Origin of the sequence: Nonomuraea cypriaca (assembly GCF_015645445.1) — a bacterium.
In the GTDB taxonomy this organism is placed as follows: Bacteria; Actinomycetota; Actinomycetes; order Streptosporangiales; family Streptosporangiaceae; genus Nonomuraea; species Nonomuraea cypriaca.
Genome location: NZ_JADOGI010000054.1, coordinates 1 through 51,013 on the forward strand (window position 1 = coordinate 1; position 51,013 = coordinate 51,013).

The 51,013-nt window shown below is 70.3% G+C and carries 52 protein-coding genes and 1 tRNA gene; 29 read left to right on the top strand and 24 right to left on the bottom strand.

The features are described 5' to 3' along the window. A partial coding sequence (locus tag ITP53_RS19295) for an SCO7613 C-terminal domain-containing membrane protein (protein WP_407941263.1) occupies positions 1-606 on the top strand: 606 nt, incomplete at its 5' end. Here the strand turns inward: ITP53_RS19295 and ndhC are convergent. Together ndhC and ITP53_RS19305 are read right to left on the bottom strand one after the other, a co-directional pair. Continuing rightward, positions 593-895, bottom strand: a complete 303-nt coding sequence (gene ndhC, locus ITP53_RS19300) for an NADH-quinone oxidoreductase subunit A (protein ID WP_195896805.1) — start codon at positions 893-895, stop codon at positions 593-595. The genes ITP53_RS19295 and ndhC overlap by 14 nt on opposite strands. 18 nt (positions 896-913) lie before the next feature. Then, entirely contained in the window at positions 914-1,660 is a 747-nt protein-coding gene (locus ITP53_RS19305) for a hypothetical protein (RefSeq protein ID WP_195896806.1), read from the bottom strand. Between the two features lie 172 nt (positions 1,661-1,832). On the opposite strand from ITP53_RS19305, the gene ITP53_RS19310 reads away from it, so the two are divergent. Next, a complete protein-coding gene (locus ITP53_RS19310; protein WP_195896807.1) occupies positions 1,833-2,078 on the top strand; it encodes a hypothetical protein in 246 nt (81 codons plus the stop codon). Between the two features lie 149 nt (positions 2,079-2,227). Here the strand turns inward: ITP53_RS19310 and ITP53_RS19315 are convergent, their stop codons facing one another. The 7 genes from ITP53_RS19315 to ITP53_RS19345 form a co-directional block, all read right to left on the bottom strand. After that, complete coding sequence (locus ITP53_RS19315; protein ID WP_195896808.1) at positions 2,228-2,872, bottom strand: class I SAM-dependent methyltransferase; 645 nt, start codon at positions 2,870-2,872, stop codon at positions 2,228-2,230. A 71-nt stretch (positions 2,873-2,943) separates the two neighbouring features. Further along, a complete protein-coding gene (locus ITP53_RS19320; RefSeq protein WP_195896809.1) occupies positions 2,944-3,477 on the bottom strand; it encodes a YybH family protein in 534 nt (177 codons plus the stop codon). Positions 3,478-3,798: 321 nt separating this feature from the next. Continuing rightward, positions 3,799-4,122, bottom strand: a complete 324-nt coding sequence (gene nirD / locus ITP53_RS19325) for a nitrite reductase small subunit NirD (protein ID WP_195896810.1) — start codon at positions 4,120-4,122, stop codon at positions 3,799-3,801. Continuing rightward, positions 4,119-6,548 carry a nitrite reductase large subunit NirB gene (nirB, locus tag ITP53_RS19330; protein ID WP_195896811.1) on the bottom strand — a complete coding sequence of 810 codons (2,430 nt, stop codon included), beginning with the start codon at positions 6,546-6,548 and terminating at the stop codon, positions 4,119-4,121. Before nirB ends, nirD begins: the two co-directional genes overlap by 4 nt. A 277-nt stretch (positions 6,549-6,825) precedes the next feature. Next, entirely contained in the window at positions 6,826-8,220 is a 1,395-nt protein-coding gene (locus ITP53_RS19335; protein ID WP_195896812.1) for an FAD-dependent oxidoreductase, read from the bottom strand. Next, the gene (locus ITP53_RS19340) at positions 8,217-10,256 is read right to left on the bottom strand and encodes a molybdopterin oxidoreductase family protein (protein ID WP_195896813.1); all 2,040 of its coding nucleotides are present in this window, start codon (positions 10,254-10,256) and stop codon (positions 8,217-8,219) included. The genes ITP53_RS19335 and ITP53_RS19340 overlap by 4 nt, the downstream gene beginning before the upstream one ends. Then, positions 10,243-11,553 carry an MFS transporter gene (locus ITP53_RS19345; protein ID WP_195896814.1) on the bottom strand — a complete coding sequence of 437 codons (1,311 nt, stop codon included), beginning with the start codon at positions 11,551-11,553 and terminating at the stop codon, positions 10,243-10,245. The genes ITP53_RS19340 and ITP53_RS19345 overlap by 14 nt, the downstream gene beginning before the upstream one ends. Before the next feature lie 202 nt (positions 11,554-11,755). Here ITP53_RS19345 and ITP53_RS19350 point away from each other — a divergent pair, with 202 nt between their 5' ends. After that, the gene (locus tag ITP53_RS19350) at positions 11,756-12,040 is read left to right on the top strand and encodes a hypothetical protein (RefSeq protein WP_195896815.1); all 285 of its coding nucleotides are present in this window, start codon (positions 11,756-11,758) and stop codon (positions 12,038-12,040) included. Positions 12,041-12,152: 112 nt separating this feature from the next. Here ITP53_RS19350 and ITP53_RS19355 read toward each other — a convergent pair whose 3' ends face one another. From ITP53_RS19355 to ITP53_RS19370, 4 genes are all read right to left on the bottom strand, one after another. Next, positions 12,153-12,629, bottom strand: coding sequence for a GNAT family N-acetyltransferase (locus ITP53_RS19355; RefSeq protein WP_195896816.1), 477 nt, complete (start codon positions 12,627-12,629; stop codon positions 12,153-12,155). A gap of 26 nt (positions 12,630-12,655) precedes the next feature. Continuing rightward, positions 12,656-13,633 (bottom strand): aldo/keto reductase, encoded by a 978-nt coding sequence (locus tag ITP53_RS19360; protein ID WP_195896817.1) that lies wholly within the window; start codon positions 13,631-13,633, stop codon positions 12,656-12,658. Positions 13,634-13,711: 78 nt separating this feature from the next. After that, positions 13,712-14,488, bottom strand: coding sequence for a GNAT family N-acetyltransferase (locus ITP53_RS19365; protein WP_195896818.1), 777 nt, complete (start codon positions 14,486-14,488; stop codon positions 13,712-13,714). Between the two features lie 11 nt (positions 14,489-14,499). After that, a complete protein-coding gene (locus tag ITP53_RS19370) occupies positions 14,500-16,401 on the bottom strand; it encodes a hypothetical protein (RefSeq protein ID WP_195896819.1) in 1,902 nt (633 codons plus the stop codon). Between the two features lie 145 nt (positions 16,402-16,546). On the opposite strand from ITP53_RS19370, the gene ITP53_RS19375 reads away from it, so the two are divergent. The 3 genes from ITP53_RS19375 to ITP53_RS19385 all read left to right on the top strand — a co-directional run bounded on the left by ITP53_RS19375 (position 16,547) and on the right by ITP53_RS19385 (position 18,029). Beyond that, positions 16,547-16,711: a hypothetical protein gene (locus ITP53_RS19375; RefSeq protein WP_195896820.1), complete on the top strand. Its 165-nt coding sequence runs from the start codon at positions 16,547-16,549 to the stop codon at positions 16,709-16,711. Between the two features lie 144 nt (positions 16,712-16,855). Then, complete coding sequence (locus ITP53_RS19380) at positions 16,856-17,584, top strand: helix-turn-helix transcriptional regulator (RefSeq protein WP_195896821.1); 729 nt, start codon at positions 16,856-16,858, stop codon at positions 17,582-17,584. 88 nt (positions 17,585-17,672) lie between these two features. Continuing rightward, complete coding sequence (locus ITP53_RS19385) at positions 17,673-18,029, top strand: VOC family protein (protein ID WP_207756139.1); 357 nt, start codon at positions 17,673-17,675, stop codon at positions 18,027-18,029. Positions 18,030-18,279: 250 nt separating this feature from the next. Here the strand turns inward: ITP53_RS19385 and ITP53_RS19390 are convergent, their stop codons facing one another. The 3 genes from ITP53_RS19390 to aceE form a co-directional block, all read right to left on the bottom strand. Then, positions 18,280-19,017, bottom strand: a complete 738-nt coding sequence (locus tag ITP53_RS19390; protein WP_195896823.1) for a maleylpyruvate isomerase family mycothiol-dependent enzyme — start codon at positions 19,015-19,017, stop codon at positions 18,280-18,282. Between the two features lie 10 nt (positions 19,018-19,027). After that, entirely contained in the window at positions 19,028-20,524 is a 1,497-nt protein-coding gene (locus tag ITP53_RS19395) for an alpha/beta hydrolase (protein WP_195896824.1), read from the bottom strand. Positions 20,525-20,705: 181 nt separating this feature from the next. Continuing rightward, positions 20,706-23,453 carry a pyruvate dehydrogenase (acetyl-transferring), homodimeric type gene (gene aceE, locus ITP53_RS19400; RefSeq protein ID WP_195896825.1) on the bottom strand — a complete coding sequence of 916 codons (2,748 nt, stop codon included), beginning with the start codon at positions 23,451-23,453 and terminating at the stop codon, positions 20,706-20,708. Between the two features lie 399 nt (positions 23,454-23,852). Here aceE and ITP53_RS19405 point away from each other — a divergent pair, with 399 nt between their 5' ends. The 8 genes from ITP53_RS19405 to ITP53_RS19440 all read left to right on the top strand — a co-directional run bounded on the left by ITP53_RS19405 (position 23,853) and on the right by ITP53_RS19440 (position 27,267). Further along, positions 23,853-24,035: a hypothetical protein gene (locus tag ITP53_RS19405; RefSeq protein ID WP_195896826.1), complete on the top strand. Its 183-nt coding sequence runs from the start codon at positions 23,853-23,855 to the stop codon at positions 24,033-24,035. A gap of 93 nt (positions 24,036-24,128) precedes the next feature. Continuing rightward, positions 24,129-24,311 carry a DUF1918 domain-containing protein gene (locus tag ITP53_RS19410; RefSeq protein WP_195896827.1) on the top strand — a complete coding sequence of 61 codons (183 nt, stop codon included), beginning with the start codon at positions 24,129-24,131 and terminating at the stop codon, positions 24,309-24,311. Between the two features lie 9 nt (positions 24,312-24,320). Continuing rightward, complete coding sequence (locus ITP53_RS19415) at positions 24,321-24,728, top strand: secondary thiamine-phosphate synthase enzyme YjbQ (RefSeq protein WP_195896828.1); 408 nt, start codon at positions 24,321-24,323, stop codon at positions 24,726-24,728. A gap of 116 nt (positions 24,729-24,844) precedes the next feature. Next, positions 24,845-25,273, top strand: a complete 429-nt coding sequence (locus tag ITP53_RS19420) for a DUF3052 domain-containing protein (protein WP_195896829.1) — start codon at positions 24,845-24,847, stop codon at positions 25,271-25,273. Between the two features lie 37 nt (positions 25,274-25,310). Then, the gene (locus tag ITP53_RS19425) at positions 25,311-25,763 is read left to right on the top strand and encodes a peroxiredoxin (protein WP_195896830.1); all 453 of its coding nucleotides are present in this window, start codon (positions 25,311-25,313) and stop codon (positions 25,761-25,763) included. A 15-nt stretch (positions 25,764-25,778) separates the two neighbouring features. Continuing rightward, a complete protein-coding gene (locus ITP53_RS19430; protein WP_195896831.1) occupies positions 25,779-26,096 on the top strand; it encodes a hypothetical protein in 318 nt (105 codons plus the stop codon). Between the two features lie 131 nt (positions 26,097-26,227). Beyond that, positions 26,228-27,178, top strand: a complete 951-nt coding sequence (locus ITP53_RS19435; RefSeq protein ID WP_195896832.1) for an ROK family protein — start codon at positions 26,228-26,230, stop codon at positions 27,176-27,178. Between the two features lie 17 nt (positions 27,179-27,195). Continuing rightward, positions 27,196-27,267: transfer RNA gene (locus ITP53_RS19440), tRNA-Val, on the top strand. Positions 27,268-27,303: 36 nt separating this feature from the next. Here the strand turns inward: ITP53_RS19440 and ITP53_RS19445 are convergent. From ITP53_RS19445 to ITP53_RS19455, 3 genes are all read right to left on the bottom strand, one after another. Beyond that, on the bottom strand, positions 27,304-28,575 hold the full coding sequence (locus ITP53_RS19445; protein WP_207756141.1) for an ATP-binding protein: 1,272 nt from the start codon (positions 28,573-28,575) through the stop codon (positions 27,304-27,306). 639 nt (positions 28,576-29,214) lie between these two features. After that, positions 29,215-29,772 (bottom strand): hypothetical protein, encoded by a 558-nt coding sequence (locus ITP53_RS19450; RefSeq protein WP_207756142.1) that lies wholly within the window; start codon positions 29,770-29,772, stop codon positions 29,215-29,217. Positions 29,773-29,866: 94 nt separating this feature from the next. After that, on the bottom strand, positions 29,867-30,595 hold the full coding sequence (locus tag ITP53_RS19455) for a LysR family substrate-binding domain-containing protein (protein ID WP_328815072.1): 729 nt from the start codon (positions 30,593-30,595) through the stop codon (positions 29,867-29,869). Positions 30,596-30,650: 55 nt separating this feature from the next. Here ITP53_RS19455 and ITP53_RS19460 point away from each other — a divergent pair, with 55 nt between their 5' ends. Both ITP53_RS19460 and ITP53_RS19465 read left to right on the top strand, forming a co-directional pair. Then, positions 30,651-31,022 carry a DUF5997 family protein gene (locus ITP53_RS19460; protein WP_195896834.1) on the top strand — a complete coding sequence of 124 codons (372 nt, stop codon included), beginning with the start codon at positions 30,651-30,653 and terminating at the stop codon, positions 31,020-31,022. A 239-nt stretch (positions 31,023-31,261) separates the two neighbouring features. Then, complete coding sequence (locus tag ITP53_RS19465; RefSeq protein WP_195896854.1) at positions 31,262-32,293, top strand: TerC family protein; 1,032 nt, start codon at positions 31,262-31,264, stop codon at positions 32,291-32,293. A 101-nt stretch (positions 32,294-32,394) separates the two neighbouring features. Here the strand turns inward: ITP53_RS19465 and ITP53_RS19470 are convergent, their stop codons facing one another. Next, a complete protein-coding gene (locus ITP53_RS19470; protein WP_195896835.1) occupies positions 32,395-33,810 on the bottom strand; it encodes a glycoside hydrolase family 28 protein in 1,416 nt (471 codons plus the stop codon). A 109-nt stretch (positions 33,811-33,919) separates the two neighbouring features. After that, positions 33,920-34,948, bottom strand: coding sequence for a PHP domain-containing protein (locus ITP53_RS19475; RefSeq protein ID WP_195896836.1), 1,029 nt, complete (start codon positions 34,946-34,948; stop codon positions 33,920-33,922). A gap of 101 nt (positions 34,949-35,049) precedes the next feature. Between ITP53_RS19475 and ITP53_RS19480 the strand changes: the two genes are divergently transcribed. The 9 genes from ITP53_RS19480 to ITP53_RS19520 all read left to right on the top strand — a co-directional run bounded on the left by ITP53_RS19480 (position 35,050) and on the right by ITP53_RS19520 (position 43,233). Beyond that, entirely contained in the window at positions 35,050-35,451 is a 402-nt protein-coding gene (locus ITP53_RS19480) for a hypothetical protein (RefSeq protein ID WP_195896837.1), read from the top strand. Between the two features lies 1 nt (position 35,452). Continuing rightward, the gene (locus ITP53_RS19485) at positions 35,453-36,598 is read left to right on the top strand and encodes a glutathionylspermidine synthase family protein (RefSeq protein ID WP_195896838.1); all 1,146 of its coding nucleotides are present in this window, start codon (positions 35,453-35,455) and stop codon (positions 36,596-36,598) included. A 39-nt stretch (positions 36,599-36,637) separates the two neighbouring features. Then, positions 36,638-37,069 carry a DUF350 domain-containing protein gene (locus ITP53_RS19490; protein WP_195896839.1) on the top strand — a complete coding sequence of 144 codons (432 nt, stop codon included), beginning with the start codon at positions 36,638-36,640 and terminating at the stop codon, positions 37,067-37,069. Between the two features lie 71 nt (positions 37,070-37,140). Further along, positions 37,141-38,265, top strand: a complete 1,125-nt coding sequence (locus tag ITP53_RS19495) for a PucR family transcriptional regulator (protein ID WP_195896855.1) — start codon at positions 37,141-37,143, stop codon at positions 38,263-38,265. 102 nt (positions 38,266-38,367) lie between these two features. Then, complete coding sequence (locus ITP53_RS57665; protein ID WP_195896840.1) at positions 38,368-39,264, top strand: ACP S-malonyltransferase; 897 nt, start codon at positions 38,368-38,370, stop codon at positions 39,262-39,264. Further along, entirely contained in the window at positions 39,261-40,217 is a 957-nt protein-coding gene (locus ITP53_RS19505) for a beta-ketoacyl-ACP synthase III (protein WP_195896841.1), read from the top strand. Before ITP53_RS57665 ends, ITP53_RS19505 begins: the two co-directional genes overlap by 4 nt. An 84-nt stretch (positions 40,218-40,301) precedes the next feature. Then, positions 40,302-40,541, top strand: a complete 240-nt coding sequence (locus ITP53_RS19510; protein WP_195896842.1) for an acyl carrier protein — start codon at positions 40,302-40,304, stop codon at positions 40,539-40,541. A gap of 34 nt (positions 40,542-40,575) precedes the next feature. Next, positions 40,576-41,808: a beta-ketoacyl-ACP synthase II gene (fabF, locus tag ITP53_RS19515; protein ID WP_195896843.1), complete on the top strand. Its 1,233-nt coding sequence runs from the start codon at positions 40,576-40,578 to the stop codon at positions 41,806-41,808. Then, positions 41,809-43,233, top strand: coding sequence for an acyl-CoA carboxylase subunit beta (locus ITP53_RS19520; protein ID WP_195896844.1), 1,425 nt, complete (start codon positions 41,809-41,811; stop codon positions 43,231-43,233). 106 nt (positions 43,234-43,339) lie between these two features. Here the strand turns inward: ITP53_RS19520 and ITP53_RS19525 are convergent, their stop codons facing one another. Next, entirely contained in the window at positions 43,340-43,834 is a 495-nt protein-coding gene (locus ITP53_RS19525; protein WP_195896845.1) for a DUF3145 domain-containing protein, read from the bottom strand. A 176-nt stretch (positions 43,835-44,010) separates the two neighbouring features. Between ITP53_RS19525 and ITP53_RS19530 the strand changes: the two genes are divergently transcribed. From ITP53_RS19530 to ITP53_RS19545, 4 genes are all read left to right on the top strand, one after another. Continuing rightward, positions 44,011-45,024, top strand: coding sequence for a S8 family peptidase (locus ITP53_RS19530; protein ID WP_195896846.1), 1,014 nt, complete (start codon positions 44,011-44,013; stop codon positions 45,022-45,024). Between the two features lie 72 nt (positions 45,025-45,096). After that, a complete protein-coding gene (locus ITP53_RS19535; protein ID WP_328815080.1) occupies positions 45,097-45,633 on the top strand; it encodes an RNA polymerase sigma factor in 537 nt (178 codons plus the stop codon). Then, entirely contained in the window at positions 45,630-46,085 is a 456-nt protein-coding gene (locus ITP53_RS19540) for a hypothetical protein (RefSeq protein ID WP_195896848.1), read from the top strand. Before ITP53_RS19535 ends, ITP53_RS19540 begins: the two co-directional genes overlap by 4 nt. Before the next feature lie 93 nt (positions 46,086-46,178). Continuing rightward, the gene (locus ITP53_RS19545) at positions 46,179-48,704 is read left to right on the top strand and encodes a CHAT domain-containing protein (protein ID WP_195896849.1); all 2,526 of its coding nucleotides are present in this window, start codon (positions 46,179-46,181) and stop codon (positions 48,702-48,704) included. Between the two features lie 57 nt (positions 48,705-48,761). Here ITP53_RS19545 and ITP53_RS19550 read toward each other — a convergent pair whose 3' ends face one another. Beyond that, positions 48,762-49,577 carry a sulfurtransferase gene (locus ITP53_RS19550; RefSeq protein ID WP_195896850.1) on the bottom strand — a complete coding sequence of 272 codons (816 nt, stop codon included), beginning with the start codon at positions 49,575-49,577 and terminating at the stop codon, positions 48,762-48,764. A 43-nt stretch (positions 49,578-49,620) separates the two neighbouring features. Beyond that, on the bottom strand, positions 49,621-50,751 hold the full coding sequence (locus ITP53_RS19555) for an alkaline phosphatase family protein (RefSeq protein WP_195896851.1): 1,131 nt from the start codon (positions 50,749-50,751) through the stop codon (positions 49,621-49,623). Positions 50,752-51,013 lie beyond the last annotated feature (262 nt).

The window sequence follows — 51,013 nt, forward strand, 5'->3', positions numbered from 1 at the left end:
GGGGTGGTCATGGCCGGTCAGGACGCCGAGTCGCTGTGCCTGGCGCTGGCTGGGGCCGGCGTGATCGCCCTCGCCGTCGCCCTGCGGCCGGATCGGCGGCGGGCGGCCTGGATCGGGCTGGGGCTGCTGCAGCTCGCCCTCTGGCTCCGGCTGGCGATCTCGGAGGTCGCGGCGCCCGAGGCGTACACGGTGGCGCTGTCCGTGGCGGGGCTGGCCGTGGCCTGGTGGGCCAGGCTACGGGATTCGGAGATCTCCTCGTGGGTCGGGTACGGCGCGGCGCTGGCGGTGACGTTCCTGCCGAGCGCGTACACCGCCTGGAACGACCCCGGCCTCATCCGGCCGCTGTTGCTGGGCGCGGCCGCGTTCGCCGCCACCCTGGCCGGGGCCTGGGCGCGGCTGCAGGCGCCACTCATCCTCGGCGGGGCGGTGCTGGTGGTGACGGCGGCGCACGAGTTCGCGCCGGCCCTGGCCGAACTGGTGGGCCAGGGGCCGCGCTGGTTGCCGATCGCGCTGGCGGGCGCGTTCCTGCTGTTCACCGGGGCGACGTACGAGCACCGGCTACGCGACCTGTGCAAGATCCGCAGACTCATCGTCACGATGCGCTGACCCGCACGCTATCCGAGGAGGAGGACGGCGCAGGCGGCCAGGCCGAGCAGGACCGAGCCTGCGGCGGCGAGCAGCGCATCTCCATGTCGAAGGCGAGGAAGACCAGCGACATGGCGTACCAGCTCACGTGGAACCGGGACAGCGCATGGTCCTGGGGCCGCGCCCCCGACAGGAACGGCCCCGCCTCCACGACGCCCCTGGGCCCCAGGAACACGGACGCCGCGTAGACCCCGGCGATCGCGGCGGCGAGCGACACCACGAGTCCCAGAACGGCCCCCAACGCGCTCACCGCCTTATCTGCCCCGATTCACCCGGGTATGGCGATCGTGTCCGCTCCCGGGTCCGTCTCCTGCTCCTCCTCCACCCGGCGCCTTCGCGCCAGGCTCAGCCCGGTCGCCGCGAGCAGCGCGCCGCCCACGGCGGCGATCGCCAGCGTGTACGCCGGAACCCCGCCACTGTCCTGCCCAGAACCCCTCGCCGCATTCGGGGCCGCCGGAGCGCCCGCCGTGGCCGCCACGGGGGCAGGCGCGGTGGCCACCGCCTCATCCGCCGGCGAATCCGGCGCGAGCGTGCCCTCCCCGCCCACGGGGAACCCCGGCGGATGCACGGCGCCCCAGTGGTCCTCCGCGTCCGCGCTGATGTAGTGCAGGAGGTCGGGCTCGATCGGGTTGATCTTCAGAACGCCGGGGACGGTGAGCGTCCCCACGGGGTACGGCGCGAAAATGCCCTGGACGCCCGCCACCTTCCACTCACCCTCCGGCACGACCACGGACGTGGCGTAGTGCCCGGCCTCGGGCAGGGCCGTACCGTCGAACAGCACGCTCTCCCCGTCCTCCCGCGTGAGCCGCAGCCCGACGTCCCCGAGCTCGCCCTCGAACGGGTGGGTGCCGTGCTGGAGCACCCAGAACCCCACCGCGTACGACTTCCCGCTCTCGAACCTGGACGGCGGCGGATCCAGGTACGTCACCGCCCACCCGCCGGAGGCCGCGGCCGGAACGCTCCCCGCGACCAGTGCCACGACGGCGGCCAGCACGACGGCCGCCAGAGCTGTCATCCTCTTCACCCGAATCACCATCTCCGAATCACCTCGGTTCAGGTACACCGGAGACGGGGCTCAGGTTCCGGCAGGACGGCCACCAGCCCGGAACGGAGTGCGACATTTCCCGATAAGGCGCGCACAATGGAGAAAAGGCGAGAATTCGGCGAGGAGCAAGGAGGCTACCGCCGTGTCCGCCGCCGGACGCGACTATCTGACCGCGATGCTGGACGTGCTCGTTTACGAGAACGTCCTGGTCGCATGGAGACGGATGCCGCCGGGCGAATACCTGGTCGTCTCGCACGAGGGCGAGGAGTTCAGGCTGACCACGCGAGAAGCGGAAATGTGGGCCCAGGGCGCCTTCGCCGTCTACCTGGCGCTGGTCGACCAGCGCCGCATCACTCCGCGCATCCCCGGCGACACCGCCCAGAACTAGCCCGGCTCACGGAGTTTCGCGGCGACAAGGATTACCACATCGGTGAGAACCCCTCGATATGCGGTTGAGGATCAGGGCTCATAACGAGCGCGGGCCAGAATGGGATAGCCGCAACGGGCGTGGCGTCGTGGTAAATGCGGCGTGCCGCGCTAGGAGGTGTCGGGGTTTCGCGCCCGCCCCAAGATATGCGGCAAGGACGGTGACGACGGAGTGGCCCTGAACGCGAACCGTTGGCGTTCCTCGATCACCAGCCCGCTGTCCCTGATGACCCGCTCGGTGTCCCGGTTGAGCCGGCACCCGCCCGCCACCCGCCGCCACAACGGGGAGACGAGATCCTGCAGCAACGCGACGCCCGGCCGATCCGACCGTACGTGCTCGAAGAACCGCAACTCCCCGCCGGGCCTGAGCACCCTGCGCACCTCCGCCAGCGCCTTGGCCTGGTCCGGCACCGAGCACAACACCATCGACACCACCGCGGCGTCGAACCCGCCGTCCTCGACCGGCACCGCCCCGCCATGCCCCGCCACCACGCGTACGGGCACCGCCACCCCACCCGCGGCCCGCTCCGCCAGCGCCCGCAGCCGGTCCTCGGGCTCGACTGCGACGACCTCGCGCACCTCGGGCGGGTAGTGGGCGAAGTTCATGCCGTTGCCGGCGCCGATCTCCACCACCCGCCCGGCCAGCCCGGCCAGCAGCCGCCGCCGGTGCGCGGACACCCAGCGCTCGGACTCCGCGCTCATCCGCTCGTACGCACGCGCGAAGCGAGGATGCTGGAACTTCGACAAATCCTGCATGCCGCCCAGGCTAGCCCGCTACGACCTGACGAGCCGGGCGACGGAGCCGGGTGTTCCGCCGCCCGATCGCCTCAGCCCGCCTGGTTCTCCATGAGCTGCGAGATCTTCCAGTCCTTGCCCTTCCGCGTGAGCACGAACAGCTCACGGAGGTTCTCCTCCCCCATCTTGCTGGTCGAGCGGACGATCGCGTCCTGCTTGCCGAGCGTGCGCGCCTCCTCGACGGTGTGCGTGGCCTCCGCCTGGCCGGTCTCACCCTGGAGCTCCTCCTGGTACAGGCTGCGGATCGCCTGGGTGCCCTCGGCCGTGGCCTCCCCGTCCAGTGCGACGACGGCGTCGTCGGAGAACGACCCGACGACCTGGTCGACCTTCCCGGACTTGACCGCGTTGAAGTAGTTCTGGACGGCCTGCTCCGGCTGGGCGGCCCCGCCCGTGGCGGGCGGGGACATGTCGGTGCCCGTCTCGGTGGGGGTCATCCCGGTCTCTGTGGGGCTCGCGGCCCCCTTCATCGCTTGCGAGGTGTCACTCCCCGCGGAGCAGCCCGCGACCAGGAAGGCGGGGACTATCGCGGCCAGCAGGAATGCCCTGTGCTGAGAAATCTTGCTCATGGCCGCTTGATGCCCGTGTTACTCGTGCCCGAATGCGCGGTTTAGTCACTTAGCACAGCGCCTTTACCTCATCCGTGTATTACTCGGCATAATGACCGGATTTGGAGAGACCGTTCAGAGCTCCGATCGTTGCCGCCGTGAGACCGGCTCGCCGGACGCCGGGGATAGCGTCCGTCCAGTGCCGCGAACACCCCTCCCCGAACCACTCCCCCAGCGCGAGGATGCCGAACGCTGCGACAACGTCGACGCCGGACGCCGCTGTGTGCTTCCAGCGGCCCACCACACCCCGCACGTCTACCCGCCGCTCGAGGCAGGGCCCGGCTAGCCGACGCTCACCTCCACGCTCCCGTCCGCGACCCTTACGCGATAGACGGGCACCGAAACCTGCCGCTCGTCCAGGCACATCCCGGACACCAGCGAGAACACCTGCTTGTGCAGCGGTGAGGCCACGGTCGGCTCATCCTTCCTGGTCCCCACGATGCCGCGGGAGAGCACGTACGCCCCGCTGAACGGGTCGAGGTTGCCCAGCGCGTGCACCCCGCCGTCGTGGGTACGGAAGACGGCCACCTGCACCCCGTCCACCAGGGCGCAGACGCCGCGTTCCGGCAGCATGGAATCGAAGTCGCAGATCCGCGTCCAGCTCATCGGGCCATCACCGGCTTGATCTGGCCGCGCTCGCTGGCGAACACGATCGACGGGTCGGGCATGCCAGGGGCGTTCACGAAGCTGACGAACCTGCTCAGCTTCTCCGCGTCGTCCAGGGTGGCCCGCCACTCGTCGGCGTACGTGGAGATGTGGTGGTCCATCTGCGCGTCCAGATCGGCACAGATGCGGAGCGAGTCTTGCATGATCACCTCGCGGAGGTAGTCGAGCCCGCCGTCGAGCGACTCCACCCAGGCGGCGGTGCGCTGCAGCCGGTCGGCCGTGCGGATGTAGAACATGAGGAACCTGTCGATGGTCCTGATCAGCTCGTCCGCGCTCAGGTCGGTCGCCAGCAGGTCGGCGTGGCGGGGCTTGAAGCCGCCGTTGCCGCCGACGTAGAGGTTCCAGCCCTGCTCGGTGGCGATGATCCCGAAGTCCTTCGACCTGGCCTCGGCGCACTCGCGGGCGCAGCCGGAGACGGCCGACTTGAGCTTGTGCGGCGAGCGCAGGCCGCGGTAGCGCAGCTCCAGCTCGATGGCCAGGCCGACCGAGTCCTGCACGCCGTAGCGGCACCAGGTGGAGCCCACGCAGGACTTCACGGTACGCAGCGCCTTCCCGTACGCGTGGCCCGACTCGAACCCGGCCGCCACCAGCCGCCGCCAGATCTCGGGAAGCTGCTCGACCCGCGCCCCGAACAGGTCGATCCGCTGCCCTCCGGTGATCTTCGTGTAGAGGCCGAAGTCGCGGGCCACCTCGCCGATCACGATCAGCTTGTCCGGTGTGATCTCGCCGCCCGGGATGCGCGGGACGACCGAGTAGGTGCCGTTCTTCTGGATGTTGGCCAGGAAGGCGTCGTTGGTGTCCTGCAGCGCGGCCCGCTCGCCTTCGAGCACGTGCCCGTTGTGCAGCGAGGCCAGGATGGAGGCCACGGCCGGCTTGCAGATGTCGCAGCCCCTGCCCTGCCCGTGCTCGGTGATGAGCTGGGAGAACGTGCTGATCTCGCGAACCCGTACGATGTCGAACAGCTCTGCCCGCGAGTACGTGAAGTGCTCGCACAGGGCCTTGCTGACCTCCACACCCGACTTCTCCAGCAGTTGCTTGAGCATCGGCACGCAACTGCCGCACGTCGTGCCCGCCCGGGTGCACCCCTTGATCCCCGGCACGTCGGTGACGCCCTTGTCGGCGATGGCCGTGCGGATCTCGCCCGCGCACACGTTGTTGCACGAGCACACCTGCGCCTCGTCAGGCAGGTCCAGGCTCGCCCCCGCTCCGCTGAACAGCAGGTCCGACGGCGCGGCGGGCAACTCCTTGCCCACGAACGGCCGCAGCGACGTGTACGGCGAGGCGTCGCCCACGCAGATGCCGCCGAGCAGCGTCCGCGCGTCGTCGCTGATGAACAGCCTCTTGTAGACGCCTGCCACCGGATCCATGTACGTGACGTCGAGCGCCCCCTCCATCGCCCCGAACTGCGCCACCTCCACCCCGAGCAGCTTGAGCTTCGCCGACATGTCGGCCCCCTCGAACGTCGAGGAGCCCCCCGTGATCCGGTCGGCCACCACCTCGGCCATCGAGTTGCACGGCCCGACCAGCCCGTAGATCATGCCGCCGGCCAGCGCGCACTCGCCCACGGCGTAGATCGACGGATCCGAGGTGCGCATCGCGGGGTCCACCACGATGCCGCCCCGCGGGCCCACCTCGAGCCCGGCCGACCTGGCCAGCTCGTCGCGCGGCCTGATGCCCGCGGAGAACACCACGACCTGCGCCTCCACGAGTGTCCCGTCCGGCTTGCGCAGCCCGGTGACCTGCCCTCCGGCGTCGGTGACGATCTCCTGGACGCCCGCGCCGGCGTGCACGCTCAGCCCGAGCCCCTCGATGTGCGACCTCAGCACCGAGCCGCCGCCCTCGTCGACCTGGCGCGGCATCAGCCAGGGGCTCATCTCGACGATGTGCGCCTTCAGCCCGAGCGCCCGCAGCGCGTCGGCCGCCTCCAGGCCGAGCAGCCCGCCGCCGACCACGACACCCTCCACGGCGTCTTTGGCGGCCACCCTGATGGCGTCCAGGTCGTCAATGGTCCGGTAGACGTGGGCGTGCTCGGCCCCGGGCACCGGCGGCACGAACGGCGCCGACCCGGTGGCCAGCACGAGCACGTCGTACGGCTCGACGCCCCCGTCCGCGGTGACCACGTTCATGGCGTCCCTGTCGATGCCGGTGGCGCGGGTGCTCAGCCTGGTCACGACCCCGGGCGGCACCGCGTACGTGAGGTCCTCCACGGTCGTGCCAGACAGGTAGGAGGTCAGCGCCACCCGGTCATAGGCGGGCCGAGGCTCCTCCCCGATCACCGTGATCCGTCCCCCGAACCCCTTGCCCGCGAGCGTCTCGACAAGCCGGTGAGCCGTCGGCCCGTACCCTACGACGACGATCCTGTTCATCGATCCTCCCTCAGCGTGGACACCTTCGTCTTCCGACGTCGTACGAGAACACGGCACATCGCCGCAGGCGATCCGGTAACGTGGCCGCTGTCCGGCGGCAAGAACCAAGCCGCCGGACCTACCGCCGGGCCGGCGGGATGTGAAGCCTGTGGAGGCTGTGTAAGACCGTTGGGCGGATATCCGTCCCTCGCCTTGACCGGAACGGCGACCGCCCGCGAAGCAGGAAGGTCCGACCCGTGAGGGCTGGAATCCTTCGGCTTCGGCCGTATGGAGGAGGTCAAACCGCGATCCCTTCCTGCTCGCACAGCCAGCCGACGATGCCCTCCACGGCGTCGCGGCAGGTGCCGCAGCCCGTCGTGGCCCTGGTCGCGGCCGCCACTCCGGCGACGTCGCGTGCCCCCGCCTCCCAGCACGCCCTGATCTGGCCCTTGGTCACGTTGTTGCAGTGGCAGACCTTGGCCGCGTCGGGCATCAGCACGGGGCTGTCGGCCATGGGCGCCGACGAAAGGCCAGGGAACAGCAGCCCCGCCCGGTCGCCTGGCAGCGGCCCGCCACGGTCGAAGAGCTGGGTGAGCGTGCCGACGGCGTCGCTCTCGCCCAGCAGGATCGCGCCGACCAGCCGGCCGTCCCGGATGACGAGCTTGCGGTAGGTGCCGCGGGCCCGGTGGCTGAAGCGGACGACCTCCGCGTGCTCCTCGGTGAGCTGGGTCTCGCCCATGGCGGCCAGCTCGACGCTCCTGGCCTTGAGCCTGGTGACGAGCCTGGAGCCGCGGTAGAGGGCCTTGCCGCCGGTGATGACGTCCGCGGCCACGGCGGCCTGCTCCCAGGCGGGGGCGACCAGGCCGTACACGGTGCCGTCGTGCTCGGCGCACTCGCCGATGGCGAAGATCGACGGGTCGTCGGTGCGGAGTTCGTCGTCCACGACGACGCCGCGGCGCACCTCCAGCCCGGCCTCGGCGGCCAGCCCCGTCACCGGGCGGACGCCGCAGGCGAGCACGACGAGGTCGCCCTCGACCAGCTCGCCGCCGGCCAGCAGGACGCCGTCCCCGGTCACGGCCTCGGCGCTGACGCCGGTGCGGATCTCCACGCCGAGCCCGGCCAGCGTCTCACCGAGCACCTCGCCTGCCTCGACGTCGAGCTGGCGTTCCATGAGGTGCCCGGCCAGGTGCAGGAGCGTGACGGGCAGGCCGCGCCCGGCCAGGCCGCGGGCGGCCTCGATGCCGAGCAGGCCGCCGCCGACGACCACGGCACGGGCGGCCCGCCCGGCGCTCTCCATGATGCGCTCGCAGTCGCCGAGCGTGCGGAACGGGATGGCCCGCTCCACGCCCGGGATCGGCGGCACGACGGCGTCGCTGCCGGTCGCGAGGACCAGCAGGTCGTACGGCTCGCGCCGCCCGTCCTCGGTGACGACGTGCCTGGCCTCCCTGTCGACGTAGGCGACCGGGCTGGCGAAGGCGGCCTCGACGCGGTGCGCGGCGTACCAGGAGGAGTCGAGCAGCCGCACCTGCTCGGGGCGGGAGCTGCCGGCGAGCACGTTGGACAGCAGCACCCGGTTGTACGGCTCGCACGACTCCGCGCCGAAAATTGTGATCTTGATGTGCGTGTCCCGGGCGCGTACCTCGCTGACCAGCCGCGACCCGGCCATCCCGTTGCCTACGACGACGAGTCTCATGCGTCCCTCTCCACCCTGACCGCGCAGACCTTGAACTCCGGCATCTTCGACGTGGGGTCGAGTGCCGGGTTGGTGAGCCGGTTGGCGCCCTCCCAGTGGAAGGGCATGAATACGGTGTCGCGCCTGATGGCGTCGCTGATCCTGGCGACGGCCTTGGCCTCGCCGCGTCTGCTGCTGACCCTGACGACGTCTCCTGCGGCGATGTCGAGCTGCTCGGCCAGGTCCGGGTGCAGCTCGACGTACGGTTCTGGCGCGGCCTGGACGAGCGGCGCGATCCTGCGCGTCTGCGCGCCGCTCTGGTAGTGGGCGAGCACCCGGCCGGTGCTCAGGTGGACGGGGTAGTCGTCGTCGGTCTCCTCGGCCGGGGGCCGGTGCTGGACGGGCACGAACCTGGCGCGGCCGTCCGGCGTGGCGAAGGAGTCGAGGAACGGGCGCGGCGTGCCGGGGTGCCCGGGCTCGGGGCAGGGCCAGAACACGCCCTTCTCTGCGGCGATGCGCTCGTAGGTGATGCCGGAGTAGTCGGCGGGCCCGCCGCGGCTGGCGCGGCGCAGCTCGTCGAACACCTCGGCGGGCTCGGTCGCGAAGTGGTGGCCGAGCCGCTCGGCGAGCCCGGCGATCACGTCGAGGTCGCTCCTGACCCCTTCCGGCGGGGCGACGGCGCGGTCGCGGAGCAGGACGCGGCCTTCGAGGTTCGTCATGGTGCCGCTCTCCTCGGCCCACTGCGTCACCGGGAACACCACGTCGGCCAGCGCCGCGGTCTCCGACATGACGAAGTCGCAGGTCACCAGCAGGTCGAGGGCGCCGATGCGCTCGGCGACGTGCTCGGACGCGGGCGCGGAGATGATCGGGTTGGACCCGAACAGCAGCAGCGCGCGCGGCCCGCCGGGGGTGCCGAGGGCGTCGAGCAGCTCGTACGCCGACCGCCCGGGCCCAGGCAGGCTCTCGGGCGGGACCCCCCACACGCCCGCGACGTGCTCCCTGGCCGCCGGGTCGTCGATCTTGCGGTACCCGGGGAGTTGGTCGGCCTTCTGCCCGTGCTCCCGGCCGCCCTGCCCGTTGCCCTGCCCGGTCACGCACCCGTAGCCGGAGCCCCGGGTGCCGGGCAGGCCGAGCGCCAGGGCGAGATTGACGAACGCGGAGACGGTGTCGGTCCCCTTGGCGTGCTGCTCGGCGCCGCGCCCGGTCAGGATGTACGCGTTGTCCGCCGCGGCCAGCGCCCTGACCGCCTGCCGCATCCGGTAGACGGGCACCCCGGTGATCCGTTCGACCCGCTCGGGCCACCAGGTGGCGAGCGAGGTGCGTACCTCGTCGAAGCCGGTGGTCCTGGCGGCGACGTACGCCTCGTCGACCAGTTCCTCGGCGACGGCGAGGTGCAGCAGTCCGAGCGCCAGCGCCAGGTCCGTGCCGGGCGTGGGCTGCAGGTGCAGCCAGGCCAGCTTCGCCGTCTGGGTGCGGCGCGGGTCGATGACGATCATCCGGGGGCCGGTCAGGTGGCGGACGAACGGCGGCATGGTCTCGGCGACGTTCCCGCCGGCGAGGAGCACGACGTCGGCGCCGGCCAGGTCGGTGATCGGGAACGGCATCCCGCGGTCCATGCCGAACGCCCTGATGCCGGCGGCGGCGGCCGACGACATGCAGAAGCGGCCGTTGTAGTCGATCTGGCTGGTGCCGAGCGCGACCCGGGCGAACTTGCCGAGCTGGTACGCCTTCTCGTTCGTCAGCCCCCCGCCGCCGAACACGGCCACGGCGTCGGGACCGTGTTCGGCGCGCAGGGCGGACAGCCGGTCGGCCACGTAGTCGAGCGCGACCTCCCAGGCCACGGGCTCGCCGTGCAGCAGCGGGGCGGTCAGGCGCTCGCCGTTCGTGAGCAGCTCGGCGGCCGTCCAGCCCTTCTGGCACAACGCGCCCGAGGCGTTGGCGGGGATGTCGGTCCTGGCGCTGATCGTCAGCTCGGGACCGATCTCCATGCCGCACTGCAGGGCGCAGTACGGGCAGTGCGTCTTCACCGATGCGTTCACCGGCTCAGACCCGGGCATGGGCGAGGCTCGCGACAATCCTCACGCCGACCGTGCGGGTGTAGCACCACCACGTGAGGGCGAAGCAGGACACGTAGAAGACCCCGAAGGCGAGGAAGGCGGGGGCGGGGGTGCCGGCCGCGGCGAACGCCATGCCGAACGCCCGGTTGATGAGGAATCCGCCGAGCGCCCCGACCGCCGAGATGATGCCGATCGCCGCCGACGCCTGGCGCTTGCCGTACAACAGGGCCTCCTCGCCCTCGCCGCGCTCGGCCACCGCCTTGGCCTGGAAGATGGCCGGGATCATGCGGTAGGTGGAGCCGTTGCCGATGCCGGAGGTGAGGAACAGCAGCTGGAAGGCGAGGAAGAACAGCCAGAAGTTGCCCGACGTGCTGGCCCACCAGACCAGCAGCACCCCGCCGCCCATCGCGGCGAAGTTCCACAGCGTGACCGGGGCGCCGCCGAGCCGGTCGGCCAGCCAGCCACCGAGTGGCCTGATCAGCGATCCGATCAGGGGCCCGGCGAACGCCACCGCCGCGTACGGCGCCTCGGGGAAGAGGTTCTGGCTGAGCAGCGGGAAGGCGGTGGAGTAGCCGATGAACGAGCCGAACGTGCCGATGTACAGGAACGACATGATCCACGTCTGGGCCCGCCCGGCCACCGCGAGCTGTTCGCGCGGGTTGGCCCTGGCGCTGGTCAGGTTGTCCATGAAGAACCACGCGCAGGCGGCGGCCACGACCACGAACGGGATCCAGAACCACCCGGCGGCGGCCAGCCCCAGTGAGCCGATCACCAGCGGCATGACCAGCTGGACCGAGCTGACGCCGATGTTGCCGCCCGCGGCGTTCAGCCCGAGCGCCACGCCCTGCTTGGTGCGGGGGTAGAAGTAGGTGATGTTGGCCATGCTGGAGGCGAAGTTCCCGCCGCCGAACCCGGCCAGCGCCGCGATCACCAGGAACAGCCAGTACGGCGTGGCCGGGTTGTTCACGGCCACCCCCAGCAGCACGGCGGGGATGAGCAGCAGCAGCGCGCTGACCACGGTGAAGTTGCGCCCGCCGACCTTGGCAGGGCCGAACGTGTAGGGCACCCGCAGCACCGAACCGATCAGGTTCGGCAGTGCGACCAGCCAGAAGAGCTGGTCGGTGGAGAACTCGTAGGACCCCATCTTGGTGGCCACGATGCTCCACAGCGTCCACACGGTGAAGCCGAGGTGTTCGGCAACGATGGAGAAGATCAGGTTGCGCCGTGCGACGCGCTTGCCTGAACTCTCCCAGAAGGCTGGGTCATCGGGGTGCCACTCGGCGATCCAGCGCGCCATCGACCTCTCCTACGCTCGGCGTCCGGGATCTCCCAAGCTAGGAGTGGCTCGTTACGCACATTGACCCTGCGTGGCTGTGCGTTCGTTACGTGCGAATCACCGTGGTAACAAACCACGCACATGTGTCACGGCGGAAACATGCCCGCAATCATCGGTTATCGGTTCCTCTGTCGGGTAACAGCACTCAGAGCAAGGGGGGAACATGATCAAGAAGCTCCACGAGATGGGCATCAAGTCGGGCCACATGTACACCGCGGGGATGGCGTCGATCGGCCTGTCCATCGCCAGCTGGTTCATGTCGAAGAAGGTCGAGCCCGCCGGCCTCGATCGGGCCGATCGCTGGGGGATCTTCGTCGGCCAGTGGGCGCCCACGTTCTTCGCGCTCGGTGTGGCGCTGCGCATCGAGGAGACGCATCGAGAGCTGGGCGAACAGGAGATGTTCGAACGAGCGGAGGGCGCGCGCACCAGGGCGCCCGCCGGGGTTTGACGAATATGTCACGCAGGTCACGTCACCGTGCGTGACCTGCGTGACGTTCGCGGCCTGTCGTGGCCTTCCTGTCGTGCCTGTCATGCCTGTCGTGGCCGCTCAGTCCCGCCGCTCAGTCCCGGAGCTCGGCCAGCCGCCGGAGCGACTCGTCGGTCAGCCGGTACTTCAGCCACTCGTCCTGGCGCACGGCGCCGAGCTTCTCGTAGAAGCCGATGGACGGCTCGTTCCAGTCCAGGACCGCCCATTCGAGGCGCTGGTATCCGCGCTCGGCGCAGATCCGGCCCAGCTCACCCATCAACGCCAGCCCGTGCCCGCCGCCCCGGTGCTGGGGGCGTACGTACAGGTCCTCCAAGTAGATGCCGTGCGCGCCACGCCACGTGGAGAAGGTGAGGAACCACAGGGTGAACCCGACCGGCTCACCGTCGTGCTCGGCGATGTGCACGAAGGCGGCCGGCCGCTCGCCGAAGAGCGTCGCGTGCAACCCCTCCTCGGTCACACGCACCTCGTGCGCGGCCTTCTCGTAGGCGGCGAGCTCGTGGATCATGCCGACCACGGCGGGAACATCGGCGGGCGTAGCTGGACGAATCATGACCCCCAGCGTACGGTCCCCGCCGGCTACCAGCGGTCGTGGACCTGGGGACGGATCAGGTCGTCGTAGACGGAGTGGACGGCTTCCAGGGTGGCGGGGGCGAGCGGGGACGCCGCGGCGGCGCCGGCGTTCGCGGTGGCCTGGGCCGGGTTGCGGGCGCCGGGGATGACCACCGACACGCCGTCCTGGTCCAGGATCCAGCGCAGGGCGAACTGGGCCATGGTCAGGCCCGGCGGGACCAGCGGGGCCAGACGGCGGACCGCCTCCAGGCCGGTGGCGAAGTCCACGCCCGAGAACGTCTCCCCGACGTCGAACGACTCCCCGTGCCGGTTGAAGGTGCGGTGGTCGTCGGGCGCGAACGTCGTGTGCTCGTCGTACCGGCCGGACAGCAGGCCGCTGGCCAGGGGGACGCGGGCGATGATGCCCACCCCGGCGGCGCGGGCGGCCGGGAGGACCCGCTCCAGCGGCTTGAGGCGGAACGCGTTCATGATGATCTGCACGCTCGCCACACCGGGCCGGGCGATCGCCGTCAGCGCCTCGTCGCACGTCTCCACGCTCACTCCGTACGCGGCGAGCTTCTGCTCGGCCACCAGCGTGTCCAGGGCGTCGAACACCACGTCCGCCGAATAGACCGGCGTCGGCGGGCAGTGCAGCTGGACCAGGTCGATGGTGTCCACGCCGAGGTTCTGGCGCGAGCGCTCGTTCCAGGCGCGGAAGTTGGCCAGCACATAGTTGGCGGGGATCTGCTCCAGCCGGCGGCCCATCTTGGTCGCCACGGTCAGCTCCTGGCGGCCCTTGGCGAACCGGCCGACGATCTGCTCGCTGCGACCGTCGCCGTAGACGTCGGCGGTGTCGATGAAGGTCACGCCCCCGTCCACCGCCGCCCGCAGGGTGGCGAACGCCTCGTCCTCGGTCACCTGGCCCCAGTCGGCGCCGAGTTGCCAGGCGCCGAGCCCCACCACGCCGACCTGGCGTCCGGTCCGTCCCAACACGCGGTGTTCCATGAGAGCCCAACCCTTCTGTCTGCGCACATGACTGGGACCAGTCTCCCGGACGGACCCGGACAACCGTCCCACGGGGGGTCAGCGGGCGTGCGCGGCATCCCAGACGTAGGGCGTGGTCCTGGTGATCTCGTGCAAGCCGAGCCGCCGCAGGATGGGCCGGCTGTCCTCGGACGCGTCCACCTGGAGGTACTCGACGCCCGACGCCACCGCGAGCCGGGCGCGGCGGGCCACGAGGGCTCGGTAGATGCCGCGCCCTCGCCACTCGGGCAGCGTCGACCCGCCCCAGAGACCGGCGAAGCCGGTGCCGGGCTTGCGCACGAGCCACGCCGCCGACACGACCAGGCCCCCTGCCTCGGCCACCAGGACGTCGGTGCCGCCGTCACGCACGCGCCTGGCCAGATCGCCGGCCAGCCAGCTCCAGTCCTCGCCCCACACGGCGGACTCCATCTCGGCGATGGCCCGCAGGTCTTCCCGCGCGCTGACCTGGCGGATCGTCACGCCTCCAGGCAGCGGCGCGTCCCCCAGCAGCTCCTCGGCCACGCCGACCAGCACGGTCTCCGGCTCCTCCGCCACGAACCCGGCGCGCTCCAGCCGCGCGGGCAGGTCGGCGGGCCGGTCGTGGGCACGGGTCTTCCACTCGAACCCCTCGCCCCGCGCCGCGAAATACGCGCACTGGCGCGCGATCAGGTCGTCGAGCCCGTCGGCCGCCAGCTCGGGCGGCCCCTCGACGAAGCCGCGGAACATGCCGGTGATCCGCAGCAGCGGCCCGTCGAGGTCGTACGCCAGCCCGTCCGGAATCGCCTCCGGGATCCACCTGCGAGTCCCGTCATATCTGTCCAGCAGCGCTTGTTTCACGAGCCGGAACTCTAGCCGCCGGGCCGCCTCGGCCGGTAGCAGCAGCGCAGGCCCATCTGCACGGCGCCGCGCAGCTCGTCCCCGATCACCCGGTCCACCGCCGAGATGCGCGACAGCGCCCGCCTGATGGCCTTGCCGACGGCGATCCTGGCGCGTTCCTCGTTCCCGGCGAACGGCCGCGCCCGCCCGCCGATGCCGGTCGCGGCGCCCAGCTCGGCCACCAGCCACTCGCGCTCCAGCCGCAGCGCCGCCGCCCGCTCCAGGTCGTTCATCGACTCCAGCTCGTCGATCGCGGCCTCCAGCTGCCCCAGCCGCTCGCGGTAGGCGTCCCTGGCCACGTCGTCGAGCACCGGCTGGTCCGAGGAGCCGTCGCCGTCCGGCGTCCACGTCCCGCCGGCCAGGTCGGCGGCCAGGATCTCCCGCCCCGGGTTGGCGACCAGCGTCGCCAGGTGCGTCATGCCGACGCTGTGATCGACCAGCGCCAGCCGCCCGCCCAGCTCGACCTGCCAGTGCCGCCCGTGCCTGCCGAACCGGCACGCGCCGTGCGCCGGGACCGCCCGCCCCACGACGGCGGGCAGCACCATGCCCAGTTGCCGCGCCTCCTCCGTGGCCAGCGCCTGCTCACGGAGCGCCGCCCGGTCCCGCGGCCCGTCACGCAGGGCCAGCGCCTGCCCGAGCCGGCACCGGGACAGCGCCACCGCGGGCCAGTGCCCCAGGGCCAGGTTCCCCTGTACGGCGGCCCGCAGGTGCCCGGCCGCCCGATCCACGTCTCCCATGGCGAGCGCGGCCATGCCCAGCGAGTGGTGCACCGAGCCGAAGCAGGCCACGCCGAGGCCGGCCACCACCGACAGCCCCGCGAACGGGCTCAGCAACGCGTACGCCCGCGCCGCCGTGTCCGCGTCCTGGAGCAGGTGCGCGGCCTCCACCACGCAGTACATCGACGTCAGCCAGGTGCTCGACCTGGGCAGCTCGGACAGGTCACGACCGCGCAGCCTGGCCAGGGAGCCGGCCGCAAGCCGCACGTCACCCGCCGTGGCCGCGGCCACCGCCAGACCGGCCAGGTAGGAGTTGTCGACAGGGCTGAGCGTGGGCGAGGTGACCATGTCCGACAGCACGGGCAGCAGCTCGGCGACGCGGCCCTGGAACCAGCGGATGGCGCCGAGCTGGCCGCCGTACCCGGCGGGCGCGTCCAGGTCACCGGCCGCGACGCCGCGGGCGAGGCACTCCCCCGCCCGCTTCTCCGCCTCCGCGAAGCGGCCCGCCCGGATGGTGAGCATGACGTCGATGGAGTCGGCCACGTAGCCCACCGCGAGATGGTCGTGGTCGGTGAGCAGGCCGTGCAGCTCCTCCAGGCAGCGCTCCGTGTGCGGGTCGGCGGCCAGGTAGAGGTCGATCGTCCGGCACAGCAACCCCATCAGCAGGTCGGACCTGCGGCCCGTGACGCCCGCCTGGCCGATCAGGGCGGTGGCCAGCTCCAGTCTCGTCTCGGCGTGCTCGGGGCCGAGCAGGCATTGGTGCGCCAGGCTCAGCGCCTCCGCCAGCGCGGTCGCGTCGCCGCCGGACCGTCTGGCCTGCGCCAGGAGCGGCATGATCGTGTCGTGCCCGCCCGTCCGGTAGTCCTGCTCGCCGGACAGCCGTACGCGCAGCCGCAGCGCCAGTGGCGAGCGGGGGTCGAGCAGGGACAGCGCGTGCCGCTGGCGGGCGCGTACCCGCTCCGACTCCGCGCACGTCCGATGCTCGTGCAACCAGATTCCGCCGAGCCCGAGCGCGGCCATCGCGAGCGCGATCGGATCTCCGCATGTCTCCGCCTGCCGGTAGGCCCTGTCGTACCAGCGCCGCGCGGTCTGCAGATCCCCGTTCACGTACAACGCCCGCTCACCCAGCACCAGAGCCAGCTTCAGATCCGGACCCAAGGCGCGATCCTCCCCTGTGCGACGCCCACGCTTCTGCCCCCTGGCAGTCATCGGGGGCAGAGCGTTCCGGGGGTTCCCCGAATACCGTTCTGGTGTGGTGGACACCCGGAAATTGTCGGTCCCGCCGGACAGAATCGTCCGCATCATGATTCCTTTCAACGCCGTACGCTCCCCCGCGGGCGACATCGTGGTGTTCTACGTCGGCGCCGAGCCGCGCCTGACCTCGGAGCAGGCCCTGGCCTTCGCCGACCAGCTACGCGCGCTCGCCGCCGAGCCCGCCCGCACGGACACGTCTTTACTCGTGGTGTGATTTCGGCGCCTTTTTCCGGCGGGCCTCAGGCGGGTGGGCGGTGGTGGCCGAGGCGTGAGAGCTGTGTGACCGGAGGGTGAGGACGATGGTGCCGGGGCGCCCGGCCGGCCGCGAATGTCGGTGGCGCGGCGTAGCGTCGCCGCTGTGAACCGTACAGACCGGCTCTACGCGCTCGTAGAGGATCTGCGCGCCATAGCCCCCCGTTGCCGCTCCGCCCGCGACCTGGCCAAGCGGTTCGAGGTCAGCGTGCGCACCATCGAGCGCGACATCGCCGCCCTGCAGGAGTCAGGGGTGCCGATCTACGCAGAGCCCGGCCGCAAGGGCGGTTACGCGATCGACAGGAAGATGTCGCTGCCGCCGCTCAACTTCAGCCCGGCCGAGGCCGTGGCCATCGCGGTGGCGCTCAGCCGGGCCGGCGACCAGCCGTTCGGCAGTCAGGCGCGCAGCGCGTTACGCAAGGTCGTCGCCGCGATGCCGGGCCCCGAGGGCGAGCTGGCCAGGGAGCTGGCGCGCCGGGTGCAGATGGTGCGCCTGCCGCCCGAGGCCGGCGCCGAGATCCAGCCGCTCGGCGCGGAGGGCATCTCGCGGGCCATCGAGGAGGCGCTGCTGCGCCGCCGGGTGCTCAGGCTCGACTACGCCGACGCCAAGGGCGCGCTCACCTCGCGCGACGTCGAGCCCGGCGTGTTCCTGGGCGGGCGCGGCGGCTTCTGGTATCTCGTCGCGTGGTGCCGGCTGCGCGACGACGTGCGCGTCTTCCGCCTCGACCGCATCGCCGCCGCCACCGTCACCCCCGAGCGCTGCCCCGACCGGCCGCTCGAAGGCTTCGCCCCCGACGTGCCGGAGATGGTCGTCCACGGCACCTTGCTCGATTAGTCACTCGAAAAGTCAAGCGAAAACACCGACATAAGGGTGTCGCCATCACGTTAGATCGTTGTCTTGTTCGAGAAACAAGGAGATGACGATGGACAACACGGTGACCTGGTTCGAGGTCGCGACCGACGATCCCGATGGGGCTCAGACGTTCTACGGCGGGTTGTTCGGCTGGACCTTCGCCGGGGACGAAGGTCCGCTGGACTACCGCCTGATCACCCACCCGGGCGGCGACCAGCCGGCGGGCGGGCTGTTCAACACCAAGGGCGAGTTCCCCGGCCATGCGATCTTCCACGTGCAGGTGGCAGATGTGGAGGCGTCCTGCGCGCAGAGCGAGTCGCTGGGCGGCAAGGTGATCAGGAAGGTGATCGACGACGGCGCGGGCACCGACTTCGCCTACCTCCGCGACACCTCGGGCAACGTCTTCGGAGTCTTCCACCGCAGGTGATGACCCGTTCGCGGGCCGGGGAAAGCACCTTCCCCGCCGACCCCGGCCACGCGGACGGCCGCTTCATGTGAGCGGTTCACCGACCCGGCCCTGGACACGCCGCCGATCGCCGAGTGGCGGCGCGTCCGGGGCCGGAGACCCCGTACGTCCGGGGCCGAAACCCGCGCGTCCTGGGCCGGAGACCCCGTGCGTCCGGGGTCGGAGATCCCGTGCGTCCTGGGTCGGAGATCCCGTGCGGCGGACCCCGGGGTCAGATCGCGGTCGTGGTCAGCCAGCGGCCGAGCAGGTCGCCGTCGCCGTGGACGGTGAGCGCCGCGGGCGAGCGGCGGCCGTACAACATGAGCAGGAGGTCCTCCGCGGAGCCCTGGGCCGCGACGTCGCCCTTGGCGTGACCCGCCGCCCACTCGATCTTCCCGCCGGGTCCCTGCGTGATGGTCCACTCGCCGGGGCCGTCGTTCGCGTGGAGGTGGATCGTGGCCCCCTCCACGCCGAGCTCGGCCAGCGGCCGGGTGACCCAGGCGGCGTACGACAGGTTGTGCAGATACTCCTCGACGCCGTCGATCGCGACCTCTGCCGGGATGACCGGGTCGATGCCGAGCGCGAGCTCGGCAACGACCCGGTGGACCACCAGCTCGAAGAACATCCGGCGCGACCACCAGGACGCCCGTTTGTCCGGGCCCCAGGTCCACACCGCCAGCTCCGGGTCGGTGACGCGCAGCGTCTCGAGCAGTTCGGCGGCCCCGGCCGTGAGCCAGGCGGCGTCGCCGCTCTCACCCTCGGCCAGCCCGCTGGGCACCTGGCGCGGCCAGATCCGCTCCTGGACCTGGCCGCGCAGGACATGTACCGCCCAGCGGTGGAGCCGGCCGACATGGGTGATGAGCTCGGCGATCGTCCATCCAGGGCAGGTCGGCACCGGGACGGTCAGGTCTTCCGCCAGGGCCGCGAGGCGGGCGGTCTCCGTCTGGATCCGTGCGTTGTATTCCGTCACCCGCACCAGACTAGGCCGCCGGACAGGTGGAGCCCTTCCTGGGCATCTTCCCGTCGATCATGTACCCGTCCACGAGCCCCCGGATGCACTTGCTGCCCGACAGGTACGCCCCATGCCCCTCGCCCTCGTACGTCACCAGAGTGGCCGTCTTGAGCTGGGCCGTCAGCTTCGGCGCCCACTCGTACGGCGTCGCCGGGTCGCCCTTGCCGCCCACCACCAGGATCGGCGCGGAACCGGTGGCGTCCACGTGCCGCGCCTGGTCGCTGCCCTTGACCGGCCAGAACCTGCACAGCCCGCCCGACCCCTCGCTGCCGAACAGCGGCGAGATCTTCATGGCGGCCGCCTCGGTACGCCGCAGCACCGCCTCGCTGGGCCGTTCGGCGGTGTCGACGCAGGTGATGGCCGGGAAACTGGTCATCTGCGTGGAGTACTGGCCGTCCGCGGTGCGCCCGGTGTAGGAGTCGGCGAGGTACATCAGCGCCTCGCCCCGCCCCTTGATCGCCTCCCCGAGCGCCTGCTCCAGGAACGGCCAGGTCAGCTCGGAGTAGAGCGCCGCGGCCACCCCCGTGGAGGCCAGGCCCTGGGTGAGCTGCCGGCCTCTGACCTTGATCGGCTCGGCGGACAGCTCGTTCATCAGGTTCTCGACGTTGGTGTTGGCGGTGGGCAGGTCCTTGCCGACCGGGCACTGGCTCTTGACGCACGACTTGATGAAGCTCTCGTACGCCTTCTGGAACCCGCGGGTCTGGGCCAGCGTCCGCTGCTCGAACGACACCGTCGGGTCGAGCGGCGCGTCGAGCACCATGCGGCCCACGTTCTTGGGGAACTCGGTGGCGTACACGCCGCCGAGCTGGGTGCCGTACGACATGCCGACGTAGTTGAGCTTGGCGTCGCCCACGGCGGCGCGGATGCGGTCCATGTCGCGGGCCGCGTTCACGGTGCCGATGTGCGGCAGGACCTTGCCGGAGTGCTGCTGGCAGAGCGCGGCGAACCGCTTGTTGGCCGCCTCGGTCTGCTTGTGGGTCTCATCGTTGGGCGGCAGCGTGTCCAGCGCGGTGAAGCTGTCCATCTCGGCGCCGTTGCCGCAGCGCACCCCGGAGCTGCGCTCGACGCCGCGCGGGTCAAAGCTGATCAGGTCGTAGCGGGCACGCAGTGGCGCGAGCGCCTTGGCGGCCTGGTCGAGCGTGTCGACGCCGGAGGCGCCAGGACCGCCGAAGTTGAACAGCACCGAGCCCAGGCGCTTCTGCCTGCCGTTGGCCGCGAGCTTGATCAGCGCCAGGTCCAGCCGCTCGCCACCGGGTTTCGCGTAGTCGAGCGGCACCGAGAGCCGCCCGCACCGCACCGAGGTGTCCTGGCGGGCCGGCGGCTGGCCGTCAGGTCGCTTGATGTCGGTGCACGGGCCCCACGCGATGCTGTCGGGGGCGGCCGTGGACTCCGTGGCCGGCTCGGCGGGCACCGTGGAACAGCCGGCGACCGCCACGAACAGAGCGGCGGCTAGGACGCGTCGCATATCGATAAGTTCCCCTCGGTCTCTCAGGGGGAAGTAGTGCCCACAATACGGGACCCTGCACCAAAGCTGGGTGAGGCGGCACGTACCCCTCCTGAACGTGCCGCCCCACCTCCGGCGCGGGCGGCCGGAACGACGGCGCTCCCGCGAAAGGGACCTCGCGGGAGCGCCGGAACGCGATGGATCAGACGCCCATGGACTGGGTGTCGTTGCTCTCGGCGCCGCCTGCCTCGGTGACGCCGTTCTTCAGGTGGTAGCGGGCGATGGCCTCGCGCAGCACCTCACCGTCGAGCTCACCCCGCTTGACCAGGCTGGTCAACACGGCCAGCGTGATCGAGGCGGCGTCCACGTGGAAGTGGCGGCGCAGCGCCGAACGCGTGTCGGACAGGCCGAACCCGTCGGTGCCGAGCGAGGACCAGTCTCCCGGCACCCACTGCGCGATCTGGTCCTGCACGGCCTTCATGTAGTCACTGACGCCCACCAGCGGCCCGTGCGCCTGGGAGAGCACCCGGGTCACGTAGGGCACGCGCTGCTCGGCGTCCGGGTTGAGCAGGTTGTGCTCCTCGCACGCCAGCGCCTCGCGGCGCAGCTCGGACCACGACGTCGCGGACCACACGTCGGCCGACACGCCCCAGTCCTCGGCCAGCATCCGCTGGGCCTCCATCGCCCACGGCCCCGCCACGCCGGAGGACAGGATGTTGGCCTTCGGGCCCTGCGTCTCGGGGCCGTCGGCGAACTTGTACAGGCCCTTGAGCAGGCCCTGCACGTCGATGTGCGCGGGCTGCGCCGGCTGCAGGTAGGGCTCGTTGTAGACCGTCAGGTAGTAGAAGATGTCTTCCTGCTGGTCGCCGTACATCCTCCGGAGGCCGTCCTTGACGATGTGGGCCACCTCGAACGCCCAGGACGGGTCGTAGGAGACCGCGGCCGGGTTGGTCGAGGCGATGAGCGGCGTCTGGCCGTCCTCGTGCTGCAGGCCCTCGCCGTTGAGCGTGGTGCGGCCGGCCGTGGCGCCGAGCAGGAAGCCCCGCGTCATCTGGTCGGCCATCTGCCACATCTGGTCGCCGGTGCGCTGCCACCCGAACATCGAGTAGAAGATGTAGATCGGGATCATGTGCTCGCCGTGCGTGGCGTAGGACGTGCCGGCCGCGATGGCCGAGGCCATCGAACCCGACTCGCTGATGCCCTCATGCAGGATCTGCCCCTGCACCGCCTCCTTGTACGACAGCAGCAGTTCCCTGTCGACGGCCTCGTAGGTCTGGCCGTGCGGAGAGTAGATCTTCGCCGTCGGGAACATGGCGTCGAGACCGAAGGTGCGGGCCTCGTCCGGGATGATCGGCACGAACCTGTGGCCGATCTCCTTGTCCCGCATGAGGTCCTTCAGCAGGCGTACGAACGCCATCGTGGTGGCCACCTGCTGCTTGCCCGAGCCCTTGGAGAACGTGCCGTAGATCTCGTCGCCTGGCAGCTTGACCGGCTTGGCGCGCATGACCCGCTTGGGCAGCACGCCGCCGAGCGCCGCGCGGCGCTCCTTCATGTACTCGATCTCGGGGTCGTTCTCGCCCGGGTGGAAGTACGGGGGCAGGTCGCCCTCGAGCGCCGAGTCGGGGATCGGCAGGTAGAGCCGGTCGCGGAACTCCTTGAGCTCGGCCTTGGTGAGCTTCTTCATCTGGTGCGTGGCGTTGCGCGCCTCGAAGTCCTTGCCCAGCGTCCAGCCCTTGATGGTCTGGGCGAGGATCACGGTCGGCTGGCCGACGTGCTCGCGGGCCGCCTTGAACGCCGCGTAGACCTTGCGGTAGTCGTGGCCGCCGCGCGACAGCTTGCGAATGTCGTCGTCGGTCAGGTGCTCGACCATCTTGCGCAGCCGCGGGTCACCGCCGAAGAAGTGCTCGCGGATGTACTCGCCGGACTCGACCGAGTAGGTCTGGAACTGGCCGTCGGGCGTGGTGTTCATCTGGTTGACCAGCACCCCGTCGACGTCGGCCGCCAGCAGCGGGTCCCAGTCGCGGCCCCAGACGACCTTGATGACGTTCCAGCCGGCGCCGCGGAAGTAGGACTCCAGCTCCTGGATGATCTTGCCGTTGCCGCGCACCGGGCCGTCGAGCCGCTGCAGGTTGCAGTTGATCACGAACGTGAGGTTGTCGAGCTCCTCGCGGGCGGCCAGGCCGATGGCGCCGAGCGACTCCGGCTCGTCCATCTCGCCGTCGCCGAGGAACGCCCACACGTGGCTGCGGCTCGTGTCCTTGATCTGCCGGTTGAACAGGTAGCGGTTGAACCGCGCCTGGTAGATCGCGCTGATCGGACCCAGGCCCATGGAGACCGTCGGGAACTCCCAGAAGTCCGGCATGAGCCGCGGGTGCGGGTAGGAGGGCAGACCGTGGAAGCCGTGCGACAGCTCCTGGCGGAACGCGTCGAGCTGGGCCTCGTTGAGCCGGCCTTCGAGGTAGGCGCGGGCGTAGATGCCGGGCGCCGCGTGCCCCTGGAAGTAGACCTGGTCGCCCGACTCGCCGTGGTCCTTGCCGCGGAAGAAGTGGTTGAAGCCCACCTCGTAGAGCGAGGCGGCCGAGGCGTAGGTGGCGATGTGGCCACCCACGTTGGTGCGGGCGTTGGCCCTCGACACCATGATGGCCGCGTTCCAGCGGATGTAGGCGCGGATGCGCCGCTCCACGTGCTCGTCACCGGGGAACCACGGCTCGCGCTCCGGCGGGATCGTGTTGATGTAGTCGGTGCTGCGCAGGCCCGGCACGCCGACCTGGTGCTCGCGCGCTCGTTCGAGCATGCGGAGCATGAGATAGCGGGCCCTGGTGCGGCCCTCGGTCTTGACCACGTTGTCGAGCGACTCGAGCCACTCGTTGGTCTCGCTGGGGTCGACATCAGGCAGCTGGCTGGGTAGGCCGTCGCTGATGATCGAGAATCGCTGGCGTCCGGAAGCCACTGGGTCTCGCCTTCCGAGATGGACTGATGTCTGGTCTGGGTCGCCTTCCATCCTGGTCGCTAGCCGTAGAAAACGCATCTCTACTCGCCGGTAACCAGAGTGTCCCTGCTGGCAGGGACCTCTCCGATGGCCTAGACCACCGATGGTAGGACGAATCGCCACCAAAGGTTACATCGCATGGCTATTTTAACAAGACCGGAAAACGAACGAAAATTCGCGCGAAGCCGAACCCGGCGTGCCGGGCGGCTCTTCCCCCTTCGAGAGCCTCCCCCGGACAGCGGAGCTTCTCACCCGCACGAGCCGGGCGAGTCTAGCCACCCACCCCCGGGCGCGCCCCCGCAGGGTCGCGTCAGCTCTCCAAAGGGCCTGATCAAGGGGTACGACGCCCTCCCGGAGGGCGTGGACGGCGGCCTGAGCGTGATCGGCCACGCCGAGATCGGCCAGGACACCGGAGACGTGCGACTTGACCGTCTCCTTGACGATCTCGGCGTTGGACCGCCCCACGCGCTCAGCCGTACCTCGATCCTGGAGGGGCTCGCGCGCTTGACCGCGTCGCCGAAACGCCACATCCGCGCAGCGTAACGTTCCGGTCATCGTTCTTCCTTCCCCTCTCGGGGGAGCAAAAGTTGCGAATTGGTCTTTTCGTTGGGCGTTCGGCGTACCAATCTGGGAGGTATGAAGGCAGCGGTAGGCGACCGGCTCCTGGTGCACGCGAATACCGTTGGCGAAAGGGACCGGATCGGTGTGATCATGGAGGTCCAAGGCTCGAACGGCGGGCCTCCCTACATGGTGAGGTTCGATGACGGGCACAACCGGCTGGTTTTCCCCGGCCCGGATGCAGTCGTCGTACCTAAGTAAGATTTATCCGTGAGATCAGAAATCATCTCTGTGGCCACGGGTTCACGAGAGACCGTGCACGACATCACGGCCGAATGCGCCGAGTTCGTGCGCGCTCAGGGCGAAGACGGGTTGCTGCATGTTTTCGTGCCGCACGCGACCGCCGGGGTCGCGCTGCTCGAGCTGGGTTCGGGCAGCGACGACGACCTGGTCGCGGCGCTGCGTGAGCTGCTGCCCGCCGACGACCGCTGGCGTCATGCGCACGGCTCGCTTGGTCACGGGAGGTCACACGTCATGCCGGCGCTGATCCCGCCGTATGCGACGATCCCCGTACTGGGCGGGCGAATGGCGCTCGGCACCTGGCAATCGGTCGCACTCGTGGACCTCAACGTCGACAACCCGCAACGCCAGGTTCGCCTGTCGTTTTTGTCTGATTGATTCTGGCCGACTACGGCCGTACCCGTGGCGACCGTTGACGACTGAGGGTCACAGCGTGTGGACTGTGCCGAAGCGATAACCGCATAAGCGGGGCCACTCAAGCAGGAGGGATAAACGTGAGCGCGACCGCGGGTCAGGCGCAGGGCGAGCGCGGCCTGGCCGAACGACTCGGCCTCAAGCCGGGTCAGGTGGTGCAGGAGATCGGTTGGGACGAGGACGTCGACGACGAGCTTCGCGACTCCATCGAGGACCTGACCGGCAACGAGCTGCTGGATGAGGAGAGCGACGACGTCGTCGACGTGGTGCTGCTGTGGTGGCGCGACGGCGACGGGGACCTCTTCGACGCTCTGACCAATGCCATGCGAGCACTCGCCGAAGGCGGCCAGATCTGGCTGCTGACTCCCAAGGCCGGGCGCGATGGCCACGTGGAGCCGAGCGACATCGGGGAGGATGCCGCTACCGCGGGTCTTTCGCAGACCAGCAGCATCTCGGCCGCACCCGACTGGTCAGGGACCAGGCTCGTGGCGCCCAAGGGCCGTCGGTAGGGAGCCCGAGCGCCTGCCATGCGGCAGGATGAGGCTTATGAGCGCACATCCTGCCGAGGTCGGCGCCCTGGCTCCGGGTTTCCAGCTGCAGGACCAGCACGGCACTCCGGTGAGCTTGACTCAGTTCCGGGGCAGGAAGGTCGTGCTGGTCTTCTATCCGCTTGCCTTCAGCGGAATCTGTGGAGGCGAGCTGTCCGCGCTGCGCGACCATCCTCTCGACGCGCAGGTGCTGACCGTCTCGGTCGACTCGATGTTCGCTCTGCGTGCCTGGGCGGATCGCGAGGGTTACGCGTTCCCGCTGCTCTCTGATTTCTGGCCACACGGACAGGTCGCCCAGGCGTACGGTGTGTTCGATGAGGCGAAGGGGCTCGCGCTGCGGGGGACCTTCATCATCGACGGCGAGGGCGTGATCCGGTGGTCGGTGGTCAATCCGATCTCCGCCGCACGCGACGTCGCCGACTACGTCAAGGCACTCGCCGATATTCGATGACCTCGGAGGGGAACGATGCCCTGCTACCGCTGCGGGGCCCGGCAGACGGATCCGGTACGCGGCGCCAGCCCGTGGCAGCGCGGGGTGCGCGATGAGTCGCAGGTGCTCATCTGCCCGGACTGTCAACGGCTGCGCGACCTCGACCTGGACTCCTGCTCTACGTGCCGGTCCACCGCGCTGATCTGCCGGCTGGGTGAGGTGGAGTGCCGCTCGTGCGGCGCGGTGTGGATGGCGCGTTCCGCAGACGGGCTCACCGGGGCGGTGGCGCCACCGCCGCCCGGCCTCTCGGCGGAGGTGGAGGCGGCACTCAACCGCGTCCTCGGCAGGGCCTGAGGGATCGACGCTTTACGCGTGCCGCTGGCCCGTACTTCCGCATGCCGCGGCGAGGACGGGCGTCGGCCGTGTACGCCACACTCCGGGGTGACTTTCCAGACATGTACTGAGCTGCGCTATCGTCTCCTTCCGTGTCCGCTAAGAGTTCGTTCGTCGTCGCGCTCGACGTCGGTGGCACGTCCATGAAGGGCGGCCTGGTCAGCGAGTCCGGCGCGGTCCTGCTGAGCGAGCGGCGTCAGACGCCCCGAGAAGAGGGCCCGGAGGCGGTCGTCACCGCCGTCTCCGGCTTCATCAGCCACCTGGCCGCCTCGGGTGACGGCACCCCGGCCGGCGTGGGCCTGGCGGTCCCCGGCCTGGTGTCAGAGAACGCCGCCGTCTACGCCACGAACCTGGGCTGGCGAGACGTCCCCGCCACGGACTTCACCACCCTGGACATCCCGGTGATGCTGGGCCACGACGTACGCACCGGCGGCCTCGCGGAGAGCGTTCTCGGCGCGGGCAGGGGGCTGACGGACTTCCTGTTCCTCCCCATCGGCACGGGCATCGCCGGCGCCTCGATCGTCCGCGGCGAGCCGTACGGCGGCTCATCTGGCTGGGCCGGCGAGATCGGCCACACCCCGGTCTTCCCGGACGGCGAACAGTGCGCGTGCGGCCAGTTCGGCTGCCTGGAGACGTACGCCTCGGCGGCCTCGGTGGGCCGCCGCTACAGCCAGCGGGCGGGCGTGGAGGGCGTCAAGGCGGAACAGGTGGTCTCCTCGGACGACCCGATCGCCATCGAGGTCTGGGACGAGGCCGTGGAGGCCCTGTCGCTGGCGCTGGCCACGTACACGCTGCTCCTGGATCCCTCGCTGATCGTCCTCGGCGGCGGCCTCGCCGAGGCCGGCCCCGCCCTCTTCGACCCGGTACGCACGCGTCTCGTCAAGCGCCTGGCCTTCCGCGCGGCACCCCCGCTGGTGCCGGCGGCACTGGGCGTGGACGCCGGCATGCTCGGCGCGGCCCTGCTGGGCTGGCGCGCGGCCGGACGACCCGACCTCGGCCCCGGGTGGACGGTGGATGTGCGGTCGGCGCCGTTGGTGTCGTAAGGTGTAGTGCCGATCAGGGGCGGTTAGCTCAGCGGTAGAGCACTCGCCTTACAAGCGAGGGGTCACTGGTTCGAACCCAGTACCGCCCACCTGTGCCAGAAGAAGTGGCTTCGCCGCGCCGAGGTTTATACGTCTCCGGTCGCGGCCCCGAGTGTCCACAAGGCTGCCATAGGAAGAGCCCGCAGTCTCTCGCCGAAAGCCAGCGCCTGTTCTCCGGTATAGAGCACGAAGCCGGCGCGGAATCTTGCTCCGAGTCGGTCGGCCAGGTGGCGCAGGCCGCGGAAATCGTCGCTTCGCACGGTTTCCGCCGCCTTTATCTCGACCCCGATCACTTCGCCGGACGCGTGCTCCAAGACGATGTCCACCTCAACTTTGTCGCGGTCTCGGTAGTGGAACAGCTGGACGGGCTCGTTCGCCCAGGTGAGCTGACGTGCCACCTCGCCGGTCGCGAAATTTTCGAGCAGGGGACCAATGGGGGCTGTGACATCTCTGGCACGTTCGGATGACATGCCGACGAGGCGGCCGCCTAGTCCACTGTCTGTGACGATCAGTTTGGGGGTGGAGATGGCGCGGCGGGTGAGATTCGAGGACCAGGCCGGTATCCGCTTGATGACGAAGACCAGCTCCAGAAGGTCCAGGTATCGGGCGAGTGTCATCCGGGGGAGACCCACGTCGCCGGAAATCGACTGGACCACCGCCAATCCGCCCATGCGGGCGGCGATGACGCTCAAAAGCCTGCGCATCTCTGCCGGACGTTCGATGTCGGAGATCTGGCGCACGTCCCGGGTTATCAGATCGGTGATGTACGAGTCGAAGAACCTGTTCCGCCTGCGTCCCGGGTCCCGTCGAACCGCCTCCGGGTAGCCGCCGCGCAACGCTCTGTCAACGTAGTCGTGCTTACGGAGGGAACAGGAACGCATTGAGGCGTCGAGATCCTGTGTGAAGACGCAGTCCACGAATCCGTCCGGAGCATCGTCGATCTCGCCCTGGGAGAGTGGCCACAGCTCGATGGTCTCCGTTCGGCCGGGCAGGGCGTCTGGGAGGTCGCGTAGCCCCAGCAGGCGCGCGGAGCCGGTGAGGAGGTAGCGGCCCGGGCGCGGATCTCGGTCGACTTCGCGCTTGATCGGCAGGAGTAGTTGAGGGGCACGCTGGATCTCGTCGATCAGCAGAAGTCCGTCGTGCCGGACGAAGGCGACGGGATCCTCCTCGGCCGCGGCCAAGGTCGCCGGATCGTCCAGGTAGAGCTGGCGAGCGTTGTCCGCCTGGTTGACGATCAGGCCTGCCAGCGTGCTCTTGCCGACTTGCCGGGCACCGTTCACGACGACCACGCGGGTGTCCGCCAGTGCTTCGCGCGTCATGGCCTGGGTGCGGCGCGGGTACAGAGAAGTCTGCGTCACGATCCCGCAGGTTATCGCAGATAGAGCCCTTCGGTGGGCGTTCTGCCGGAACACTCATGGGCGTTCTGCCGAAGGTTATCTGGGCGTTCTGCCGGAAAACGATGGGCGCTCTGCCGTGTGACGACTTCTTCGCAAAAAGACCGCCGTGTGTGATCCATGGGACTCCGTGTGCGGTCCTCTGCTGGAGTGCTCGACCCGCCCTCTCCAGACTGCCGCCACCGTCTCGCTGAGTGACTATTTGAGTGACAACGGCCCGGGACGCGTGCGGACAGCCGAGGACCTGGGTGGAACGTTCGCCGAGGAGGCCCTGAACGACCTGAGATCCCCGCTTCTCCTGGCGTGCCTTACAAGCGAGGGGTCACTGGTTCGAACCCAGTACCGCCCACCTACAAGTACAGTCCTCACCCCAAGGTCATGGAATTCGCCTTGGAACGAAATGGGGACGATCTTGAAAGTCCTGAGATGCGACCAGACGGAGGTTTCTCAAGTCTTTCGGGGGCAACGGGTTTCACGTCGCCGAGTTGGAGGCTGAGGAGCTTCCACGTATGGCCGAACTCGTCGAGTCGCCTACGACCGCCCCGGCATACACCCCAACCCGCCGACCATGCAGGCACCGCCGCGCAGAGCGGTCGCCACCCTTCATTTCGCCGGCAACTCGTCGACCGTTTGCACGCCGCGCTCCAGCACCGCGGTGTAGATGTCCGAACCGCCGATCGTGTTCGGGTAGTCCGGGCACTCGTGCTTCAGCCGCAGGATCGTCAGGCGTTGGTCATCGCTTGCCGCACGCAACCGCAGTGCGTCGGGGACGTGCGGCCGCTCGACGACATGCAGCCAGAACGTCAGGTCGACCTTCCAGACATCGTTGACTCGCAGTACGGCGTAGAAGCGCTCGTCCGTGAGTCGCGGAGTCGGCCGGCGGTCGCCTCGTTCGTCGCGGAAGTCCACAGCAAACAACTCGGCGCGTTCGGCGAGGGTTGCCAAGCCGGTGAGGACGTGGACCGCGGTGGCGTCCGGGGCGTCGAACATGACGTCGAGGTCGCGGAGAACCATCAGGCCGGACAGCGCGCTGCCGATCACCTGGGCACGCCAGGGGAACGCGGTCGGCAGGTCCAGTTGGTCGAGGAGTTGGTTGGCCTCGGCTTGCAGGACCTGGGCGTGTTCGGCCAGCGACATGGACAGACCGTAGGAGACAGTCAACGGGCAGCACCAGTGGTTTTCCGGGGACGATCACCTCGCCTCCTGGGCGACGGCGGCGGGAAGACTTCCAAGGCGGTCCGAACCGGGCCGCAGGTCACCGAAACCGGTGGCCCTTCCGTTTACGGCTGGACGGCACGGCGCGGCGACCGGAGCCGTTCTCTGCGGGTTTCCGCGCCTGCCGCGGTGCCGGTTTCTCCGCTGGGGAGGCGGGGGTACGGCCCCGCGAGCTGTTCACTGTCCGGCCGCGGACGATGCCGATGAAATCTTCCACCAGGTCAGTTGTCGCGTCCGTGGGCCAGGCCAGCGCGACCTGAGACTGCGGCACGTCCGGCACCGGCCGGTAAGTGAGATCCCTGCGGTGGTGGAGGCGTGCCAGCGACTGCGGAACCAGGAGAAGCCCGGTGCCGGCCGCTACCAGCCCGACCGCGTCCGCCGTTGTGGCCGGGCGGGTGAACGCGGGCAGTCCGGGCCGGACCGTCCATTCGATGGTGTCGTCCAGAGGATGGAACACCGTGTCGTCGGCCAGGTCGGCGACGGCCACCTCGTCGGCGGCGGCCACCGCGTGGTCCTTGGGCGCCACGACCACCGTGGTCTCCACGTAGAGGGGAATCACGCTGAGCCCGTCGCGGTCGACCGGCAGCCTGACGAATCCGGCGTCGGCGCCGCCATCCCGCAGGAGTCCCACCGCCTCGGCGGCGGGAACCGCGACCAGGGTAACCGGCACGCCCGGCATCCTCTCGGTCCAGACATCGACCCATTTCGCGGGTGTCACCCCGGGCACGTACGCCAGCCGGAACACCTTGCCGGTCTCTCCATCAGTCACTTCCTCAGCGTACCGATGTCAGGTGAACCCGTTCAGACTGGCTACTCTTGGCGCCATGACCTCGCCCAAACCGAAGACCATCCAGACGATGAAGCCCGAGACCGCGGCCAAGAAGCTGGGTGTCCTCCTCTCGGCCACTCCCGCCGAGTTCCAGGCGGGTGTCGTCTCCAGGGACGAGCTGAACGAGTTGCAGTCGACGCCGCCCGCCTGGCTCGCTGACCTGCGCCGCAACGGCCCGCACCCCAAGCAGGTCATCGCCGCGAAGCTCGGGGTCTCCATTTCCGGCCTGACCAGAGGCGGGATCACCGTACCGCTCACCACCGCTGAGATCGATGCACTGAAAGCGGAGAACCCAGCGTGGCTGGAGCGCGAGCGGTCCGTCCAGGCCGAGACCCGCAAAGAAGCACTCCGCCTCAAGCAACGCTAGGCAGCGGGGCATGGCTGCCGCGCCCGTCGGCGGTGTGCCGGAGGGCCCCCTATCGGCCACCCGTACCGCAATGTACGATGTCGCCAGATAGTGGAGGGGAGTACTCCTTCGCGGCCACGTCGTCATTACGGTCCCGGCCATCTGGGACCCGGCGCGGTCGGTCCGCCTGAGAGCGCGGGCGGAGAAGACCTCCGACAGACGTACCAACGCCAAGTCGGAGGAGCACTATGCCCCCACCTATGTCCGTGCCCGCCTGGGTTTGGGCAGCGGCCCTCGCCACCCTGATCGCGCTCGTCCTGCTCGACCTGATCGTGGTGAACAGGAACCCGCACAGGATCACTGTGCGGGAAGCGACCAAATGGGTGGCCTTCTACATCGGCTGCGCCGTGCTCTTCGGCATCGGCGTCTGGATCTTCGCCGGAAGTGAGCACGCGGCCGGATTCGCGACCGGTTACATCACCGAATACTCACTGAGCGTCGACAACCTGTTCATCTTCATGATGATCATGGCGAATTTCGCGGTTCCAGCAGTTCACCAGCATCGGGTGCTGCTCATCGGAATCATGCTCGCCCTCGTCATGCGCGGCGTCTTCATCGGCCTCGGCGCGCAGGCCGTCCAGCATTTCAGCTGGATTTTCTGGCTGTTCGGCGGGATCCTCATCTACACCGCCTGGAAATTCGCGTTCAACCAGTCCGATGACGATGAGTACGACCCCAACGGGGGGATCGTCCGGCTGCTCCGCCGGGTGTTCCCAGTGACGGACGACTACCAGGGGTCGCGGCTCACGATCAAACGCGACGGGCGCCGCTGGCTGACCCCGATGTTCATCGTCATCGTGGCCATCGGCGGGGCCGACCTCGTCTTCGCGGTCGACTCCATCCCGGCGATCTTCGGTATCACGCAGGACGCTTTCCTGGTGTTCGCGGCCAACGCGTTCGCCCTGATGGGGCTGCGCCAGCTCTACTTCCTCCTCGGCGGGCTGGTGGAGAAGCTGGTCTACCTGTCGTACGGGCTCGCGTTCATCCTCGGCTTCATCGGCGTGAAACTGGTGCTGCACGCCCTGCACGAGAACGAGCTGCCGTTCATCAACGGCGGTGAGCACGTCGCCTGGGCCCCCGAGATCAACAACTGGGTGTCGCTCGGCGTCATCGTGTCGGTGCTCGCCATCACCACGGTGGCCAGCCTCATGAAGACCCGGCGTGGCGTGCGGGCGGACGACGGCGAGGCCGCTCCTGCGCACGCCGAGGAAGCCGGCAACGCGCCGCACTGACGCGGCGCCGCCTCCGGGCTGGTCCGCGGGATCACCCGCGGACCAGCCCGGAGGGCAGGCCGGTGTCCGGGAATGATCCCGGGGACCGTCATGCGCGGCGGTCAGGGGACGATCAGTGGTTCGCCGTTGGCGAGGACGTTCTTGAGCACCAGGTTCTCGACGTGCTCGGCCACGCTCGGCGTCGCGGTGGTGCCGAAGTCCACGTCGGTCAGCGTGACCCCGCGGATCGGCGCGTCGGCGTAACCGCGCAGGTTGAGTGCCCGGTTGGCGGTCCGTACAGTCACGTCGCGCACGTCGATCCCGCCCACCACGGGGTTGAAGCCGTGCCCGGGACCCTCCTCGTAGTGGAAGTTGATGTCGATGACCGAGCCGCCGACCTGACCGATCTCGACGTCCCTGGCGTAGAAGCCGTCGATGAACCCGCCGCGCACGGAGTTCGTCTTGAAGCGCAGCGCGATGTCCAGGTTGGGGCTGGACATCGTGCAGTCCCTGATGAAGACCTCGCGCACGCCGCCGGACATCTCGCTGCCGATCGTCATGCCGCCGTGCCCGTCGCGGAAGGTGCAGTCCTCGACGAGGATGTACTCGCTGGGCACGTTCACCCGGCGGCCGTCCGCGTTGCGTCCCGACTTGATCGCGATGCAGTCGTCGCCGGTGTCGAACGTGCAGCCGCGGATCACCACCATCCGGCTGGACTCGGGGTTGCAGCCGTCGTTGTTCGGGCCGTGCGTCTCGACCATGACGTTCCGCACGAGTACGTTCTCCGACAGTGTCGGGTGGATCTCCCACATCGGCGAGTTGACGATGGTGACGCCCTCGATCAACACGTTCTCGCACCGGTAGGGCTCGATGAAGGACGGGCGCAGGAAACCGCCCTCGCCGTACACCCGCCGCTTGACCGCCACCCCCTGCTCAGCCTGGGCGAACAGCGCGGCCCTGGCGCCGGCCTGGTGCGGCTCGCCCGGCTCCCAGCCGTGGTCGCCCGACCCCTTCCACGGCCACCAGTGATCGTCGTCCGCCTGCCCGTCGAGCACGCCGGACCCGGTCACCGCGATGTTCCGCTGCCCGTACGCGTAGATCAGCGGGGAGTAGTTGTAGAGCTCGACGCCCTCGAACCTGGTCAGCACCACCGGGAGGTAAGCCTTCGGCTCGGTGCTGAACAGCAGCCTGGCACCCTCGGTGACGTGCAGGTCCACGTTGCTCAGCAGGTGGACGGCACCGGTCGCGAACCGTCCTTCCGGCACGTCCACATGCCCGCCGCCCGCCTCGTGACAGGCCCTGATCGCGGAACGGATGGCCGCCGTGCAGTCCGTCACCCCGTCGCCGACGGCGCCGTGGTCCCTGATGTCGAACCGGCGCCGCGGAAACCTCGGCCCGCGCACCTTCGCCGCGACGTGGTTGGCCCGCGCCCACGGATCGCCTCCCACCAGTGGATCGGGTACGGCATGCGCGTTGAGAACAGGGACGGCGAAGGCGGACATCGCCATGGCACGCATGGCGTCGCGGCGGCTTAACATGGGCGGCTCCCTCCTGGAACGACACCCGGATGATAAGCCAACCAGTTGCAGTGATCTAGGGGCATCCGGGCACATCACGCCAGGATCGAGGCTGCAACCGCTTGCACATTTATGCCGTGCCCTGGGTCCAGTCCAGGAGGCGGTCTAGGGGCCAGGTGTTGACGACGCGGTCCGCCTCGATCCCGCAGCGGGCCGCCCGCTCGCACCCGTACCGCTGCCAGTCGAGCTGCCCCGGCGCGTGCGCGTCCGAGTCGACGGCGAACAGGCACCCCATCTCGTACGCCAGCCGCATCAGCCGCTTCGGCGGATCCAGCCGATCGGGCCGGGAGTTGACCTCCACCGCGACCCCGAACCTGCGGCAGGCCTCGAAGACCAGCTCGGCCTCGAAGGACGACTCCGGGCGGCGTTCCCCGCGTCGCCCGCCGGCCCGTACCACCCGGCCCGTGCAGTGACCGAGCACGTCGACGAGCGGGTCGGCGACGGCGGTGACCATCCGGCGGGTCATCTCCTCGCCGGGCATGCGCAGCTCGGAGTGCACGCTGGCGACCACCACGTCCAGCCGCTCCAGCAGCGCGGGCTCCTGGTCGAGCGAGCCGTCCTTGTTGATGTCCACCTCGATCCCGGTCAGGATCCTGAACGGGGCCAGCCCCTCGTTCAGCTTGGCCACCACGTCGAGCTGCCGTTCGAGCCGCTCGGCCGGCAGGCCCTTGGCGATACTGAGGCGGGGCGAGTGGTCGGTGAGCGCCCAGTACTCGTGGCCGAGGCCGATGGCCGCCTCCGCCATCTCCTCGATCGGCGAGCCGCCGTCCGACCAGTCGGAGTGGCTGTGCAGGTCGCCCTTCAGCGCGGTCCGCAGGGCGGCGGTCTCCGCGTCGAGCTCGACCCCGGCGGTTGCCCGCATTCTGCGCAAGTAAGTAGGAACCTGCCCATCGAGGCTTTCGTTTATCACAAGGGCGGTGACCTTACCGATGCCGGGCAGGTCGCCGAGTCCGCCGGTGCGGGACAACCGCACGAGCTCGTCCCGGGGGAGGTCGGCGACGATCGCGGCGGCACGGCGGAAGGCACGCACGCGGTACGTGGGCTCGCCGGCGCGCTCGAGCAGGAAGGCGATCTCGCGCAACGCCTCAACCGGTTCCATGCGTCATTCATACCCAAGCACCACACAACAGACAGTCATTACTCATTGAATCAAGACGAAAGCCACCGGTAGGCTGATCGGCCCATGAAAGCAGGATCTTGATGGCACAACCGCCGAATCCTCACCAAACGCCTCCCAAACGTCCGCGCAAAGCGTCCAAGGCCATTCCGCTGACCGTCCTCGGCGTCCTGTCCGTGATGCTGGTCGGCTACTGCGCGGCCGTGCAGGACGACGACGACGTCACCGCCGACTGCGTCATCCAGCAGGACGACGGCACGTACGAGGTCGTGGACGACGACTACTGCGACGACGACGGCCGTAGCTCGGGGATCTACGCCGGCTCGCGTGGGGCGTACTTGTGGTATTACGGCGGCACCCGAGTCGGCAACCGCGTCCGGGGCGGCACCACGTACCGGCCCTCCGACGTGAACATCACCAGCCGCAGCGGGAAAGAGATCCAGCGCGGCGGCTTCGGCTTCGGCAACCGGGGCGGCGGGGGCTGACGTGCGCCGGGAACATGGCACTCCCAGGAGCGGCTGGGAGAAGACGATCGAGGGGCAGGGCCTGGCCTACCACCGGGCCGCCCACCCCGAGGGCCTGAGCAGGCCCTACTGGGACGAGTCCGTCCACTACGTCTTCTCGATGGCCGAGGTCGAGGCGCTGGAGGAGCAGGTCGAGGAGCTGCACGACATGTGCCTGCGGGCCGTCGAGCACGTGATCTCGGCCCGCCGCTTCGCGGACTTCGCCATCCCCGAGTGGGCCTGGGACGAGGTGGCGCGCTCGTGGGAGCGGCGCGACTCGCACCTGTACGCCCGCTTCGACCTGCGCTACGACGGCACGGGCCCGGCCAGGCTGCTGGAGTACAACGCCGACACGCCCACCTCGCTGGTGGAGTCGTCGGTGGTGCAGTGGTTCTGGCTGCAGGACGCGTATCCGGGCGACGACCAGTGGAACTCCCTGCACGAGCGGCTCATCGACCGCTGGCGCGAGCTGCGGCTGCCTCCCGGGCCCACGCACTTCGCGTTCACGAACATGGACGAGACCGGCGAGGAGGCCATGACGGTCGCGTACCTGCAGGAGACCGCGGAACAGGCGGGGCTGCGGACGATCTCGATCGCCATGGAGGACATCGGCTGGGACGCGCTCAACCGGCGCTTCGCCGACCTGAACGAGCAGGTGATCCGCTCGGTGTTCAAGCTCTATCCGTGGGAGTGGATGCTGGCCGACCAGTTCGGGCGGCACGCGGTACGGCACGGCACCTGGATCGAGCCGCTGTGGAAGACCCTGCTGTCGAACAAGGCGCTGCTGGCCATCCTGTGGGAGCTCTACCCGGGGCATCCCAGCCTGCTGCCCGCCTACCTCGACGGGCCGCGCGAGCTGACGTCGTACATCGCCAAGCCACTGCTCGGCAGGGAGGGTGCCTCCATGCGCATCGTCACCCCAGAAGGCACGCAGGAGACACCCGGCGAGTACGGCAAGGAGGGCTACGTCTTCCAGGGCTTCGAGGCCCTGCCCGTGTTCGAGGGCCAGCGGCCGGTGCTCGGCGCCTGGATGGTCGCCGACGAGGCCGCCGGGCTCGGCATCAGGGAGACGACCGGCTTCATCACCGATGACACCTCCTCGTTCGTCCCGCACCGCATCGCCGAATGAACGACCGAACCTTCCGCACACTCCGTGATTGGAACTGACGTGACCCTGCTCGAATTTCTGGCCCGCGGCGCCGGAGCCATCGCCGCCTACGCGGCCGTCGGCGTGATCCTGATGATCGTCGGCTTCTACGTGATCGACTGGGCCACCCCGGGCAGGCTGAGCGAGATCATCCGTACCGAACGCAACCCGAACGCCACCCTGCTGACCACCTCCGCCCTGGCCGCCGTCGGCCTCATCGTGGCGGCCTCCATCTGGGCCGCCGGCGGCCGGCTCGCCGAGGGACTCGCGGCCACGGCGGTGTTCGGCCTGGTGGGCATCGTGGTGCAGACCGTGGCGATGCTGGTCTTCGACCGCATCGTCGGCATATCCGTACGCGACCTCATCAAGGAGAAGGAGTTGCAGCCCGGCTCCCGCCTGCTGGCCGTCACGCATCTGGCGATCGGAGTCATCACCGCCGTCGCGGTCATCTGAACCGACCTGGCACTCTAGGAGGCGTGACAGACCGGACCCGGGAGGACACCACGCGCAGGCTCGAGCGGGCCATGGGCTCGCTCGGCACGGCGGCGATGGCCCGCATGGACGACCAGTTGCCGTGGTTCCGCGCGCTCAGCGCCGAGGACCGGTCCTGGGTGGGACTCGTCGCCCAGGCGGGCATCGCGGCGTTCGTCGAGTGGTTCCAGCACGCGGGCAACGATCGGCCGACTCCCAGCATCGAGTTCTTCGGCACGGCTCCCCGCGAGCTCAAGCGCTCGATCTCACTCCAGCAGACCGTCGACATCGTCAGGGTCGTGGTGGAGGTGGTGGAGGCGCAGACCCACGAGCTGGCCGCGCCGGGCGGCGAGGACCAGCTCCAGCAGGCCATGCTGCGCTACACGCGCGACGTGGCCTTCGCCGCCGCCCACGTCTACGCCCGTGAGGCCGAGGCAAGAGGCTCGTGGGACGCCAGGCTCGAGGCGCTGATCGTGGACGCCCTCGTACGCGGGGAGGTGGACGACGGCCTGCACTCCTGGGCCGCCGCGCTCGGCTGGACCTCCTCCCCCGTCGTCGTCATCGCCGGGCACGCCCCTGACGACGATCCGCGCTCGGTCATCGACGGACTGCGCGAGAAGGGCCGCCGCATCGGCATGGACCTGCTGGCCGGCGTACAGGCCGACCGGCTGATCGTGATCGTCGGCGGCGCCGGCAGCGTCAACGACGCGGCCAAGCAGGTGGTGGCCCGCTTCGGCGTGGGACCCATCGTGATCGGGCCCGAGGTGCCCGACCTGCACGCCGCCGCCAGGTCCGCCCGGGCGGCGCTCGCCGGGCTGAAGGCGTCCTGCGGGTGGCCCGACGCGCCCCGGCCCGTGCACGCCGAGGACCTGCTGGCCGAGCGGGCGCTCGACGGCGACACCGACGCCAGGGAGCAGCTCATCGAGAACGTCTACCTGCCCCTCGCGGGCACGCCTCTGCTGGACACGCTGGCGACGTACCTGGAGCAGGGGACCTCGCTGGAGGCGACGGCGCGGCTGCTGTTCGTGCACCCCAACACCGTTCGCTACCGCCTCAAGAAAATCACGGAGCTGACCGGATACCAGCCGACGGAGGGCAGGTCGGCCTTCACCCTGCAGGTCGGCCTCATCCTGGGCCGCCTCTCAGAAAGTGCCGTAACTTGGCGTGCCCTAACGTAATGACGCCGAAATCCCCACTGTAGGATTCCTACAATTCACCTAGGACAAAGTTCGTACGGATCTCCATCCGCGTGTCGGACTTCTACAGGGCATGGTGGTTTTGTGCTTGTACTCGTCGCTCCGGGCCAAGGTGCCCAATCCCCAGGTTTCCTGAGCGCCTGGCTCGAGTTGCCCGGCCTGGCCGAGCGGCTCGGCGCCTGGTCCGAAGTCGTCGGGATCGATCTGATCGCCCACGGGACGACCGCCGGCGCGGACGAGATCCGTGACACAGCCGTCGCCCAGCCTCTCCTCGTGGCCGCCGCACTGGCCTCGGCTGAGGCACTCGGCGTGACCCCTGACCTGCTCGCGGGCCACAGCGTCGGCGAGTTCGCCGCCGCCGCCCTGGCCCGGGTCCTCACCCACGAGCAGGCCCTCACCCTCGTACGCGAGCGCGCCCAGGCCATGGCCAAGGCCGCCGCCGTCACCGAGACCAGCATGATGGCCGTGCTCGGCGGCGACGAGGACGAGGTCCTCGCCGGCATCGAGCGGCACGGTCTCACGCCCGCCAACCGCAACGGCGCCGGCCAGATCGTGGTCGGGGGCACGAAAGAGCAGCTGACCGCGTTCAAGGAAGACGCGCCGGCCCGCGCCCGCATGATCTCGTTGTCCGTGGCCGGCGCGTTCCACACCGTCCACATGGCGCCGGCCGTGGAGAGCCTGCGCGAGGCCGCCAGGAACGTCGTTCCCGCCGATCCCCGCGTCACGCTGCTGTCCAACGCCGACGGCCGGCCGGTCGCCACCGGCGCCGCCTTCGTCGAGCTGCTGGTCAAACAGGTCAGCAGCCCCGTCAGGTGGGACGCCTGCACGGAGACCATGACCGAGCTCGGCGTCACCGGCATGATCGAGCTGCTGCCCGGCGGCACGCTGACCGGCCTGGCCAGGCGGGGCATGCGCGGCGTGCGGACGGTGGCGCTCAAGACCCCCGACGACCTCGACGCGGCCAGGGAGCTGATCAAGTGAGGATCCCCGACATCGCCCCAGGCGGCAAGGTGCTCGCCTTCGGCCACTATCAGCCGTCCAACGTCGTCACCAACGACGACCTGGCCAAGACCATGGACACCAACGACGAGTGGATCCAGTCGCGCGTCGGCATCAAGGAGCGCCGGGTCGCCGCGCACGGCGAGTCCCTCGAGGACATGGCCACCATGGCCGGCGGCAAGGCGCTGGCCGCGAGCGGCCTGTCCCCCGACGACGTCGACCTGGTGATCGTCGCCACCTGCACGCTCGAGTCGCAGATCCCCAACGCCTCCGCCGTCGTCGCGCACCGCCTCGGCATCACCTCGCCCGGCGCGTTCGACGTCAACGCCGCCTGCGCGGGATTCTGCTACGCGCTCGGCACCGCCGATTCCGCCGTCCGCACGGGCTCGGCCAGAAACGTGCTGGTCATCGGCGCGGAGAAGCTGTCGCAGTGGCTCGACTGGACCGACAGGTCCACCGCCGTGATCTTCGCCGACGGCGCCGGAGCCGCGGTGGTGGGCCCCTCGGACACGCCGGGCATAGGCCCAGTCGTCTGGGGCAGCTCGGGCGACAAGTCCGACGCGATCAGCATCAAGGACCGCACCGACTTCCTCCGCCAGGAGGGCCAGACCGTGTTCCGCTGGGCCACCACCACGCTGCACCCGGTGGCGCTCGAAGCCTGCTCCAGGGCGGGCGTGGACCCTTCGGAGCTGGCGGCGTTCGTGCCCCACCAGGCCAACCTGCGCATCATCGAGGCCATCGCCCGTAAACTGGGCGCCGACCAGGCCGTCGTGGCGCGCGACATCGTCAACGCGGGCAACACCTCCGCCGCGTCCATCCCGCTCGCGCTCTCGCGCATGCTGGAGCGCGGCGAGGTCCGCTCGGGCGGTCTCGCACTCATCCTCGGCTTCGGCGCCGGCCTCACCTACGCGGGCCAAGTGATCGAAATTCCGTAGGACCCGGTACGGCACCGCCGTACCTCATCAGAGCTTGTACGGCGACGCCGTGCAGAACCAGGAAAACCAAAGGAGAAATAGCGAATGGCTGCCACCGAGCAGGACCTCCTCGAGGGCCTCGGCAAGATCATCAACGAGATCACCGGCATTCCGGTGGCCGAGGTGACTCCCGAGAAGAGCTTCGTGGACGACCTCGACATCGACTCCCTGTCCATGGTCGAGATCGCCGTGGCCGCCCAGGACGAGTTCGGCGTCGAGATCCCCGACGACCAGCTCAAGAACCTGAAGACGGTCAAGGACGTCCTCAACTACATCCAGGCCTGAAAACCTCATCCTGACCAGTAAGGAGCGCGAAAACGTGAGTGCGAACCGGGTACGTGTCGTCGTCACCGGGCTTGGCGCGACGACGCCCGTCGGTGGAGACGTCACCTCGACCTGGACGGCGCTCCTCGCCGGTCAGTCGGGTGTGGAGACCCTTACCACGGATTGGATCGACACCGTCCCCGTGCACTTCGCGGGGACGGCCGCGGTCGACCCGACCGAGGTGCTGCCGCGGCCGGAGGCCAGGCGCCTCGACCGCAGCGAGCAGTTCGCGCTGGTCGCCGCCAGGGAGGCCTGGCAGGACGCGGGCGCCCCCGAGGTGGCGCCCGAGCGGCTCGGCGTCGTGGTCTCCAGCGGCATCGGCGGCATCAACACCACGCTCTCCGCCTACGACACCTACAGGGAGCGCGGCTGGAACCGGTTGTCGCCCTTCACGGTGCCGATGCTCATGCCCAACGGCCCGGCCGCCTGGATCGGCCTCGACCTGGGCGCCCAGGCGGGCGTGCACGCCACGGTGTCGGCGTGCGCGTCCGGCGCCGAGGCCATCGGCTACGCGATGGACATGATCAGGGTCGGCCGCGCCGACATGGTGGTCGCCGGCGGCACCGAGGCCGCCATCCACGGGCTCAACATGGCCGCCTTCGCCGCCGCGCGGGCCATGTCCACCCGCAACGACGACCCGGCGGGCGCGTCCAGGCCCTGGGACCGCGACCGCGACGGCTTCGTGCTCGGCGAGGGCGCGGGCATCATCGTGCTCGAGTCAGAGGAGCACGCCAGGGCGCGCGGCGCGCGGATCTACGCCTACTGCGCGGGCGCCGGCTACTCCGCCGACGCCCACCACATCACCCAGCCCGAGCCCGAGGGCCGGGGCATCATCATGGCGATGACGCAGGCGCTCAACAACGCCGGCATCACGGGCCACGACGTCAAGCACGTCAACGCGCACGCCACCTCCACCCCCGCGGGGGACGTCGGCGAGGTGCAGGCGGTGGCCAAGGCCATCGGCACCCACCCGCTGGTCACCTCCACCAAGTCGATGACCGGGCACCTGCTCGGCGGCGCGGGCGGCATCGAGTCCGTCTTCACGATCAAGGCGCTCCAGGAGCGCATCGTCCCCGCCACGATCAACCTCGACAACGTCGACGACGGCATCGAGGTCGACCTCGTCCACGGCGCGAACCGCGCGTTGCCCGAAGGCGACATCGCCGCGGTCAACAACTCGTTCGGGTTCGGCGGCCACAACGTGACCGTCGTCTTCAAAGGGGCTTGAATGACCGTGCTCGACAACCGGGTGGTGACGCCCGGCTCCGATGAGGAGCCCGCTGATCCCCGCGATCCAGTCGTCCGCCTCACCGCGCTGCTCGACGAGGGCTCACCGCGGCTGATCACTCCTGAGGACAAGAGCGGCGTTCTGGCCGCCATGGGCCGCGTCGAAGGCGTCCCGGTCGTCGCCTTCTGCAGTGACGCCCGCTTCCAGGGCGGCGCGATGGGCGGCGAAGGTTGCGAGCACATCGTCCACGCCTACGACGTGGCCGTCCGCGAACGGGTGCCGGTCATCGGGATCTGGCACTCCGGCGGTGCGCGACTCGCCGAAGGCGTCGAGTCGCTGCACGCCGTCGGCCGGGTCTTCGCCGCCATGACCAAGGCGTCCGGCGTCGTGCCGCAGATCTCCGTGGTCGTCGGCCCCGCCGCCGGCGGCGCCGCGTACGGTCCCGCCCTGACCGACCTGGTCATCCTGGCCGACTCCGGCCGCATCTTCGTCACGGGCCCCGACGTGGTCCGCAGCGTCACCGGGGAAGACGTCGACAGCGCCGCCCTCGGCGGCCCCGAGCCGCACAGCAAGCGCAGCGGCGTCGTGCACATCGTCACCAAGAGCGAGACCGACGCCTACGTCAAGGCGCGCCAGCTCGCCACGCTCCTCGGCCACCAGGGCCGGGTGCGCGTGGGAGAAATCGGGGAAGTCGACTTCTCCACGTTGCTGCCCGAGTCCGCGCGCCGTGCCTACGACGTGAAGCCGCTGGTCAACGACCTGCTGGACGAGCCGGGCGTCGAGCTGCACCCGAAGTGGGCGCCCAACGTCGTCACGTCGCTCGGCCGCCTCGGTGGCCGGACGGTCGGTGTGATCGCCAACAACCCGATGCGGCTCGGCGGCTGCCTCGACGCCACGTCCGCCGAGAAGGCCGCTCGGTTCGTACGCATGTGTGATGCCTTCGGCGTTCCGCTGGTCGTCCTGGTGGATGTGCCGGGTTACCTGCCGGGCGTGGGGCAGGAGCACGACGGCGTAGTCCGGCGCGGGGCCAAGCTGCTGCACGCCTTCGCCGAGGCGTCGGTGCCGCGGATCACACTGGTCACGCGGAAGGCGTACGGCGGGGCCTACATCGCGATGAACTCCCGTGCGCTGGGCGCCACCAAGGTGTTCGCCTGGCCCACGACCGAGGTCGCGGTGATGGGCCCGGTGGCCGCGGTGCGCATTCTCAAGCGGCGCGAGCTGGCGGCCGCGCCCGAGGAGGAGCGGGCCGAGCTGGAGCAGCGGCTGGCGGAGGAGCACAAGAAGCTCGCCGGCGGGCTGTCCAGGGCGCGGGAGCTCGGCGTCATCGACGAGGTGATCGAGCCCCAGGAGACGCGCGGCGCGATCGCCAAGGTGCTCGCCCAGGCCACGCCGGCCAGGGGTGCTCACGGCAACATCCCGCTGTAGGTTTCCCACAAGTACTTCTGCGGAGGCCCCGCACCGAACCTTCGGTGCGGGGCCTGTCGCGTTCCTGGCCGACGGCCGGAGGGGGAGGTGGCGCCCGGTGAGGGGGTCAGACGGCGGCGTGGAGCCAGCGGACCGGCGCGCCGTCGCCGGCGTACCTGAACGGCTCCAGCTCCTCGTCCCACGGCCGGCCGAGCATCTTGTCCAGCTCGTCCTCCAGCACGCACCGGCCCTGGGCGGCCATCATCATCGCGGTCCTGAGCCGATCCTCGGGGATCATGATGTCACCCGCGGCGCCGATGACCGCCGTGAAGGCGCCGAGCGTCGGCGTGTAACAGTGCCGGGACCCGTCCACTCCTGGTGAGGCGTCCTCGGTGATCTCGAATCTGAGGCGCTGCCAGCCCATGAGCGACGAGGCGATGGCCGCCGCGATGCCCGCGCGACCCTCCCACTCCGCCTGCGACCGCACGACGTTGGGCGCGGCGGGTTGCGGAGTCCACGTCAGATCTACGGGCACGCCAAGGACACCCGCGACTGCCCATTCGATATGAGGGCACAGCGCGGGCTGAGCCGAGTGGACGTAAAGGACGCCACGAGCAGACACCGGACCTCCCGTTTCGGTACGAGGTGCGCCTTCCCCAACGGCCTCGCCCCGGGATGATCACAAGTGACTAGGGGAGAGACTACCGTCGGTCGCCATCCGGCACCAGTGGGGGGCCATACCAAGTTGGTGCGTGTGTCGCATGTGACAGCTCCGCCAGCCGGGAAAGATACCGGCTCATGGACATCCAATCTGTCGGCGCGGCGTTCATCCGGCCAGGTCAGGTACTCACCGACCGGTCGGCCCTGTCCGCCGCGGCACGCTGGACGCAGGCCGTATCCGAGGCGGACGGCGTGTGCGTCATCCACCTGGCGCCCGGCGCCGACCCCTGCGAGATCACCGCCGAACTTCGCGACCAGGGCCTGCGCGCGTCGCCGAACCACGTGCTCCGCGGCCAGCCCCTGTTCTTCGGCGGCCCCGCGTCCAGACCGTTCCCCACCCCGCCGATCCCGTTCAAGAAGAGCAGGTCCCGCTCGGACGTGGTGGTGGGGCTGCTCGACACCGGCGTGGCGAAACACCCCTGGTGGACGGGCAGCGACTGGTACGGACGGCTCGGCCCGGAGAGCTCCGACGCGCCGGAGGGCGCCCAGGCCGGGCACGGCACGTTCATCGCGGGCCTGCTGACCCGCCGGGCGCCGGGCGCGGCGCTGCAGGTGTGCCGGGTGCTCGACGGCGACGGCCTCACCGACGAGGCCACCGTCGTACGCGCGCTCCACCGCATGCTGGAGCGGCCGCCGCAGGTGCTCAACCTGTCCTTCGGCGGCCACACGTTCGACGACCGGCCACCGCCCCTGCTGTCCGACGCCCTCGGCGCGCTGACCGAGACGGTGACGGTGGCCTGCGCCGGCAACACCGGCTCCGACCGGCCGTTCTGGCCCGCCGCGCTGGCGTGCGCCGTGGGCGTGGCGGCCCTGGACGCCACGGAGCAGCACCGGGCGCCCTACTCGGGCTACGGCACCTGGGTCGACGCCTGCGCCCGCGGCGACTGGCTGGCCAGCAGTTTCCTCGACGCGGGCGACTTCGCCGGCTACGCGGCGTGGAGCGGCACGTCGTTCGCCGCGGCGCTGGTGGCCGGGGCCATCGCCGACGCGGCCAGGGACGAGCCGGCGAAGGAGGCGGCCGGCCGGCTCCTCGAGGGTGACGGCGCCCGGGAAATTCGCGATCTGGGAGTTCTCTTCCCGGCGAGTCTGTAGAGTTTACGCTCAGTCCCCGGTCAATCACGTCGAGGCATGATCGCCTCTCCGTGCCGGACGGAAGGAGGCCGCGTGCGAGATCCTCGCGATCCGGCGGAGCTGCTCGAAGCCGCGGCCGACGGCGACCGATCGGCCTGGGACGAGCTGGAGTCCAGGTTCGGGCCGCGCATGTGGGCCGTGGCCCGCGCCTGCGGCCTCGGCTCCTCGGACGCCGCGGACGCGGTCCAGGGCTCCTGGCTGCGCCTGCTCCAGCATCTCCACAGCATCAGGGATCCGTCGGGGGTGGGGGGCTGGCTCATGACGACCGTGCGCCGCGAAGCCCTCCTGCTCCTGCGGAAGGAGCTTCCCGGAGTGTCCTCCTTCGAGGTTGTCGAAGATCCCGACCCGGTGTCCGCCGTCCTCGAGACCGACGGCCGGAACCTGCTCTGGAAGACAGTCTCCGACCTGCACGAACCCTGCCGCACACTACTCCAGCTGGTCGCAAATGATCTTGGAAGTCGGCAGGTGGCGATGCGGCTCGGACTACCGGTGGGCAGCGTCAGCCCGACCCGGGCCCGCTGCCTGGAGAAACTGCGCACTCTGATCTCGACACAGGAGACGGCGCAATGATCAATGACGAATACTTCCTGGCGGCTCTCCGGCTCGCCGCCGGGACGGACCCGATCCCCGGTCACGTGTCCGCTGCCGCACGTGACGTCTACGGGCTCCGGGTCCCTGGGGCGGTCACCGCCGCCCCGGCCGAGTGCCCCGCGATCCGCGCGGGTTCCGGCTCGCGTGGTGACGACGGCTCCCACCTGGTGCGTTTCGTAGCAGCCGGCCTCACCTTCGACCTGGAGGTGACGGTGGGCGACGGGTTGATCGACGTCGCAGGACACGTTTTCCCCTACCCAGGAGAGGGCGCACTCGTCGATGTGAGAACCCCCCACCTGACGCTTACCAGACGCATTGCCCACAACGGCCATTTCATCGCCACCGGCCTGCCCCCAGGCTGGCTCAGCGTGGTGTGCCACCGGCCCGGTTACGCACCCGTGCAGACCAGGTGGGTGCGCATCCGTCCCTGACCCCGACTCGTCACGAACAGCTGGGAGAGCCACGCCCTCTCCCGGCCGTTCGCGACACAGGCCCCGTCATGAGCGCAACCATCAAGGTCCTTCATGAGCGCAACCCCGGACTCACCACACGGCCTCGACTCGCTCATCGCGGCGGCCGAGGCCGCCATGACGCGTTCGCTGATCGACCCAGACCACGCCATGCACGCGAGCCGGGTCGTGCTCGAGGCGGCCCGCCACGCCGGCTCTCCCGACGCCGCGGTCGTGGCCCTGCGCGCGATGGCGCTGGCCGCGCGCGAACTCGGCGACCTTCCGAGCGCCGAACACCACCTCCGCGAAGCCATCAGTACCCCCGGGGCGCCGCCTGAGCGGGTGGCCCAGGCGCGGCTGTCGCTCGTCACCGTACGCACCGAGCGTGGTCACCCCCTGCAGGCCCTGCGCCTGGCGGCCCTGGCGTGGGTCTACCTGGCACCGCTGGACCGTGCCAAGCTCGACACCCAGCGCGCGGTGGCGCTGGCCCATCTCGGCCGCCACCAGGAGGCGATCGCCTCGTGCGACCGGGCGCTGCGCGCCTTGGTTCAGGCGCCTGGCACCGTCGACGACCGCAGGTTCCTGGCCGGCGGCCTGCTCAACCGCGGGCTCTGCCACTCCTACCGCGGCGACTGGGACGCGGCCATGCGCGACCTCACGTCCTGCCTGGAAATCTCCCAGCAGGCGGGGCTGCCGCACCTGGCCCGCCTGTCCGCCGCCAACCTCCCCTTCCTCGCAGTACGCCGCGGCGACATCGCGCAGGCGTTCAAGCACTACCGCGAGGCCGAGGACACCCTGTTCGGCTTCCCGGAGCGGCTGGCCACGATGCGCGCCGACTTCGCCGGCGCCCTGCTGGCGGCCCATCTTCCCGGCGAGGCCAGGGCGATGCTCAGCCTGGCCGTACCCGATCTCGAAGCGTCGGGGGCGCACGTGGCGCTGGCCGAGGCACGGCTGAAGCTCGCCCAGGTGGAGCTGCTGACCGGCGACCCGCACCGGGCGCGGCAGGTGGCCGAGCAGGCGGCGGCCGAGCTGGCCGCCCAGGACCGGGCGTCGTGGCTGCCGCTGGCCAGGGAGGTCGTGCTGCGCGCCCGGCTGGCGCTCGAACCGACCACGCCCGCCCTCGTCGCCGAGTTGGTCGATTGCGCGGACGCGCTGGAGGACGGGTTCGCGAACCTCGCGGGGGCGGCCGCCCTGCGCCTGGTGGCGGCCGAGGCGGCGCTCGCCGTCGACGACCATCCGACGGCCTCCGCGCAGCTCGCCAAGCTCACCCGGCACGCCAGGCGTGACGGGCGTGACGAGCAGTGGTTGCCCGCCGGCACCCGGCTGACCCGGCTGGCCTCCGAGCCGCAGTCCAGGCAGTTGGCGCGGGCGTCGCAGATCCCGGCGCCGGTGCGCCAGCACGCGCTCGCACTGGAGGCTTCCCTGCAGGAGGACATGACCGGGGCCTTCCATGCGGTGCGCGACGGGCTGGCTGAGGTGAGCGAGCGGGTGGAGGCGTTCGACGATCCGTCGCTGCGGGCGCACGCGGCCAGGTCGGGTGAGCGGCTGGCCTCGTTCGGGCTGGGGCTCGCGGTGCGTGACGGGGGCGTGGAGGAGGTCTTCGAGTGGGCGGAGCGGTGGCGGGCGGTCACGGCTCCGGCGCACGCGGGCGCGCCGGTCGGCCCCGAACAGGTGCGGGCCGAGCTGGGGCGGGGTGCGCTGGTGTCGTACATGGCCGACGCGGGTGCGCTGCTGGCGGTGCTGGTCACCGATGAGCGCGTGGTGCTGAGGCGGCTCGCCGACATGCAGGCGGTCAAGGAGGCGGTCATCCGGCTGCGTTACACGCTGCGCAGGCCGGGCGAGGCGGGTGACGTGGAGGCCGCGGCGGTCGAGGCCGAACGGCTGCTGTTGCGGCCCCTGGCGGCCGAGCTCGGCGATCGTCCGCTGGTGGTGGTGCCGGTGGGACCGCTCCACACGTTGCCGTGGGGGGCGCTGCCGTGCCTGCGCGAACGTCCGTTGAGCGTGGCCGCCAGCGCGGCGGCCTGGGTGCGGGCCCGTTCGCTCTGGGCCGCGCGGGCGGGCGGGCCGCCGGTGGTGGTGGCGGCGGCCGGGCCCGCGCTCGCCCACGCGCACGCCGAGGTGGCGCACGTACTGGGCTGCCATCCGAGAGGCCGCGAGGTGCCGGGGCGGATCAGGGCCGTACTGGAGGCGCTGACGACCGCGGACGTGCTGCATCTGGCGGCGCACGGGGTGTTCCACGCGCGCAGCCCGCTGGTGTCGGGGATCACACTGGAGGACGGAGCGCTGATGGCGTACGACCTGCTGGAGGTGTCGCGGACGGCGGCGCTGGTGGTGCTGTCCGCGTGCAACTCCGGCATGTCGCGCACGCCGGCCGAAGGGGCGCCGCTGGGGCTGCCGGGAACGTTCCTCGCCAAGGGGTCGTCCTGCGTCGTCGCGGGGATGCTGCCGGTGGACGACGAGGCGGCCCGGCTGGTGATGAGCCTGTTCCACGAACTCGTGGCGGCGGGGCAGCCGCCGGACGCGGCACTGGCGAGCGCCTCGGCCAAGACCGGGGTGCTCGAGTTCACCTGCTTCGGCGATGGCGGGCGAGCGCTTTACTGAGCCCGGCCGCGCCTGCTTCACCAGGATCGTTGAGGATGGGCGGGGCTTGGTCGGGGGTCAGCCGGTGGCCACGGGTCTGGCCGGGTCGGCGACCCAGTTGGACCAGGAGCCCACGTAGAGAGCGGCCGGCAGGCCCGCCAGCTCCATCGCGAGCACCTCGTGGGCGGCCGTGACGCCGGAGCCGCAGTAGGCGCCCGCCGGCACGCCCTCGCCGACGCCGAGCCCGGCGAACCTGGCCCGGAGCGCGGCAGAGTCGAGGAACCTGCCGTCGGGGCCGACGTTCTCCGTGGTGGGCGCGCTGACCGCCCCGGGAACATGCCCGGCCACGGGATCGACCGGCTCGACCTCGCCCCGGTAGCGTTCCGCTGCCCTGGCGTCCAGCAGCACCCCGTCGGTGGCGAGCACCGCCGCCTCGTCCGCGGTCAGCATCGGCATCCCACCGGGCCTCGCGGTGAAGTCGCCCTCCGCGACGCCGGGCTCCTCCTTGATGATCGGCAGGCCCGCCGCGATCCACGCGGGCAGGCCGCCGTCGAGCACGCGGACGTCCTGGTGGCCGAAGTAACGCAGCGCCCACCAGGCACGGGCGGCGACGGTGGACCCGGCGTCGTCGTAGACCACCACGGGGCGGCCATCGGACACTCCGAGACGGCGCATCGCCCGCTGGAACGCGTCGGCGCCGGGTAGCGGGTGGCGCCCGCCCGCGCCTGGCGGGGCGGCGAGATCGGCGTCGACGTCGCAGAAGACGGCCCCGGGAATGTGGCCCTCGCGATAGAGGCCCACCCCGGGCGGCCCGCCCAGCCGCCACCGTATGTCGAGCACCGTCGCACCGTCGAGTGCGGCGAGGCCGTCCGGGCTGATCAACAGGCCTTTCATGTGCATGCCCCCAGGACTTGTCACGCGCGTACCCCCGAGCTTGTCACGTGCGTACCTCCAGAAGAGGGACGTGTTGCTCGGCCGGTGTCATCGAACCGTGGTAGCCGGTGAACAGGGCCTCGACCGGGTGGTTCGTCGGGGTGGTGATGGCCAGGTCGGTGAAGGGGACGGCGACGACGTCGCCGATGCGCTCCAGCCACGCGTCGCGCACTCGCGGCCCGAACCAGCCGGACTCGACCGCCTCCTGCCTGGACACCACCCACGCCTTGCCGTCCAGGGTCTCGCGCCACGCCTCCAGCACCCGCTTCGCGGCGCCGCGCTCAGCGTAGACGTGCCGTGCCCTGGCCTCGCCGCCGAGCAGCGCCACCCCTTCGGTCAGCGCCGGGACCCGCTCGGCGTCGAGCTTCTCGGTGGCGTTGACCATGCCGTGGTCGGCGGTGATGAAGAGGGCGGAACCGGGCGGCAGGCCCTCGGCGAGCCGCCGGGCCATGTCGTCGACGACGGCGAGTTGCCGCAGCCACTCCTCGCTGCCCCAGCCCGTCATGTGCCCGGCCGCGTCGAGGTCGCCGTAGTAGACGGTGACGTGCGCGGGGCGCTCACGCATCGCCTCGTGTACGCGGGCCACGCGGTCGTCCAGGGTGTCGGCGGGCACGTAGCGCACTCCGCGATAGACGGCCTCCGTCAGGCCGGTGCCCTGGAACTCGGCGGGCGCGACGTAAACCGGCTCGATCCCCGCCCTGGCGGCCCGCTGGTAGACGGTGGCCGCGGGCTGCCACTCGGCCGGGTCCATCACCAGGCCGTCGGGCAACGTCCAGCGCAGGCAGTTGAACAGGTGCCCGGTGCCCGGGACGGCCAGCATGAGGCCGAGCATGCCGTGCTCGCCCGGTGTCAGGCCCGTACCCAGCGAGCACAGGCTCGTCACGGTCGTGGCGGGGAAGCCGGCGGTGAGCGTCCTGCCCGCCAGCCCGGACAGGAACGGGGCCGTCTCCGCGTGGGCCCGCAGCAGGTCGGCGCCCATGCCGTCGACGAGGAACAGGCACACGCGATCCGCGGGCTCGATGGCCAGCGCGTTGGGTGCTTCGGGCATCGTGCCGGGCTCGTCCACGCCCAGCGCGGACAACAGCGCATTCGGCAGATCCGCCAACGTGCCCCCGCCGTACCCCGGCACCAGCATGTTGCCATCCTACGTTTGCTGCGTCTTTTGGTGCGCTTCGGGGGTTTCATCTCTATCTGTTACGGCGGGCCGACCTGACCGCACTCGCCGACGCCGGTTTCCGGCTGTCATGGCCGGTTGTGAAGGCTCACGGGGTGCTCGCCGTGACGACGCGCCTTCTTGGCCGGGTTTCTTCGCGTGTGCTTGGGCCGGGCCCTTATCGGCCTCGTGGGCCGGCCGGGGACGGCCAGACGCACCGAAAAGAGCACCGTCAGACGCGCCC

Excerpts from the sequence above, each read along its gene's own strand:
- ITP53_RS19545 (WP_195896849.1), top strand. The coding sequence starts at position 46,179 with ATGAGCGCAACCCCGGACTCACCACACGGCCTCGACTCGCTCATCGCG.
- ITP53_RS19425 (WP_195896830.1), top strand. The coding sequence starts at position 25,311 with ATGAGCGCACATCCTGCCGAGGTCGGCGCCCTGGCTCCGGGTTTCCAG.
- ITP53_RS19555 (WP_195896851.1), bottom strand. The coding sequence starts at position 50,751 with ATGCTGGTGCCGGGGTACGGCGGGGGCACGTTGGCGGATCTGCCGAAT.
- ITP53_RS19470 (WP_195896835.1), bottom strand. The coding sequence starts at position 33,810 with ATGTTAAGCCGCCGCGACGCCATGCGTGCCATGGCGATGTCCGCCTTC.
- ITP53_RS19520 (WP_195896844.1), top strand. The coding sequence starts at position 41,809 with ATGACCGTGCTCGACAACCGGGTGGTGACGCCCGGCTCCGATGAGGAG.
- ITP53_RS19550 (WP_195896850.1), bottom strand. The coding sequence starts at position 49,577 with ATGAAAGGCCTGTTGATCAGCCCGGACGGCCTCGCCGCACTCGACGGT.
- ITP53_RS19385 (WP_207756139.1), top strand. The coding sequence starts at position 17,673 with ATGGACAACACGGTGACCTGGTTCGAGGTCGCGACCGACGATCCCGAT.
- ITP53_RS19480 (WP_195896837.1), top strand. The coding sequence starts at position 35,050 with ATGGCACAACCGCCGAATCCTCACCAAACGCCTCCCAAACGTCCGCGC.
- ITP53_RS19430 (WP_195896831.1), top strand. The coding sequence starts at position 25,779 with ATGCCCTGCTACCGCTGCGGGGCCCGGCAGACGGATCCGGTACGCGGC.
- ITP53_RS19475 (WP_195896836.1), bottom strand. The coding sequence starts at position 34,948 with ATGGAACCGGTTGAGGCGTTGCGCGAGATCGCCTTCCTGCTCGAGCGC.
- ITP53_RS19350 (WP_195896815.1), top strand. The coding sequence starts at position 11,756 with ATGATCAAGAAGCTCCACGAGATGGGCATCAAGTCGGGCCACATGTAC.
- ITP53_RS19495 (WP_195896855.1), top strand. The coding sequence starts at position 37,141 with ATGGGCTCGCTCGGCACGGCGGCGATGGCCCGCATGGACGACCAGTTG.
- ITP53_RS19465 (WP_195896854.1), top strand. The coding sequence starts at position 31,262 with ATGTCCGTGCCCGCCTGGGTTTGGGCAGCGGCCCTCGCCACCCTGATC.
- ITP53_RS19355 (WP_195896816.1), bottom strand. The coding sequence starts at position 12,629 with ATGATTCGTCCAGCTACGCCCGCCGATGTTCCCGCCGTGGTCGGCATG.
- ITP53_RS19360 (WP_195896817.1), bottom strand. The coding sequence starts at position 13,633 with ATGGAACACCGCGTGTTGGGACGGACCGGACGCCAGGTCGGCGTGGTG.
- ITP53_RS19460 (WP_195896834.1), top strand. The coding sequence starts at position 30,651 with ATGACCTCGCCCAAACCGAAGACCATCCAGACGATGAAGCCCGAGACC.
- ITP53_RS19345 (WP_195896814.1), bottom strand. The coding sequence starts at position 11,553 with ATGGCGCGCTGGATCGCCGAGTGGCACCCCGATGACCCAGCCTTCTGG.
- nirB (WP_195896811.1), bottom strand. The coding sequence starts at position 6,548 with ATGAACAGGATCGTCGTCGTAGGGTACGGGCCGACGGCTCACCGGCTT.
- ITP53_RS19410 (WP_195896827.1), top strand. The coding sequence starts at position 24,129 with ATGAAGGCAGCGGTAGGCGACCGGCTCCTGGTGCACGCGAATACCGTT.
- ITP53_RS19375 (WP_195896820.1), top strand. The coding sequence starts at position 16,547 with ATGATTCCTTTCAACGCCGTACGCTCCCCCGCGGGCGACATCGTGGTG.
- ITP53_RS19540 (WP_195896848.1), top strand. The coding sequence starts at position 45,630 with ATGATCAATGACGAATACTTCCTGGCGGCTCTCCGGCTCGCCGCCGGG.
- ITP53_RS19315 (WP_195896808.1), bottom strand. The coding sequence starts at position 2,872 with ATGCAGGATTTGTCGAAGTTCCAGCATCCTCGCTTCGCGCGTGCGTAC.
- ITP53_RS19395 (WP_195896824.1), bottom strand. The coding sequence starts at position 20,524 with ATGCGACGCGTCCTAGCCGCCGCTCTGTTCGTGGCGGTCGCCGGCTGT.
- ITP53_RS19320 (WP_195896809.1), bottom strand. The coding sequence starts at position 3,477 with ATGAGCAAGATTTCTCAGCACAGGGCATTCCTGCTGGCCGCGATAGTC.
- ITP53_RS19510 (WP_195896842.1), top strand. The coding sequence starts at position 40,302 with ATGGCTGCCACCGAGCAGGACCTCCTCGAGGGCCTCGGCAAGATCATC.
- ITP53_RS19340 (WP_195896813.1), bottom strand. The coding sequence starts at position 10,256 with ATGCCCGGGTCTGAGCCGGTGAACGCATCGGTGAAGACGCACTGCCCG.
- ITP53_RS19335 (WP_195896812.1), bottom strand. The coding sequence starts at position 8,220 with ATGAGACTCGTCGTCGTAGGCAACGGGATGGCCGGGTCGCGGCTGGTC.
- ITP53_RS19305 (WP_195896806.1), bottom strand. The coding sequence starts at position 1,660 with ATGACAGCTCTGGCGGCCGTCGTGCTGGCCGCCGTCGTGGCACTGGTC.
- ITP53_RS19530 (WP_195896846.1), top strand. The coding sequence starts at position 44,011 with ATGGACATCCAATCTGTCGGCGCGGCGTTCATCCGGCCAGGTCAGGTA.
- nirD (WP_195896810.1), bottom strand. The coding sequence starts at position 4,122 with ATGAGCTGGACGCGGATCTGCGACTTCGATTCCATGCTGCCGGAACGC.